Below are 57671 nucleotides of genomic sequence, written 5' to 3'. Positions count from 1 at the left end.
CACAGGATGGCCAGTGCGGAGGTCGCAAACAAAAATTTCTTCATAAAATGTCTCCCCTTGCTTTTTTTTCACAAAAAAACATTATTCCCTCTTTTCCACTGCGTCCCTCTGCGCCTCACCTCCTTATCTATTGGCGACTTTGCTGGTGGGGCAACGGCCTCAATCCATCCCAACGGAAAGACGCACACACCCCAATCATTATGGGAAATATACCCAATAAAGAATTGATTACCACTTGCATCATTTTGCCGCAACAAAAAAATACCACCCCCAACCCAATAATTTTCCAGGAATTTTACCGCGAGAAAACCATGGCAGGACAAGGGATTACAGCCATAGCACCCAAAAACCCTTACAGTCTGAGCCTATAAAAACAACAGGCGTACCATTCCCCACCTCCTGCGTTTTTCCACCCAGACAATCCAGGGACCAGAATGGGCTACTCTCCCCATCGAGATGTTCCAGCATCCCCAACCCAATCCAAACCTAGCGCCTGAAACATGTCCAGCTGGCGGCAGCGACGCTTGGGCATAAAAAAAGAGGGACGGCTTGCGCCGTCCCTCTTTTTCTTACACATCTATTATATAAGCGGCGCAATGCACCCCTAACCCTCTTCGTACACCTCGGTAACAGTCATTTTCTGGCTCAACTGCGCGTGCTTCCGGTGAAACTCATACATGGCCATGGCCACATTCTGGGCATCAACAGTTGTTTTTTCGATTGCGGCATTACGCCAGAGTTCAGGCCCCCCGACCTTGAATTTCACCACGAACCGACGCATTCCCCCCCCTCCTTCTGCCTGTGAAATCATCGGGCAGTTCCCCCCGAACTCCCCCAGTCGACACCTGCTACCCAATGCATGGGTATCGCATTATTTGCCTCCCCAGGTCAACCCCTAAAAAATACTAGTATCGAGGCCACGATTTCCACCGGGGCCACCCTCCCGCATCCGGCCCGGACACCTACAAAAAAACACTACAAATATGTGCGATATAAACATGCATTTTACATATTTGTCTATGAACACCAGCCGAGCCAACCAGCAATGGATAGCAGAAAACAACACATATTCAAAGAGAAAACAAATACCACAACCGTGGCACAATTCTCGCAAACCGTCCAGAGGTCCACCACACCACATCAATCCGGAACACCAAGGAGATACCATGCGCCACCGTTTTCTCGCCATACCCTGTAGCACCCTTGGCCTTGTGCTCCTTCCCGCCCTTGCCCTGGCCGGGGACAGCCAATGCGTGGACAGCGGCACCACGGCCTGGATGCTGGTCTCCACGGCCCTGGTTTTACTGATGGTACCCGGGCTGGCCATGTTTTACGGCGGCCTGGTCCGCACCAAGAACGTCCTGGGCACCATGATGCACAGCTTTGTTTCCATGGCGGTCATCGGCGTGCTCTGGGTGGTCTGCGGCTACAGCCTCACCTTCGGCAAAAGCATCCTTGGCGGCGTCATCGGCTGGAACCCGGATTACTTTCTGCTCGGCGGAATCGACGAGACGATCACCAACGGCGTGCCAGAGTATGTCCTGGCCATGTTCCAGGGCAAATTCGCCATCATCACCCCAGCCCTGATCAGCGGCGCCATCGCCGAACGGGTTTATTTTCGGGGCTACATCCTCTTTATCGTCCTCTGGTTCCTGTTTGTCTACAGCCCGCTGTGCCACTGGGTCTGGGCTCCGGACGGCTGGCTATTCAACGCCGGAGCCAACGGGGTCATCGACCTGGCTGGCGGCCTGGTGATCCACGTTTCCGCCGGAGTCAGCGCCCTGGTCGCTGCCCTGTTCCTCGGCCCACGCCTGGGGTACCCAAAAACCGCCATGCACCCAAACAATCTGGTCATGACCATGATGGGCGCGGGCCTTCTCTGGGTCGGCTGGTACGGCTTCAATGCCGGCTCCACCATGCAGAGCGGCTTGGAAACCGCCCGCGCCCTGACGATGACCCAGATCTCGGCGGCAAGCGGGGCACTGACCTGGCTGATCATTGAGGCCATCGCCTTCAAAAAGGCCACCTCCCTGGGCTTTGTTTCCGGGATTCTCGCCGGCCTGGTGGTAATCACCCCGGCCGCCGGCGTAGTCCAGCCCTTGGGAGCACTCACCCTCGGCGCAGCCTCTTCGCTGCTCTGCTACTTCGCCCTGCTCATGAAAATACGCCTTGGCTACGACGACAGCCTGGACTGTTTCGGCATCCACGGTGTAGGCAGCGGCCTCGGCGTGCTCCTGCTCTCCTTTTTCATCCGCGACTCCTGGATGGCAAAGGCCTCCACCGCAGCCGGTCGGAGCTGGACCGCCCTTGATCAATTGCAGGTGCAACTTCTGGGCATGGGCGTGACCATTGCCCTGGCTGCTTCCGCCACCCTTCTGATCTGTGTGGTTGTGGAAAAAACCGTGGGCTTCAGAATCGACCAGCAGGGTGAGATCGAGGGTCTTGATATGTCCCTCCATGGCGAATCGGGCTACGGGATGACGGACCGCTGAGCAGCACCTTTCACTCTGAAATGTAAAAAGGCCGGACGCCCACCAGGGGTCCGGCCTTTTTTATGTTTTATCCGGGAATGCGGCGTGTAATCAGTATGTTCATTTCTTTGTTTGCCCAAAGAAACGAACCAAAGAAAAGGCACCCTGTGTCTCTTGTCCCGCCGCGGGCGGGATGCCCTGTGCTCCTCGATGCTGCCGGGGCTTTGCAAACTCGCTGCGCTCAAACAGTGCAAATCCCCTTTTCGGCAGCCTCTCCGGTGCTCGGCTGCGTGCCAATGGGATTTTCCTTTCCCCCATTTGTCCTGCCGCGCCTCGCAGACGAGGGCGGGAAAAGACGCGGGAACTGTTTGAGGGCGAAGCCCGAGTTTTTCCGCGTCCCGCCCTCGTCGAGAAGTAAGGGAAGCCCGAAGGGCCAGGACTGGTTGGGGTGCCTTTTTCTTGTTTCTTCTTTTGGGCACGCAAAAGAAGAAAGAGAGAACATAAGAAAGGTTTTCCCTATCTCATTCCCAGATAAACCTTTTTTATCCAGGACAGCCGCAGCCCACTGATGATACAATGCCCCAGCATCACTCCATATCCATCTCTATCCAAGGGGGCATCTTCTCCATGCTGTTGACGCAGACACCTTTTCCCCGCGCACCAAAAAAGTTTCACGCCTTTTTCATGGCAGCCGCATTACTCATCTTTTGCCTTCCGCCGTGCACGGCTACAGCTGGCCTGACCATCCGCCAAGGCTATTTCTGGGACACAGACCGCCAGGAGACCTTTATCCCCCACGGCTTCGCCTATCAGGTCTGGAACCCGCCGGTTTTCGCCACCCAGACTCTGGCGGAGGTGGACTACGACCTGGAGGCCATGCAACAGGCCCACGCCAACTCCCTGCGGGTGGAATTGGTTTGGGAAAGCGTGGAACCACAGGAAGGTGTCTATCGCTGGGACCAGGCCGACCATCTGGTCAAAAAGGCCGAAGCCCTGGGGCTCAAGCTCTTCGTCCTCATCGGCTACCAGTACCCGCCTTCCTGGTTCGTTGCCCATCATCCGGAGGCCATGGCCCGCACCGTAAACGGTCCCAGCCCCCTGCTGAACTACAGCCATCCCCAGGCCAAGGAAGCCTTTGCCCGTTTCATCGGTGCGGTTTGCGACCGCTACAAGGAAAGCCCGGCCATCGGTGGCTGGATTCTCGGCAACGAATTCGCCTTCTACGATCTTTGGGAGAATACCCCAATCAAGAGCCAGGTCGGCTACGACGAACAGGTCAGCCTCCCCTCCTACCGGGCCTTTCTGGCCCAAACCTACGGAGGGAGCATCGAGAAACTCAACAATGCCTGGGGCACCACCTTCCACAGCTTTAGCGAAGTACCCATGGCGCGGACCTACCCGGAAGACCGGGCCGACCATCAGGCCATCCGCAACTCCGGCTACCACGACCTCATCCAGTGGCGCAAACAGACCATCGCTGATTTTCTCGCCGCCGGCGCCAAGGCGGCGAAGAGCGGTGCCCCGAACCAGTTAATCTCCTATTCCATAGTGGCCGGCATCTTCAACGGCCTGGACCCCAATTTCACCGCCGAGGACCCGGTGACCATCACCGAACGCTGCCGGGCCGCAGGCGCACCGCTGGATTTCATGTCCCTCAACCTCTATGCCTGGGCTCTGGCAGGCCATGAGCTGCGCTCCCTGGACTTCGGCATCGCCAAGTTCCGCGACCTTCTCGACATCCCGGTGCTGATCACGGAAACCGGCCACAGCTCCACGGAAACCTTATTCCCCGGCGCGGCTGGACGCCAGACCGAGGCCATCGTCAGCTCCACCTGGGAGGGTATGCTCTCCGGGGCCATGGGCGTGCATCTCTTCCATTGGAGCGACCGCGACAACTTTCTCGCCACGCCGTACCCACGGGAGGCAGGCTTCGGGGTGGTGGATCAGGAACGGCGACCCAAGCCCAAGGTGTATGAGGCGGTGCGATCCATGTTCCAGCGCATGGACCAACTGCCCCTGACGCGGTTCCTTGCCGGTTCGCAACCGCTGGAGCCGGATATCCTCGTCTACTGGCCGAACGACATTGACCTGGGCTGGAATCGGGCCAACGAGGAGACCGCCTCCCTCTGGGGTGGGCTCCGCCGCCTGGGGTTTAGGCCGAAACTCGTCAATGGGCCCCTTGCCGACCTGGGCAAGGGGAAGATGGAGACCAAGACCAAAAGCCTGCTCCTGCCGAGAAATTTCCAGATGCGCCCGGATGATCTTGGCGCCCTCACCAAACTGCTCGACCGGTCCATCCATATCCACGCCAACCTCGACCTGCCCGGCCAGTTCGACGCCAACCACCGGGACAACCCCGGCTGGGGTGCAGCCATGGCCAAGGTCTTCGGAATTGACGTGAGCCAGGCCCGGCCCGCCTGGGATACCGGGATACGACCGGGGGCGGATTGGAGCTCCGGCTACACCCCCCTGCTCCTCACCCCTGAGCCAACAGGCATCCTCGGCCAGACCCAGCCCAAGACGGTCCGGGTCTGGAAATACTGGCAAGGGGTGCGCCCGGCCTCGGGAGGCACTGCCCAGGTGTGGAGCGAAACCGAATCCGGCCTGCGTCTGAGCGCGGCACTAGTTACCAAGGAGCATCCCTTGGCACGCACCGCCATCAACACCTTTGGCCTGGGCGACTTTATTGCTCCGGCCATCCTGATGAACAGCCCGGGTAGCGCGCCCACCTTTGCCTGGGACACCCGAACAACCTGGCTTGGAGCGATCTACAAGAATTTTTTCGGGATGCAACCCCGCATCGAGCTCAGTGGACCAGGGGCGGCCTATGTCCTCGCCGACCTGCGCCGAACTTCAGACGGCTGGCTTCTGGGGCTGATGAACGAACACACGGAACCGGCCCTGGTGAGCGTGCGGACACCCTGGCTTCTCAGCGAAGGGGCGGTGGTGGCGGATCTACTTTCCGGCGACGGTGGGGGTGGGCAGGGACTGAATAGGCTGATTCTGGGAGGGGACGACTACCGACTGTTCCATATCATCCCCGCACCTCAGGGCCAGGAGGAAAAACAACCGCAGAAGGAAAAGACAAACTAGGAAAGCCGGGACCTATAATCCTCGTAGCCAAAGGAACGCACCACCTCGCTCTCGCCGGTGCGCGAATCGCAGACCACGATGCTGGGCAGCCGCACCCCGTTGAAGGTGGTGGTCTTGACCATGGTGTAATGGGCCATGTCGCCGAACACCAGCCGCTGACCGATGGCAAGGGGCTCGGGAAAGGAATAATCGCCGATCACGTCGCCGGCCAGACAGGAGAGCCCGCCCAACCGGTAGGTGTGGGCAAACTCGCCGGGCTCGCCCGCGCCGAAGAGCACCGGCCGGTAGGGCATCTCCAGGACATCGGGCATGTGGGCCGTGGCCGATGTGTCGAGGATGGCGGTGCTCATCTCGTTTTCCACGATATCCATCACCCGGGTCACCAGCACCCCGATATTGAGGCCGATGGCTTCGCCCGGCTCCAGATAGACCTGCACCCCATATTTTTCCTGAATCCGGCTGATGGTGGCGCAGAGGCGGTCGAGGTCGTAGCCCTCCCGGGTGATGTGGTGGCCGCCGCCGAAATTGACCCATTGCATCGTGCCAAGAAACTCGCCGAATTTCTCCTCAAAGGCCGCAACCGTGTGTTCCAGGGCATCGGCACCCTGCTCGCAGAGGGCATGAAAATGCAACCCCTCGATACCGTCCAGCAGCTCGGGACGGAACTGGTCGCGCACCACGCCAAGGCGGGAAAAGCGGCCGCAGGGGTTGTAGAGATCCACATCCACCTCGGAGTACTGCGGGTTGACCCGGATGCCGCAGGAGATCTTCTTGCCTGCCCCAGCGACCTGATCCTTGAAATGCTGCCACTGGCGAAAGGAATTGAAGACCAGATGGTCGGCGCAAGCGAGGATTTTAGCGAACTCCTCGTCTCCGTAGGCCGGGGCATAGACATGCACCTCCTTGCCGAACTCCTCACGGGCCAAGCGCGCCTCGGAGAGGGAGCTGGCCGAGGCGCCGTGCAGCACTTCGCGGATCTGGCCGAAGAGACTGAACATGGCAAAACCCTTAAGAGCCAGGAGGATTCGGCAGCCGGTGCGCTGCTGGACCTGATCGAGAATCCCTAGATTGCGGGCCAGACTGGCCCGGTCGCAGACATAGCTGGGGGTGGGCACATGGCTCAGGTCACAGCCGATATTGATTACTTTATGGCTCATTTTTCTCTTCCGGAATTACAGCTAGTAACCGCCTTGCCGACAGCCAGGCCATGCAGGGCCGCCTCGAATCCTGCCGCAGCTGCCTCGCCCTCCGCCGGAGCCCAAGGGGCAAAATCCTCCTCGGGCAGCACCGCATATGGGCCGGGCTTGATCTCCACCAGCAGGGTACCCGGCTCTTCGATAATCAGGGTGTGCCAGATCCCAGCCGGAATCTCCACCCCATAGCGCGGCCCGCCTGCACCAATGGCGACCTTTTCCGTCAGCAGGCCCGCATCGTCAAAAAGCAGCACCGAACCGCTGCCGGCCAGACAGAGGAAAAGCTCCCACTTCTCTTGCTTTTTATGGCGGTGGGGCCGGATATAGGTCCCTGGCTCCATGTCCACCACCAATCGCTGCACCGGATCATCCGGGCTCGCATGCAGACAGTGGTGCACCCGGCGCCTGGCCGTCCTTTGGGCCTCCGTCCGCATTCCCTCATAGAGGGTGGTGTCGATGCTCTTCATCAGAGATTCCCGCAGGCCGTATCGTCACGAAACCCCAGGGCCACCTAAACCATAACCTTTTCCAACCACGGCAAGCCGTGGATATTAAGCTTCTCCATGAATGGATCTGGGTCCAGATCCTCCATATTGAAAACCCCGGCGCCCCGCCACTTGCCGGTGAGCATCATCATCGCCCCGATCATGGCCGGCACCCCGGTGGTGTAGGAGATGGCCTGGGAACCCACCTCGCGGTAGCACTCCTCGTGGTCGCAGACATTATAGATGAACATCTTCCGGTGCTTGCCGTTCTTGATCCCCTCCACCTCGCAGCCGATGCAGGTTTTCCCCTTGGTCCGCGAGCCCAGGGAGGCAGGGTCGGGCAGCAGCGCCTTCAGAAACTGAAGGGGGATGATCTCGCGCCCCTCGAACAGCACCGGTTCGATCCCGGTCATGCCCACATTCTGCAACACCTCAAGATGCTTGAGGTAGTTGTCGGAAAAGGTCATCCAGAACCGGATGCGCTTGAGCCCCTTGAGGTTTTTCGCCAGGGATTCCAGCTCCTCGTGGTACATGAGATAGGCGTTCTTAGGGCCGAGCACCGGAAAATCGTAGCTCTGCTTCACCGAAAGGGGCGCGGTCTCGACCCACCCCCCGTTCTCCCAGTACTTGCCCTTAGCCGTAACCTCGCGAATATTGATCTCGGGGTTAAAGTTGGTGGCAAAGGGATGGCCGTGGTCGCCGGCGTTGGCGTCGAGGATGTCCACATAATGGATCTCGTCGAAATGGTGCTTGGCGGCGTGGGCGCAGTAGACATTGGTGACCCCCGGATCAAAGCCGCTGCCCAACAGGGCCATGAGCCCTTTTTCCTTGAAGCGCCCCTGATAGTCCCACTGCCACTTGTAGCAAAATTTCGCCTCGTCCGGCGGCTCGTAGTTGGCGGTATCGAGATAGTCAACCCCGGTTTCCAAGCAGGCATCCATAATATGCAGATCCTGATAGGGCAGGGCCACGTTGATCACCAGCTTCGGCTTGAACCGCCGAATCAGGGCCACGGTCTCGGCGACATTGTCGGCATCGACCTGGGCAATCTCGATGTCGCGTCCGGTCCTTTCCTTGACGGATTTCCGGATATTCTCGCAACGGGCAAGGGTCCGACTGGCAAGACAGATCCCGGAAAAGACCTCCTCCACCTGTGCGCACTTGTGGACCACCACACTGCCGACCCCTCCGGCCCCGATTATCAATACCTTACTCATGGAATTTTCTCCTTTCCCATGGCTTCGCCATACTCCGGCGCAAGCCGAAAAAAAATCTTTTACCTGAATCCAGCCACTATACCTGAAACCCTCCTCTTTTGCACCTGCCGGGCTGGTTTATCGGCAAAAAAAACCGTCTGCCGGGGCCTGAAAAGATTGCAGAGAAGTTGACGCAACATAGTTGACAAGGCAAAACGGAAGGTGTATATCTTGCCACGACATAAAGAGACGGGCCGTTAGCTCAACTGGTAGAGCAAGTGACTCTTAATCACTAGGTTTGGGGTTCGAGCCCCCGACGGCCCACCATCTTTTCTCATGAAACCCACGGCGAACCACTCAGCCAACGTGTTCGCCTGCCCGCCTTTTTCCATGACCGTTCATCCTGCTCCTGCCCGAAAAGCTTCTCAAACGGTCTGGACCGACATATTTTCTCGAAGGTTCCCTGCGGAAAAATCTTTTGCCTTCTCCCCCAAACCCGCCATGGCTCCAAGGCAACCATCCGCAACTCCGTCATAAATTCATCATCTCCGCTGAGAGGGTATTTTGGTAAGAAAAATCATCAATCGCTTCCGTGACAAACTGAAAAAAATCATCACCGGTCGGAAAAAGCACAGCGACCTTGTTGTTGCCCCGCAAGAGGCGCAGCACCCCTCCCCGCGCCGGGGCAAGAAAAAGGAGCCGAAATCCCCCCATATCCCGGAGAATCTCCGGTCGCAGGCAGCGCTCCCCGAAACCGACCCCACCCCGCCCTGGGATGCCTCACAGTTTCTGGTTCCCAAGGTTGAGGGCAAAACCCGTTTCCACGACCTTGACCTGCCCAGCGAGATCATGCATGCCGTCTCCGATCTGGGCTTTTCCTATTGCACCCCCATCCAGGCCCAGATTCTGCCCCACACCCTGACCGGCAAGGATGCCACCGGCAAGGCCCAAACCGGCACCGGCAAGACGGCCGCCTTCCTGGCCACCATCTTCACCCGGCTGCTGCGCACCACGCCCCCTGGCAAACGGAAGCACGGCTCGCCCCGCGCCCTGATCCTGGCCCCGACCCGCGAGCTGGTCCTCCAGATTGTCGAGGACGCCCGCGAGCTTACCAAGCACTGCAACGTCACCACCGTCGCGATCCTGGGCGGCATGGACTATCAGAAACAGCAGCGCCAGGTCACCGGCCAGCAGGTTGACATCGTCGTCGCCACCCCGGGCCGGCTGCTGGATTTCAAACGCCAGCAATACGTTCACCTCGATCAGGTGGAGATCCTGGTCATCGACGAGGCGGACCGCATGCTGGACATGGGCTTTATCCCCGATGTCCGCCAGATCGTCCACTCCACCCCCAACAAGGACAAACGCCAGACCCTGCTTTTTTCCGCCACCCTGACCCCGCAGGTCATCAGTCTCGCCTCGCAGTGGACCAAGGACCCGGTAACGGTGGAGATCGAGCCGGATCAGGTGGTGACGGATACCGTGGATCAGTTGGTCTACCTGGTCAGCAGCCGAGAAAAATTCGCCCTGCTCTACAACATCATCATCCGGCAGAACCTGGAGCGGGTGATGATCTTCTGCAACCGCAAGGACGAAACCCGCCATCTCGCCGAAAAACTGGCCCGCTACGACATCCAGTGCGCCATCCTCTCCGGCGACATTCCCCAGCATACCCGCACCAAAACCCTGGAAAACTTCCGGGGCGGCAAGCTTCGGGTGCTGGTGGCCACCGATGTGGCCGGCCGGGGCATCCATGTGGACGGGGTGAGCCATGTCATCAACTACACCCTGCCCCACGACCCCGAGGATTATGTGCATCGCATCGGCCGAACCGGCCGGGCCGGCGCCCTGGGCACCTCGGTGAGCTTTGCCGACGAGTCCGATTCCTTCCAGCTCCCCGACATCGAAGAGTTCATCGGGGCCAAGCTGCCCTGCATCCAACCCGATCCGGAGTGGCTGTCAACCCCGCCCCCTTCCAGGCCCGCGGTTAAAAGAGACCCCTCCTCAGCAGCGCCCCGCAGCGGTCGGCCGCCCAGCGGCAGCAGGCCCCGCCCCGGCGGAAGAAGGCCACCTTCGCGTTCGCCGAGATCCAGTAGCTCGTCCTGATCCTATGGCCACTATTACTTTAAAGGATGTCGGCTTAAGCTTCGGCGGCCTGCCCCTGCTCAACGGCATCGATCTGCAGATCGAACCCGGCGAACGCCTCTGTCTGGTGGGCCGCAACGGCGAAGGCAAATCCTCGCTCATGAAGATCCTGTCCGGGGAACTCGAACCGGACCGGGGCGAGATCACCCGCCAAAAAGGGCTGCGCGTGGCCCGGCTCACCCAGGAAGTTCCCGCCACCTTAAACGGCACCGTCTACGAGGTGGTGGCCGGAGGGTTGGGCGAGATGTTCGCCCAGATTTCCCGCTACCACGCGGTGAGTCATCTGCTCCAAACCGATCATTCCGAGGCGGTCCTGGCCGAACTGGAAGAGGCCCAGCATGCCCTGGATGCCGCAGACGGTTGGCAGGCCCAGCAGCGGGTGGACACCGTCCTTTCCCGGCTGCAGCTCCCGGCGGACCAGGAGTTCACGACCCTTTCCGGCGGGCTCAAACGCAGGGTGCTTCTGGCCCGGGCCCTGGTCAGCGAGCCCGACCTGCTACTGCTGGACGAGCCCACCAACCATCTGGACATCGAGGCCATCAACTGGCTGGAGGAATTCCTCCTCAGCTTTTCCTCCACCCTGCTCTTTGTCACCCATGACCGGATGCTGCTCCAGAAAATCGCCACCCGGATCGTGGAGCTTGACCGGGGGCGGCTCACCAGCTGGCCCGGCAACTTTGCCACCTATCTCCAGCGCAAGCAGGAAGCCCTAGATGCCGAAGCAAACCAGAGCCACAAGTTCGACAAGAAGCTGGCCCAGGAAGAGACCTGGATCCGGCAGGGGATCAAGGCCCGCCGCACCCGCAACGAAGGGAGGGTCCGGGCGCTGATCGACCTGCGCAAGGAACGCTCCGAACGCCGGACCCAGACCGGCAAGGCCCGCATCCAGATGCAGGACGCCGACCGCTCCGGCAAACTGGTGGCCTCGCTCAAGAATGTCTCGTTTTATTACGACAACGTCCCCATCATCAAGAATCTCTCCGCCACCATCATGCGCGGCGACAAGGTGGGGATCATCGGCCCCAACGGGGTGGGCAAGTCCACCCTGCTCAAGCTCCTGCTCGGCCAGCTTGAACCCACGGAAGGCACCATCTCCCTGGGCACCCGCATCGAGTCCTGCTATTTCGACCAGAACCGCGAACAGCTCGACCCGGAAAAAACCGTGGCCGACAACGTGACCGACGGCGGCGACACCGTGATGGTCAACGGGCAGCCCCGCCATATCATCAGCTACCTGCAGGATTTTCTCTTTGCCCCGGACCGGACCCGTTCGCCGGTGCGCGTGCTCTCCGGCGGGGAAAAAAACCGGCTCCTCCTGGCCAAGCTGTTCACCCAGCCCTTCAATGTGCTGGTGATGGACGAACCCACCAACGATCTCGATGTGGAAACCCTGGAATTGCTGGAAGAGCTGCTGCTGGATTTCGAAGGAACCCTGCTGCTGGTCAGCCATGACCGGGCCTTTCTGAACAATGTGGTCACCTCCACCCTGGTTTTCGAAGGCGAAGGGAGGGTGGAGGAGTACGCAGGCGGCTACGACGATTGGCTCCTGCAACGCCCCCAGCCCCAGGCCCCATCACCGACAGCCAAGCCCGAGAAAGGCAGCAAAAAAGAGCCGGTCAAAAAGGCTGCGCACCGGAAGCTCTCCTACAAGGAAGAGCGGGAGCTTGAGGCGTTGCCCAAGCGGCTTGAGGACATGGAAAAGGAAAAAGAGGAGCTGCACTGGCAGCTCGGTGATCCGACCCTGTACCAAAAGGACAGCTCCGCCATTCCCCGGACCCAGAAACGGCTGGAAGAACTTGAGCAGGAGCTAAAAAAAGCCTATAGCCGCTGGGAAGCGCTTGAGGCGGTCAAGGCCGGCGAGGCTTAAATCCGTGGCCGGGGCAGACCGATGAAGATCATTCTCATCGCCGCCATGGCCAAAAACCGGGTGATCGGCAGGGGCAACACCATCCCCTGGCACATCCCCGGCGAGCAGCAACGCTTCAAGGCCCTCACCATGGGCCACACCCTGATCATGGGGAGAAAGACCTTCGAATCCATCGGTCGCCCCCTGCCCGGCCGCAATACCGTAATCATCAGCCGCAACCGGGAGTATCAAGCCGCAGGCTGCCTGGTGGCCCAAAACCTGGCCGAGGCCATCGCCCTCTGCCCTGAGGCGGAAACGATCTTCATTGCCGGGGGCGGCGAGATCTACCGGGAGGGGCTGAACCTGGCCGAGGCCATCTATCTGACCGTGCTCGACCGGGAGGTGGAGGGCGACATCCTGTTCCCTGAGTTTGCCCCCGATCAATTCCGCAGTATCTCGGAAGAACGGGTGGAAGGGTCTGATCCATATACCTTCGCTGTCTTTGTCCGCCCCTCATTCACTTCTTCAGCGCCTCGTTCACATCAATAAAATCGCCATAGAGCTTCTGCGCGCAATCCGGGCAAATCCCGTGGCTGAAGGTCACATCCGCATGGGCGCTGAGATACGACTCGATCTGTTTCCAGTATCCTGAATCATCCCGGATATTCTTGCAGGAAGCGCAGATCGGCAGAAAGCCGCTCAGGGTTTTCACCTGGGCCAGGGCCTCCTGCAGCTGGGCAATCAGCTTCTCCCGCTCCTGCTCCAACTCCTTGCGCTCGACGATTTCATACTCCAGTTGCGCGTTCTTTCCGGCCAGTAGCTGGTTGGCGCGCGCCACTCCTTCCAGCATGGTGTTGATGGAAGCCGCCAACCGCCGGATTTCCGTCGGGCCTTCACTCCCGACCCTGCCATCGGCATCAGCCTCTTCGCCTATCCGGGAAACAGAATCGCTCAACACCACCACCGGCCGGATCACCAACCTATCAAGCAGGAGCATCATCACCAGACTGATCAGACCGCTGACCCCAAAAAAGAGCCAGCCCAGCACAGAAATTGCCCGCTGCCCCCGGGCATAGATACTCCGCTGCAGGCTCATTTCCATCAGCAGGGCCGGTTTGCCGAAAAGGTCATCCACCAACAGAGCGCCGGTCATGCTTTTTGCCCCATTGGCGAGAATAGCCATCTTTTCCCCCGAGGCCTGGATTTGCTTGATGATCTTCACTTGCTGCGGGGTTTCCTTGGCTTCGCCCAGCGTGGCAACCGTGAGAAAAACCTCTTCGTCCTGGGCGATCCGTTTTATTTCCCTGGCGTCAAGAGCGCGGCCAAAAACCAGGGCTCCCTGCACCGGCCCCTGCTTGGTGCTGGTCAGGATAGGCCGCGAAACAAAGAGCATCGGCCCCTGGGGAAAAATCACGACCCCCTTGCGCACACTTTCCACATCCCCGTGCCGGATCAGCTCCGGATGGGTTTTGAAAAAATCCAGCAATTCCTCTGGAATCTGGACTTTTCCCCCTCGGTGACCATCATAAGCAATCAGGCAGACCGGGGTGCCATCCGGGGCAAAGAACCCCATCAGGTCCAACTTCAAATTGACAAAGGTTTCATCGGTGAGGTTTGTGGCAATGAATTCAGGCGTTGGCTTGGCGACAAAGGCGCAGGCATCGTCCCACCAGGCCCAGTCGCGGTTGAGGGTGTCCAGCACCTCCAGGCCCGCGCCAAGCTCCTTGCCAATCTCGGTGAGGCAGTGTCTGGCCGTGTGGATTTCCAGCTCTTTGAAGCTTTGCAGAAGAACATATTGGGAAACGGCATGGAGAAGCAGGAAAGAAGAGAGAAAGGTGGCCACGAGAATGGCCAGGGTCTTTTTTCTGATGGTGCCAAGCACCAGGAGACGGCGCAGCAAGGTCTTTGGTAAACCGTTTGGATACATCCGTTCTCCCCCCAGAGAATGGCGCTGCTCATACTACCCAGCCCTACTATACGAAAAAAGCGGGGCGAAGTCTCTTTATTTTATATTTTTCCCTAAATAATTCAGCCAGATAACCCTATCACACCGTAGCCGCATACCCTCCAAGACTTCTCCACAAAAACCCTGGCTGCCGGGGAGTTAGCAGCCAGGGGCTTTTCCATTTCAAACAAAACCAGAATCAGACGCGAGTCAGGTGGCGGTACTTGATCCGGTGGGGCTGGTCGGCGGCGTCACCCAACCGGGCCTTGCGGTCGGCCTCGTATTCGGAGTAGTTGCCGTCGAACCAGAGCACCTGGGAATCCCCCTCAAAGGCGAGGATGTGGGTGGCGATCCGGTCGAGAAACCAGCGGTCATGGCTGATAACCACGGCGCAACCGCCGAAGTTTTCCAACGCCTCTTCCAGGGCGCGCAGGGCGCTGATGTCCAGGTCGTTGGTGGGCTCGTCCAGCAGGATGACGTTGGCCCCTTCTTTGAGCATCCTGGCCAGATGCACCCGGTTGCGCTGGCCGCCGGAAAGGAGCCCCACCTTCTTCTGCTGATCGGTGCCGGAAAAGTTGAACCTGCCCACATAGGCACGGGAGTTCACCTCGCGATTGCCCATGGTGATGGTTTCCTGGCCCTCGCTGATGGCCTGCCAGATCGTCTGTTCCGGGTCCAGCACGTCGCGGGACTGGTCCACATAGGCGAGCTTCACCGCCTCGCCCAGACGGATGGAGCCGGAATCGGGCTTGTCCTGGCCGGTGATCATCTTGAACAGCGTGGTTTTGCCCGCGCCGTTGGGGCCGATCACCCCGACGATACCGCCAGGGGGCAGGGAGAAGGTCAGGTTCTCAAAGAGCAGCCGGTCGCCGAAGGATTTGCTGATCCCCTCGGCCTCGATGACTATCTTGCCCAACCGCGGTCCGGGCGGGATGTAGATCTCCAGATCCTGGGTCCGCTTCTCCGCCTCCTTGCCCAGCAACTCTTCATAGGCCTGGATTCTGGCCTTGGACTTGGTGTGCCTGCCCTTGGGGCTCATGCGGATCCACTCCAGCTCGTGCTGCAGGGTCTTGCGCCGCTTGGACTCTTCCTTTTCCTCCTTGGCCAGCCGTTTTTCCTTCTGCTCCAACCAAGAGGAGTAGTTGCCCTTCCAGGGGATGCCCTGGCCCCGGTCCAGTTCCAGAATCCAGCCTGCCACGTTGTCGAGGAAGTAACGGTCATGGGTCACGGCGATGACCGTGCCTTCGTAGCGCTGCAGATGCTGCTCCAGCCAGGAGACGGTTTCGGCGTCCAGATGGTTGGTGGGCTCGTCCAGCAAAAGGATATCGGGTTTTTGCAAAAGCAACCGGCACAGGGCCACCCGCCGTTTCTCGCCGCCGGAGAGCACCGAAACCTCGGTCTCTCCCGGCGGACAGCGCAGGGCATCCATGGCCATGTCCAACCGGGCGTCGAGATCCCAGGCATCCAGGGTATCGAGTTTTTCCTGCACCACAGCCTGCCTGGCGATGAGCTTATCCATGGCGTCATCATCCATGGGCTCACCGAACTTGTTGTTGATTTCCTCGAACTCGGCCAGCAGATCCACCGCTTCCTGCGCCCCCTCCCGCACGATGTCCAGCACGGTTCGGCCCGCCTCCAGTACAGGCTCCTGTTCCAGATAGCCCACGGTCAGCCCTGGGGAGATATGGGTCTCGCCGTTGAACTCCTTGTCCACCCCGGCTAAGATCCGCAGCAGCGACGATTTGCCCGAGCCGTTCATGCCCAAGACGCCGATCTTGGCTCCGTAGAAATAAGAGAGGCTGATATCTTTCAGGATCGGCTTTTTGTCGTAAAACTTGGCGACCCGGACCATGGAATAGATGATTTTATTGGGCTCAACACTCATTGGGGCAACTCCTTAATATGGGCAAAAAAAATTTCAGGACACAATTTCAGGCGCAAGGATAGCACAGAGCAGGAAAATCTTCACTTTGAAAAAAGGCAGGAGGGAAACTGCGGAAATTTCTACCGCTGATCCAGGATTTCCCGAATGGCGGCGGCCAGCTGGGCGATGTTCACCGGCTTCATGATGAAACGGCGAATCCCGGCCTGGACGGCATCCTCTTCCGAGGCTTGGGAGCTGTACCCGGTGGAGAGGATGATGGGCAGATCCGGACGGATCGCCAAAAATGCCTTGGCCAGCTCCAGGCCGGAAAGATGGGGCATGGTCTGGTCGGTGATCACCAGATCACATGCCTGGGGATCGGCCCGAAAAGCGGCCAGCGCCTCCTCGCTGTCGGCAAAGAGCCGCACCTGGTAACCAAGCCGTTCCAGGGCAATTTTCTCCATGGCCACAATGGCCTGTTCATCATCTATAACAAAAATACGCTCACTACCCTGCCCTGAGGCGACGGGGATTTTAGAGGAGAACTCCTCTCCCGCCTGGCCCAGAGCCGGCGGAAAGAAAATCCTGAAGGTCGTGCCCTGGCCGACGGTGCTCGCCACGGAAATCTTGCCGCCGGATGCTTTTACCAGGCCATGCACGATGGCAAGCCCCATGCCCGCCCCCTTGCCCTGCTCCTTGGTGGTAAAATATGGCTCAAAGATGTGATCCATCACCTCTTTTCCCATGCCATGACCGGTATCGCTCACCACCAGCAGAACATAGTCCCCTGCCGCAAGCCCATGGGCCAGGGCCTCTTCTTCCCCCAAGGCAATATTTTCGAGGAACACGCTCAAGGTGCCCCCTTTTGCTTCCATGGCATGCGAGGCATTGGTGCAGAGGTTCAAGATAATCTGGTGAATCCGGGTTGGATCGGCCAGCACGGGCCGACAATCCGCGGCTATCCGCTGCTGAATATCGATGTCAGAAGGAATAATAGCCCGCAACAGCTTGAGCGCCTCCTTGACCACACACTGGATGCGCATGGCCTTCATTTCCTGCTCGCCTTTGCGGCTAAAAGCCAGAATCTGCTGCACCAATTCCTTGGCCCGGTAGGTAGCTTTCAGCACCTCGGCAAGACAGTGATCCGGCTCGCTTTCCGGGATCATTTTTTGTTTGGCCAGCTCGGTATAGCCCAGAATTGCGGCCAGGATATTGTTGAAATCGTGGGCGATCCCCCCGGCCAGGGTGCCGATGGCTTCCATTTTCTGGGCCTGCCGCAACTGCTCCTCAAGTCCGCTTCTTTCTTTCTCTTCCCGAAGGCGCTCTATCTCGGCCGCCGCCTTGACCGCCACAATTTCCATGATCTCCGGAAGCCTTGCCGTCGGCAGCATCTCCCGGCTCGAGAAGATATTGAGCACACCCATTACCTTCTGCTGCGCATCCCGCAAGGATATGCCCACGCAGCTTTCAACGCCCAGCTTCACAAGATCCTTGTCCTCGGGAAAAAGACGGCGGAGATCCCTGGGATAGCTTTTGTAGACCTCACGGACCACCACCTCGCAGGGCGTCCCGGCCAGAGGGTAGCTGAAGTTTTCCCGTTTTTCTCCCTGTTGATAGAAAGAAAGGGTCCGCACCTCCCCATCGACCAGGGCGCCAATGAGGCCATGGTCTGCGCCAAGCCACTCACAGAGGCCCTCGATGATCCGATCAAAACACTCCGCCCCCGTGGTGCCGACCATCCCCCGCACCAGGGCGTCGATGGCCCTGTCCGCCTGCTCTCGCGCCTTTCTGTTTGCTGCCTCCCGCAATCCCCGAATAACGGCGGGCGCCAGTCGGGCCAGCTTGTCCTTCATCACATAGTCACAGGCCCCGGCCTGCATGATTTCCACGGCGGTTTCCTCACCGACCGCCCCGGAAACCAGAATAAAGGGCAGATCAAGCCCCTGCGCCCGCACCAGCCTCAGGGCATCCATGCCGTTGAACCGGGGCATGGCGTAATCGGAAAGAACCAGATCCCACTCCTGATGCCCCAGGTTTTCCAGCATGGCCTCCGCCGTGTCCACCCGAGCCCAGGACGGCTCATAGCCGCCCTTTCGCAAGGCACGGACAATAAGGGCGGCATCGTCCTCGGAGTCTTCCACCAGCAAAACACGAATCTGATCGCTCATCAGACGCTCTTTCCTTTCGGCGGACCCTGATTGAGCAGCAGCCAATAGACACCAAGTTGACGGATCGCCTCGTTGAACTGGAGAAAATCAACGGGTTTGCGGATGTAACTGTTGCAGCCCAACCGGTAGCTCTCGATCTTGTCACGGTCCTCGTTGGAGGTGGTGAGGATGACCACGGGCAACAGCTTGGTCGTTTCGTTTTCCCTGATCTTTTTCAGCACCTCCAGGCCACTGAGCTTGGGCAGATTGAGATCGAGCAGGACCAATTCGGGCAGATCCGAGATATCCCGCCCGGCATGGTTGCCGGTACCATGGAGGAAATCAAGGGCCTCCGCCCCATCCCGAACCACGATCACCGTGTTGAGAATATTGTTCTTCTGCAAGGCACGGATGGTCAGCGCCTCGTCATCCGGATTGTCTTCAACCAGCAAAATCATTTTTTCCCTTATCATTCCTCTTGCCTCTTCCTTATTACAGGCTGAAATAAAAAGTTGCCCCACACCCCACCTCACCCTCGGCCCAGATCTCCCCGCCATGCCGATGGATGATCCGCTGCACCGTGGCGAGGCCTATGCCCGTCCCCTCAAACTCCTGGGGAGAATGCAGGCGTTGGAAGGCGGCAAACAGTTTGCCGGCGTAAGCCATGTCGAACCCAGCCCCGTTATCCCGGACAAAGATCACCTTTTTGCCCTCGCTCTCCTGCGTCCCAAAGGCAATCTTCGCCCCCTCGGTTCTGCCCGTAAATTTCCAGGCATTGCCCAGAAGATTGTCCATCACCGCCCGCAGGAGCACGGGATCTGCGTTTACCACAACCCCGGGAGCAAGATCGAAAGCAACAGCCCGATCCGGCGCGGATTTTTGCAACTCCCCGGCAATCTCTTCGGCCATTGCGCTCAAATCCACATCCTGACAATGGATCGCTCCGCGGGAAAGCCGGGAAAGCTGCAACATGTCGTCGATCAGATTGCCCATCCGGAGACAGCCTGCCCGCACCCGACTGATGTAGTCTTTTGCCGTATCGTCAAATCTGTCTCCATAATCCTCCAACAGGGCTTGGCTAAAGCCGTCGATACCGCGCAGGGGTGCGCGGAGATCGTGGGAAACCGAATAGGCGAAGGAGTCGAGTTCCTTGTTGGCTGCGGCGATCTGGGCGGTGCGTTCCTCCACCCTCTCTTCGAGCGCTTCATTGGCCTTGCGCACTTCCTCCTCTGCCCTGCGGCGCTCGACAACCTCCTGTTCGAGGGCATGGGTCCGCACTCGCACCATCTCCCTGAGCCGGGTGTTGAAAAGCAGCAGCCCAGCCAGCACCAGCAACCCGGCAAAAGAAGAGGCAACAAGGATGTAGAGAAAATAATACTGGTGTTCCATGGGGGCGCGGATCGACTCGATCGCCCGGATGTCGCCGACCTTCTCATTAAACCCGCCCAGCCCCGGATAGAGCGCCTGAAGTCCCAGGGGCGCATCCGCCCGATTTCCATGGCATTTCAGACACCTCTCGTTATTCACCAGAAAGGGCAGGGCAACATAGAGATAGTCCTTGCCATCGATTCGGACAACCTCCCGGTATTTCTTGACCTCCTTGTTTTCGTTGAACATCCGGATGAGTTTTTCTTCCAGGGCGTCCGCCTTGTTCACCGGATTGCGGGGATTGATGGCGGCCATCTTGTAGTAAACCTCGCCGAGGCCGGCAGCCTTGCGCTCCTCATTGTATGCCTTGTGCTGGTTTCTGACCATGAACGACGAGGAGAGGATCTCGGGAGCGTAAAACTTTTCGGCGACCAGGCCTTCCGCCTTCAGCTTGTAGAAAGCAGGATGCATCACTTCCTGGATATAGCGGTGAATTCCTTTGTGGGCAAGGAGCACGGCCTGGATGTTTCTTTCCGCCTCGTTGAGGACATAGAGGTAGGCAAGTTGGTACAACCCCGCACCGACAGCACAGGTGACCCCCAACGCCACCACAACTAACTTCCAATACCGACGGCCTGGCTGCGAAGCACCACCTGGTGATTCTGACTCCATAGCTCCTCCATAGAAAAGATACCCAATTATAGGAATGGATTGCTTGCGAAGTCAAACAAAGAAATGATGCAACAAAAAGGGGTTAGAGCACAGAGTTCCTCAGAGAGAGACCCGGTTGCGGCCGCCTTCCTTGGCGCGGTACAGGGCCTGATCCGCCGCCTTGATCACGGCTTGGGGGGTTTTCCTGGTTGCGTCGCGCTGGGCCAGGCCGATGCTGATGGTGAGCGAGACCTTTTTCCCGGAGTCCCCGACCTTCTGCCTGTTGTCGGAATTCTTCCCGGCCCGGCCACTCCCCCTGACCTTGAAACCTGCCTCAGCCACGGCCGCACGCAAGGTCTCCAGATGGGGCTGGGCCGCTTTCAAATCCTTGCCCGGAAAGAGGATGGTGAACTCCTCGCCGCCATAGCGAAAGGGTCGGCCACCCCCGCCAACCCTGGTGAGCAGGGTAGCCACCATGGCCAGCACCTGATCGCCCACGTCATGGCCGTAGCGGTCATTGAATTTCTTAAAAAAATCGATATCCACCATGGCCACGGTGTAGGTGTTGCCCAGTTTGAGCAGAGCCTCGTTCAAGGCCCTCCGGGCGGGCAGAGTGGTCAGCTCATCGCGGAAAGCCATCCGGTGGGCACCCTCGATGGCGGAGACAATGAGGATCAGCGCGGCCACACTGAAAAGAAAGCTCTGGTGCGCCGGATTACCAGCCGACAGAGCAAAAAGCGAGCAGACCATGGCCCAAAAGAAGCCATGCTCCAACAGATCACGGGTGCGCCGGAAACGAAAAAGCAGGACCAGGCCGACCAGGAGGCAGACGGCGAGAGCCGGGGAGGACAGACCACCGAGCAGGGGAACGCTCATCCCCTCCAGCTGCCGCACGATGAGCGGGCCGCGCACCCCGTAGAGAGCAAGCAGCAGAAGGGGTTGAAAAAGAATGAAGACAAAACGGCGCAACCCCTGGCCGGTGACAATACCCCGTTCGCGCCAGAAGGAAAAAAGAAGCAGGTTCAGGGGTAACGCCAGCAAGGCCATATGGAACACATACCTGGCCAGAAGCTGGTCGAGCTGGGCAATGCCACCGTAACGGTGCAGCAGCTGGTCGGCCAAAAGCACCACCAACGTCCCGAAAAGCAACCGGCTGCGATTGAACCGCCAGCCGAAAAAAACCGCGACCAGCCCCAGGGCCGGGGGCAAAAGCCAGGTGATCCCGAACAGCCACTGGGCCAGACTATCATGCTGCAAGGAGGCCAGCGCCGCGGCCAACAGAAGACCGCCCGGAGCCAGATACAGAAAAAGACCTTGCCAAAAATGCATGTTTCCTCCGGTTATTTTTTGCAACGGTGTTGACGCTGCCAAACTCCCTGCCCTCTCGGCAGTCTACGCTTACCCACGGGAGATGCGTACTTTAGCTGAAACTATGCGTCCCCGCTCTTTTCGTCAAGCCGTTATTCAGGAATAATCGTATCTTTAAAGATCGTGACCGGTACAAGGAACCGTAACGAACTAACCGAGATATAACGGTTATTTTCTTGAGCGGCCCCTAAGTTTTACGTGAACACTTTCCTTTTTTTACAAAGCAGGGCATGATGGACAATCATGACCGACCAGCACCCACACTCCAGGCCCCAAGGCCCAACCATCGACCAGGGAAAATGCACCGGCTGCGGCCTCTGCCTTACGGTATGTCCGGATCAAACCCTGTCGCTGCTGCGCGGCAAAGCCGTGGTCAGCGGGGATCGTTGCATAGCCTGCGCCCATTGCCACGCCATCTGCCCGAGCCAGGCCATCACCGTGCCGGGTCTTGAGCATGACCTCCGTTTTCATTCCTTTACGGCGGACACCCGTTATCTGCCCCCCGGCCAGGGAGACACCCCCCAGCTGGTCCGGATCATGCTCTCCCGCCGCTCCTGCCGCTGCTACCAAAACCGAGCCCTGGAGCAAAAGCTCCTGGAAGACCTGGTCCGCATCGGCACCTCTGCCCCCTCCGGCACCAACAGCCAAGGCTGGACCTTTACCATCCTGCCGCAGCGACCGGCGGTGGAGACCCTGGGCAATCTGGTCGGCGCCTACTTTGCCAAACTCAACCACCAGGCAGCCAATCCCTTGCTGCGCAGCCTTCTCCGCCTGGTGGGCAGGCCGGCTCTGGCCAATTATTATCACCGCTACCACCGGACCATTGCCCAGGGGCTGCGGGAATGGAAGGAGCATGGTCGCGACCGCCTCTTCCACGGAGCGCCCGCCGCCATCATCGTCGGCTCGCACCCCGGCGCAAGCTGCCCCAAGGAAGACGCCCTGCTGGCCACGCAAAACATCCTGCTCGCGGCCCACACCCTGGGACTCGGTTCCTGCCTAATCGGCTTTGCCGTGGCGGCCATGGCCAAGGCCCCAAAGATCCAGCGCGCCCTGGGTATTCCCGCAGACGAGACGATCCATGCCGTGATCGCCCTGGGCTATCCGGCCGAGCCATACCAGCGGCTCACCGGCAGGAAACCGATAACCCCAAGATATTTTTCAGGATAACCCCATGGAACACCGGATCATCGAACTGGAAACCCGGTTGGCCTTCCAGGAAATCGCCTTGGAAGAGCTGAACAGTGCTCTGATCGACCAGCAGACCCAGCTTGACGCGGTGGAAAAAGAATGCGGACGCCTGGCCACGCTGCTGGCCAAGCTCCTTTCTCCCCAAGGCGCAGATCGCCCATGAGCCTGTTCACCCTCACCGTGGGGGCGCAAGCTTCCCTGCGCGGCGCCTCAGCCTCCCTGGCCGAGGCGCTCAAGCAGCAGCTGACCATCGACAACCCCGAGTATCTTGAGGCCAAGAAATACAGCCGCTGGATGGGCAAAAAGCTGAAACCCCACCTCTATTTCTACACCGAGCACAACGACACCCTCACCTTTCCCCGAGGCTACGCCAACCACGCCATCCTTTTGGCCCGGAAATTCATGCGCCAGGACCCGCGGATCATCGACCAGCGGCAGACCGCCGCCCCGGTGGAGTTACGCTTTCTCGGCGAGCTGCGCCCTTACCAGGAGGAGGCCATTGCTGCCATCATGCGGCACGATTTCGGGGTGCTTGAAGCTGGCACCGGCTCGGGCAAGACGGTGATCGCCCTGGCAGTGATCGCTCAACGGCGCCAGCCGACCCTGGTGCTGGTCCATACCAAGGAGCTGCTCTACCAGTGGGCGGAACGAGCCAAGACCTTTCTCGGCGTGGAAGCGGGGATGATCGGCGACGGCCATTTTTCCCTGGCCCCCATCACCATCGCCATTGTCAACTCGGCCCGAAACAGGCTGGCCGAACTGCCCTCCCATTTCGGCCAGCTCTGCGTGGACGAATGCCACCGGGTTCCGGCCTCGCTGTTCACCGAGGTGGTGACCGCCTTTGACTGCCGCTACCTGCTGGGCCTCTCCGCCACCGCTTTCCGCCGGGACGGTCTGACCAAACTGATCTACATGTACCTCGGCGACCGAGCCTTTAAGGTGGAGAGCCACGATCTGCACGAAAGCGGCGCCGTGCTCAAGCCGGAATTTATCCAGCGCGCCACCGAGTTCCGCTATGTGTACCGGGGCAACTACCAGGCCCTGATGAAGGCCCTCACCTCCAACCAGGCCCGCAACCAGCTCATTGTTGCCGATATCCTCAAGGAACGCGCCACCTCGCCGGGCACCATTCTAGTGGTCAGCGATCGGGTTAAGCATTGCGAGGAATTGGCCGCACTCCTTAAAAAACACGACTGCCCGAGCGCGGTGCTCACCGGCAAGCTCCCGGCGGAGCAGCGCACCGTCCTGGTGGATTCCATCCGCCAGGGAGAGGTCAAGGTGCTGATCTCCACGGTGCAGCTCATCGGCGAAGGCTTCGACTGTCCGGACCTTGCCACCCTGTTTCTCACCACGCCGATCAAGTTCACCGGCCGCCTCCTCCAGGTGGTGGGGAGGGTGTTGCGCCCGGCCCACGACAAGCAGGCAAAAGTCTACGATTATGTCGATCCGGTGGGCGTCCTTTCCTCCTCGGCCCAGAGCCGCTGGCTCACCTTCCCGAAAGAGTAGCTCTATTTTTTTTTACCCTTAGCCTTTGCAAATTCTTTTTTTCCGTGTTAGAAAAACTCACTTTGCAAGATGAATGTCCATTCAGTTTTTTTGTCAACTGTTCACTTTTCGGGAAGAAAATGGAGGAGAAAATGATCAAGAAGATTTCAACCGTGGCCCTGGCAACCCTGATCTGCCTGCCCACCCTGGCCTCTGCCGGAGCGGGTAGCAGCTCTGACCGCGTGGCTGATCTGGAAAAACAGATGGCCGACATGAACAAGGCGTTCAGCTCCCAGATGCAGGCGATGAAAGACGAAATCGCCGCGCTCAAGAACAAAAACGCCGAGATGGGCAAGGAAGTCGCCAGCACCAGCGACGCCGTGAAAAAGGGCGTTGACGCCGCCGAGTGGACCAAAAAGGTTTCCCTGGGCGGCCAGATCACCTTCCGCGGCTACAACCTGCAGAACGTCTGGGATTTTAACGACAACGTCGATACCGACAATGCCGACCTCTTCCGGACCAAGGGCAGCCTCTGGGCCGACTTCAAGGCCACGGACGATGTCACCGCCCGCATCAAAGTAACTGACCAGACCTGGGGCGAAGGGGTTTCGGATTCCGTCGACAACAAAAGCAACAAGATGTTTCTGGACAACGCCTATATCAATGTCAAAAACATGTTTGGCCTCCCGGTGGAGGGCACCTTTGGCCGCCAAGACGTTATCTATGGCTCCGGCTTTGTCATCCTGGACGGCCAGTCCCAGTTCGCCTCCACCTCCATCTACTTTGACGGGGTCAAGCTGCGCTGGAACCTCACCGATCAGCTCATGTTGGACGGCATGTATCTGAAAAGCAAAGAAAAAACCATGTACAACAACGCCAATGGAAACTCCGGCGACGACCAAACCTTGTCCGGCTTCTATCTGACCAACAAGAAATGCGCCATCACCGGCATGCAACAGGAATTCTATGCTCTGAACCGGACCGACGAAGCGATCAAGAAGGATATCTGGATGTACGGGATCCGTCTCTCCGACAAGCTGGCCAACGGAATCGATTACTCCCTGGAAGGTGCAATCCAGCGGGGCGACGCCAACGCCACCCAGGATCAGGACGCCTGGGGCACCAAAATGGAAGCTGGATACACCTTCACGGCTCTGGACTGGAAGCCCCGGGTATATCTGGGCTATGCCTTCATGAGCGGCGACGACTCCAGTTCCACCGGAGACAACGAGCAGTGGGATGTATTCTACGGCGGCTGGCCCCAGTTCGGCGACCTGCTGGCCTGGAAGTACCTGAATCTCGTTGGCACACCGACCGCCAACTCACTGCAAAATGTCTATAGCAACTATAACGCCCATAGCACGGATATAGGCGAGGCCGCTTACTCCAACTTCCAGATTGCCACCCTCGGCGGCAGCATCAAGCCGACGGACAAACTGACCCTCGGCCTCTCCTATTCCAAGCTGAGCTTTGACCAAACCAATGCCGGAGTAGACGATGATTTCGGCGACTACTACCAAGCCACGGCCAAATACCAGTACAACAAATACCTAAGCTTCTCCCTCTACGGTGCTCTCCTTTCTCCGGGTGATGCCTTCAACGCCACCCCGAAAGATGATGCCACCGAAGCCTACTGGGAGGCTGAGTTCAAGTTCTAGTCAACGAGGCTGGACAGATCACCCCGGGGGCAGCGCTTTTTCGCTGCCCCTTTTTTTTAAACCAAACAGCCGCCAATCCTCTGCCCCGGCGCGGTTTTTCAACATCGTTGAAGGATGAGGGAATCCGTGGTAAAAAGCCCCTGTTGCCCCGAATGCTGACATCTGACAGCGGACCGCTGCTATATGAACCGCCCATTTAAGGATTGAGGAGTACCTGTGACCCAGAAAAAACCTGCTGCAGAAAAACTCTGGTTTTCCGGCAACGAGGCCCTGGCCCTTGGCGCTTTCGAGGCCTCGGTGAAGGTAGCCTCCGGCTACCCCGGCACCCCGTCCACCGAGATCCTGGAAAACCTCTCTACCTACAAGTCCGTCTACAGCGAGTGGGCACCCAACGAGAAGGTGGCCCTTGAGGTCGCCATCGGTGCCTCCTTTGCCGGGGTTCGCGCCCTGTCCACCATGAAGCATGTGGGCCTCAACGTGGCCGCCGATCCTCTGTTCACCGCCTCCTACACTGGGGTGCGCGGCGGGTTGGTAATCGTGGTGGCGGACGATCCTTCCATGTACAGCTCCCAGAACGAGCAGGACAGCCGCAACTACGCCTATGCGGCCAAGCTGCCCATGCTGGAGCCGGCCGATCCGTCTGAGGCCAAAGACTTTTTGAAGCTCGCCTACCGGATCAGCGAACAGTTCGACACCCCGGTCTTGCTCCGCAGCTGCACCAGGGTCGCCCACGTCAAGGGCGTGGTCACCAGGGGCGAGATCGAAAAGCCGACCCTTGCCCCCGGCCTGGAAAAGAATCCGGCCAAGCTGGTCATGCTACCGGCCCATGCCAGAGGCCGCCGAATCGCCATTGGCGAAAGGCAGCAAAAGCTGGCCGAGTTCGGCGAGACCTTGGCCGAAAACCGCCTGGAAATGGGCGACCGAAAAAAAGGCTTCATCGCCGCGGGCACCAGTTACCTCTATGCCAAGGAGGCATTTCCCGAGGCGTCCTTCCTCAAGCTCGGCATGGTCAATCCGCTGCCGGAAAAGCTGATCCGCGACTTTGCCTCCCAGGTGGAGACTCTTTACATCATCGAAGACCTCGACCCCTTCCTGGAACTGCGCATCAAGGCCATGGGCATCGCTTGCCACGGCAAGGATCTGATCCCGGTCATCGGCGAACTCTCTCCTTCGGTAGTCAAAAAAGCGGTCACCGGCGAGGCCGGGGATGCCATCTTCGCCCCGGTGAATCTGCCGCCCAGGCCGCCCAACATGTGCGCCGGTTGCCCGCACCGGGGACTATTCTATAATCTGAACCGGCTCAAGGTTTTTGTTTCCGGCGATATCGGCTGCTACACCCTGGGCGCCCTGCCGCCGCTTTCCGCCATGGACACCTGTGTCTGCATGGGCGCCAGCATCGGCATTGCCCACGGCATGGCCAAGGCGCTGGGCGACGAGGGTCTTGGCAAGGCGGTGGCCGTGATCGGCGACTCCACCTTCATCCACTCCGGGATCAACAGCCTGATCAACACGGTCTACAACAAGAGCTATTCCACGGTGATCATCCTCGACAACCGGATCACCGCCATGACCGGCCAACAGCCCAACCCGGCCTCCGGCTCCACCATCATGGGCGAGGCTGCCAATTCCATTGATTTCCCGGAGCTGTGCCGGGCCATCGGGGTCAAGCATGTGCGCACGGTCAACCCCCACGACATCGAGGGAACCTACGCTGTCTTAAAAGAAGAGATCGAGCGGGACGAACCCTCGGTGGTCATTACCCGCTTCCCCTGCGTGCTGACCCCAGGGGAAAAGAAACGACCCAAGAACTCCTTTACCAGCAAGATCGAAAACTGCACCGGCTGCACCATGTGCCTGCGGTTGGGCTGCCCGGCCATCAACTGGGTTCCCCTCTCGCCGGAAGAGGCCAAGGCCATGGGCAAGAAAGAAAAACAAAAAGGCTATGCCCTGATCAACGAGACCACCTGCATCGCTTGCGGCCAGTGCCTGACCCTCTGCAAATTCGAGGCGATCGGCACCGGGGAGGGCAAATAATGAAAGAGCAAGGAAACATCCATTTTTGCGGGGTTGGCGGCCAGGGCATTTTGCTGGCCAGCGAGCTCACCGCCCATGCCCTGCTGACTGCGGGCTTTGACGTCAAAAAAAGCGAGGTCCACGGCATGGCCCAGCGCGGCGGCTCCGTGGAAGCGCATCTGCGTTTCAGCACCAGCAAGGTCTATTCGCCGCTCATCGAACCGGGCACGGTGGACATCATGCTGGCCTTCGAGATGATGGAGGCGGTGCGCTACCTGCCTTTGCTCAACCAGCAGAGCACGGTGATCGTCAACACCCAGAAGATCGCCCCGCCTGCGGTGGCCACCGGCAAGATGACCTATCCGGACCAGTGCCTTACGGAACTGACCAGCCGGTCCATCACCGTGATCCCGGTGGATGCCTTTGCCATCGCCCGGCAGGTGGGAAACCTCAAGGCGGTGAACGTGGCCCTGGTGGGGGTGCTTTCCCGCTATCTCCCCATGGACGAGGCAACCTGGGTGGAGGTGATCAAGAAACGGCTGCCACCCAAGATTCTTGAGGTCAATCTGCAGGCTTTTCAGGAAGGACGCAAGGCGGGTCAGTAAGGTTAAAGATACGAGAAAAAAGGGAAACACCATGATCTGGAACGAGGAATACGAAACCCTGCCGCGCGAGGCCCTGGAGGCCCTGCAATTGAAACGGCTCAAGGCCCAGGTGGCGCGGGTCCACGCCACGGTTCCCTATTACCGCAAAAAGATGGAAGACGCGGGCGTCACGCCGGACGACATCCAGACCCTGGCCGATATCCGCCTCCTGCCCTTCACCACCAAGGAAGACCTGCGCAAGAACTACCCCTTCGGCCTGTTCACCGTGCCCATGGAAAAGGTGGTCCGCATCCACGCCTCCTCGGGCACCACCGGCAAGCCCACGGTGGTGGGCTACACCAAGCGCGACATCGAGATGTGGGCCGAGCTGATGACCCGGACCCTGTCCGCCGCCGGGGTGCACAGCGGCGATATCGTCCATAACGCTTACGGCTACGGGTTGTTCACCGGGGGCTTGGGCGCCCACTACGGCGCCGAGAACCTGGGCGCCGCGGTCATTCCCATCTCCGGGGGCAACACCAAGCGCCAGATCCAGATCATGCAGGACTTCGGTTCCACCGTTTTGCTCTCCACCCCCTCCTACGCCCTGAACATCGCCGACGCCATGGCAGACCAGGGCATCGACCCGGCCACCCTCAAGCTGCGGGTCGGGGTCTTCGGGGCCGAGCCTTGGAGCGAGGCGATGCGCGAGGAGATCGAGCAGCGGCTCAAGATCAAGGCCATCGACATCTACGGCCTCTCCGAGGTCATGGGGCCGGGGGTGGCGGCCGAATGCATCGAGGAGCAGAAGGGGCTCCACATCATGGAGGATCATTTCCTGGCCGAGATCGTCGACCCGGACACCTTTGCCCCTCTGCCGGTGGGCGAGGCGGGCGAGCTGGTCTTCACCACCCTGACCAAGGAGGCCTTCCCGGTCATCCGCTACCGGACCAAGGACATCTCCCGTCTGATCCCCGATGTCTGCTCCTGCGGCCGCACCTTTCACCGGATCCCCAAGATCACCGGACGCACCGACGACATGCTGATCATCCGCGGGGTCAATGTTTTCCCCTCCCAGATCGAAGAGGTGATCATGGGCGTGGAAGGAGTGGAGCCGCATTATCAGATCGTGGTCGAGCGGGAGGGCTCCCTGGACAAGATCGAGGTCCAGGTGGAGGTGAGCGAGGAAATCTTCTCCGACGAGGTCAAATCCCTGGAAAAACTCAGCAAGAAGCTGCAGACCGAGATCAAGGATCTGCTGGGCATCTCCTGCACCATCAAGCTGGTGGAGCCAAAAACCATCCAGCGCAGCGAAGGCAAGGCCAAACGCGTCATCGACAACCGTAAGCTTTTTTGACAGAATAATCTTGCCGGCTGAAGAGCAGGCACAGCATAAGGAGCTGTAACGGAAGAGATCGGCAAGCGTTTTTGTTCCGTAACAGCTCCTAAAATCTGAGAGAGGACCATGCCATGAAGGTAAAACAGATTGCGATCTTCCTGGAAAACAAGTCGGGCCGGCTGGCCGACATCAGCCATACCCTGGCGGAAAACGCCATCAACATCCGGGCGCTGTCCCTGGCGGACACCGCTGATTTCGGCATCCTCCGCCTGGTGGTGAACGACACCACCAAGGCCCAGCAGGTTCTGAAAGAAAACGGCTTCACCGTGGGCGTCACCGAGGTACTGGTCGTGGAGGTGCCGGACAAGCCTGGCGCCCTGGATTGCATCCTCCAGGTGGTGCGCAAGGCCGGGCTCAACGTGGAATACATGTACGCCTTCACCAAGAAAAGCGGCGAATCCGGCATGCTCCTCTTCCGCTTCGACGATCAGGACGCGGCAGTGGAGGTCTTTCAAAAAGCGGGCTGCCGGTTGTTGAGCGACGACGAGGTCCACGCCCTGTAAGGAAAAGGTCAGACGCAGAGAAAAAACGTCTGTTGGGAAATCCACAACACATTTGATGAGGAGAAAAAGGTGAAACGATCATTTGCAGCTGTCATCATGCTCGCAGCCTCGCTGGCCCTGTCGGTCTCCCTGGCGGCAGCCGAAACGATCAAGGTGGGCGCCATTCTGGCGGTAACCGGCCCGGCCTCGTTCCTGGGCGGACCCGAGGCGCGGACCCTGGAAATGCTGGCCGAGGAAATCAATGCCAAGGGCGGGATCAACGGCAACAAGATCGAACTGGTGATCAAGGATTCCGGCGGTAACCCGGAAAAGGCCATCTCCTTTGCCAAGCAGCTCATCGAAGAGGAGAAGGTCTTCGCCATCATCGGCCCCTCCACCAGCGGCGAAACCCTCAAGATCAAGCAGATCTGTGAGGACGGCAAGACCATCCTCCTCTCCTGCGCCGCAGCCGAGCAGATCGTCGAGCCGGTTGCCAAGTATGTCTTCAAGACCCCGCAGAAAGACAGCCATGTGGTCCACGCGATCTTCGAGAACATGAAATCCAAAAAGATCAGCAAGGTGGCGGTGCTGGCCAGTAATACCGGCTTCGGCCAGGCAGGCAAGGGTCAGCTCGAGAAGCAGGCCCCGGAGTACGGCATCCAGATTCTGGCCACCGAGGTCTATGACAGCAAGGCCACCGACCTTTCCGCCATCGTGGCCAAGCTGGCCGCCAACAAGGAGATTCAGGCCGTGATCAACTGGTCCGTGGAACCGGCCCAGGCCATCGTGCTCAAGAACATCCGCCAAGCCGGCTGGAACGTGCCCATCTACCAGAGCCACGGCTTCGGCAACATCAAATACGTCCAGGCAGCGGGCGCGGCGGCAGAAGGGGTCATCTTCCCGGCCGGCCGGCTGCTCATCGCCGACAAGCTGGCGGACAAGCATCCCCAGAAAGCAGTGCTAACCAGCTACACCAAGAACTACGAAACGAAATTCAAGGAAGAGGTCAGCACCTTCGGCGGCCATGGCTATGACGCCTTCAAAATCCTTTGCCGGGGCATCGAACTGGGTGGGACCAATCGGGAGAAGGTGCGCGACGCCATCGAGAACCTGAAAGGCTTTGTCGGCACCGCCGGGGTCTTCAATTTCTCAGCCACCGACCACAATGGTCTCGGCCTCGACTCGGTGACCATGCTCACTGTCAAGGGCGGCGACTTCGTCGAGTACAAGAAGTAATGGCGTCGCAAAAAGCCCGACCTACTGCGTTGCAGCGCACTTTTGCTCATTCGGCATACCATGTGTATGGCCTCATTCGCAAAAGCACTCTGCGCCTTGTATCTCGGGCCTTTTGCTTAGCCATCTTCACCGAGAGGACGGACTTTTTACGGGTCCACCAAAAGTAATCGGCGTTTTCCAACATTCAAGATCAACGCCGTCGGCCGACAAGGCTCGACGGCGTTGACATGTAGAGCGAAATGACCCTGGAACTCTTCAGCCAATACCTGCTGGCCGGCATCACCTACGGCATCATCTACGCCATCGTGGGCATCGGCTTCAATATCATCTACAACACCACCGGCATCATCAATTTCGCCCAGGGCGAGTTCGTGATGCTGGGGGGGATGACCGCCATTTCGCTCAGCCAATGGCTGCCGTTGCCTCTGGCCATCGTCGGGGCCGTGCTCGTGGTCATGCTGATCGGCGCCCTGGTGGAGATCCTCTTCATCCGCTGGCTGGACCGACCCTCGGTGCTGCGGATGATCATCATCACCATCGGCATCTCCATCCTGATCCGCGAGGCAGCCCTGCACATCTGGGGGGAAGGGGTGCGTTCCCTCCCCTATTTCGTGGGCAACGAGATCACCACCGTCCAGGTGCTCGGCGCCCGGGTTTCGCCCCAGGTTCTCTGGGTAATCGGGGTCTGCACGGTGATGGTTCTCGCCTTGAGCCTCTTTTTCAAATACACCCTCCAGGGCAAAAAGATGCAGGCCTGCGCCGCCAACCGGATGGCCGCCACCCTGTGCGGCATCAGCACCCGAAATATGGTCACCCTTTCCTTCATGCTCTCCGCCGGGATCGGCGCCCTGGCCGGCTGCGTGATGAGCCCCATCACCTACACCCAGTACGACATCGGCACGGGTCTGGCGATCAAGGGCTTCACCGTGGCCATCCTCGGGGGCTTGGGCAGCAGCATGGCTGCGGTGGCTGCCGGCTTGCTCCTCGGCCTGATCGAATCCTTCAGCGTCAGTGTGGTGCCGCTGGCCTTCCAAGACGCCATCTCCATCAGCCTTCTCCTGGCCATCCTTTTTCTGAGGCCCCACGGCCTGTTCGGCTCCAAGGATGCCGCGGACCTGAAGGAATTCTAGCCATGAAACGTCATCTGCCCCTGAGCCTGCTTGTTTTGGCGGTCATTGCTGTCCAGCAGCTTACCCGCGCCACCGATACCGGCTTCTACCTGACCCCGCTCACCATGGCCGCCTATTACTCGCTGGTGATCGTCGGCCTCTGCCTGCTCATGGGCTATGCCGGCCAGATCTCCTTGGGCCATGCCGGATTTTTCGCCATCGGCGGCTACCTCTCCGCCATGCTCACCACGAAAAACCTCATGCCTCTCAAGGAACACAGCCTGGTCGCCCTGGGCGACAAGCTGGGAATGCTGGTCCACGGCCAGGACCTATTCGGGGAGCCCTTTCTCCTGATGCAACCCTGGGCCGCCTGCGGTTGCGCCATCCTGGCCGCCATTGTCGTGGCCTACGGCATCGGCATCCCGGTCCTCAAGCTCAAGGGCCATTACCTGGCCATGGCCACCCTGGGATTTGGCATCATCATCTACCGGCTGGCCCTGGCCTCGCCCCTGTTCGGCGAGGCGGACGGCATCTCCGGGGTGCCAGGCTTCCCGCTCCTGCCGGGGCTTGCGGTGAGCGGTGACTTCGGCTCCCGGATCAGCAACTACTACCTTGCCTGGGGCATGGTGGCCCTGGCCATGTGGCTGCTCGTCAACCTGATCCACTCCCGGGTGGGCAGGGCCTTGCGCGCCATCCACGGCGCCGAGGGGGCTGCCAATGCCATGGGCATCGATACCGCCCGCTACAAACTGAACACCTTTGTCCTCAGCGCGGTGCTGGCCGCCGTGGCCGGAATCTTTCTCACCCATTACAACGGCGGCATCGGCCCCTCCGAGGCCGGAATCACGAAATCGGTGCGCTATGTGGCCATTGTCGCCATCGGCGGCATGGCCAACCTCTGGGGCGCCCTGGTCATGGGGGCACTCCTTAACATCCTCTCCCTGCGCGGCATGTTCGGCTCCTACGACGACGCGGTGTTCGGGGGTATCCTCATCGTGATCATGCTCTTTGCCCCGCAAGGGTTGCTGGGAATCTCCCTGCTTGCCCCCCTCAAACGCCTGTGGAAGCGGGGTGAATGATGCTCCTGGAAATCCAAAATCTATACCGCCGCTTCGGCGGCCTGCAGGCGGTGAGCGACGTCAGCTTTTCCGTGCCCCAGGGCATGATCAAGGCGGTGATCGGCCCCAACGGCGCGGGCAAGACCACCCTGTTCAACCTGATCTCCGGCGCTCTGCCGCCCAGCGCGGGGGAGATTCAGTTCAAGGGCAAACCCATCCACGGCCTTGAGCCCCACCGCATCGCCCGCCAGGGCATGGCCCGCACCTACCAGAACATCAAGCTCTATCCAGGGATGACCGCCCTGGAAAACGTCATGGTGGGCCGCCACTGCCAAAGCCGGGCCGGATTCCTCTCCGGGATGCTCTCCCTGCCCTGGACCAGAAAGGAAGAAAAGGCCAGCCGCGCCGCAGCCATGGATTTGCTGGCCCTGCTCGACATCGCCGACCTGGCCGGGGTCGAGGCAACCAGCCTCGCCTTTGGCCAGCAACGGGCCGTGGAATTTGCCCGGGCCCTGGCCATGGAACCGGAACTGCTGCTCCTGGACGAACCGGCAGCCGGACTCAACATCTACGAAACCGCCGAGGTGGCCCGGCTGATCAGCAAGATCAACGCACAGGGCATCACCGTTTTGCTGGTGGAACACGACATGTCCCTGGTCATGGATATCTCCCAGGAAATCGTGGTCCTCTCCTTTGGCGAAAAGATCGCCGAGGGTACCCCTGCCGAGATCCAGCAGAACAAAGAGGTGATTCGCATATACCTGGGGGAAGACGATGCTTGATGGCGTTGCCAAAAGGCCCATCTCCTTTGTCACGTGGCAGGTCTCCTCGCTGCGGCGTACCCGGTGTACGCCTCACTCCTCGACCTTTGCGCTTCGCGGATCTGGACCTTTTTGCTTAGCCATCGACTTGTTGCGAGGCCATCATGCTTAGAATAAAAAATCTGGAGGCTGGCTACGGCAAGCTCCGGGTCCTGAAACGCATCTCCCTGCACGTCAACCCCGGCGAGATCGTCACCCTCATCGGCGCCAACGGTGCGGGCAAGACCACCCTCCTGGCCGCGATCACCGGCCTGATCCGGGCCACCGCCGGGGAGATTACCCTCAAGGGAGACAATCTCGAACGGCTCAAGGCCGAAGAGATCGTTTTCCGCGGCTGCTCCCTGGTGCCGGAGGGCCGCCAGGTCTTCGCCACCATGAGCGTGCGCGAAAACCTGGTCCTGGGCGGCTATGTCCAGCACCGACAGGGCAAGGTCCAGTTACTGGAAGGGATTGAATACATCTATGATCTTTTTCCGGTTTTGCGCGAAAGGCGCGACCAGCTGGCCGGCACCCTGTCCGGCGGCGAGCAGCAGATGCTGGCCATGGGCAGGGCGCTCATGGCCAAGCCGGCCCTGCTCATGCTGGACGAGCCTTCCACCGGGCTGGCCCCGCTCATCGTCAAAAATATCTTCCAGATCATCACCCGGCTGCGCGAAGCAGGCAACACCGTGCTGCTCATCGAACAAAACGCCAAGGCCGCCCTCAAGGTGGCGGACCGCGGCTATGTGCTGGAAACCGGCAAGATCATCCTCGAAGGCCAGGCAGGGGACCTGCTGGCCAACCGGGATGTGCAACGGGCCTATCTGGGCCGGGATGTGAAGGAAAATTAGCCACGAAACCCACTAAAGACACGAAAATGAAAAAAACGGTCAATGGAGATTGTGCGGCAATTCGTTTTTTAAAAAACTCTTTCGCGTTCTTTCGTGGGTTTCGTGGCAAAAAAATACAGGGAGGCGACTATGTACTGGGATGAGGAAAAGGAATGCATGTCCCGCGAGGATCTCGAACAGCTCCAGCTTGAGCGGCTCCAGTCCACCCTCTACCGGGTGGCCACCCATGTCCCCTTCTACCGCCAGAAGTTCAAGGAGCTGAAGGTTGACCCGGACGGTTTCCGGGCGCTTTCCGAGCTCAGCCGCCTGCCCTTCACCACCAAGCAGGACCTGCGGGACAATTACCCCTACGGCCTGTTCGCCGTGCCGCTTCGGGAGGTGGTCCGGGTCCACGCCTCCTCCGGCACCACCGGCCAGGCCACGGTGGTGGGCTATACCAAAAACGACATCAAGACCTGGGCGGATCTGGCAGCCCGGGTCCTCACCGGAGCCGGGGTCACCAACGACGACGTGGTGCAGATCGCCTTTGGCTACGGCCTGTTCACCGGCGGCTTCGGCCTGCACTACGGGGCGGAGCGGGTGGGCGCCTCGGTGATCCCCATATCGAGCGGCAACACCAAACGGCAGCTCCAGATCATGCAGGATTTTCGCACCACCGCCCTGGTCTGCACCCCGAGCTACGCCCTGGTCCTGGCCGATGCCATGGAAGAGTTGGGGATCAACGCCAGCTCGCTCTCCCTCAAATACGGGCTCTTCGGCGGCGAACCGTGGTCCGAGGCGATGCGCCAGGAGATCCAGAACAAACTCGGCATCATCGCCACCGACAACTACGGCCTCTCCGAGATCATGGGGCCGGGGGTGGCAGGGGAATGCCAGGAATGCAACGGCCTGCATCTCAACGAGGACCATTTCCTCTGCGAGATCATCAACCCCGAGACCCTGGACCCGGTCCGGCCCGGCGAGATCGGCGAGCTGGTGATCACCACCCTGACCAAGGAGGCCTTCCCGGTCATCCGCTACCGCACCCGCGACCTGACCCGGATCATCGAGGAGCCCTGCCCCTGCGGCCGCACCCTGCGGCGGATGCAGCGGGTGCTGGGCCGCACCGACGACATGCTGATCGTCAAGGGAGTCAATGTCTATCCCTCCCAGATCGAGCACATCCTCTTTGAGATCGAAGGAACCCGGCCCCATTACCAGATCGTGGTGGAGCGGGAGGGGAGGCTGGACAAGATCACCGTCCTGGTCGAGGTGGTGGAGTCGATCTTCTTCGACGAGATGAAAAAACAGCGGGAGATCATCGAAACGATCAAGCGCCAGCTCGCCTCGGAGCTGGGCATCGGGGTAGAGGTCAAGCTGGTCGAGGAAAAAACCCTGGAGCGCAGCGACGGCAAGGCGAAACGGGTGATCGACAAACGAAAATTGTAGACGCCGGCAGCCGACAATTTTGCCTTTTGGCTGCGGAATTATTCTCTGCTCAACCACAACATTACCCAATAAGGATACCCCATGGCTATCTCCCAAAAAATGCTCGCCTTTGCGGAACGCTCCTCCTGGATCCGCAAGATGTTCGAAGAAGGCGCCCGGCTCAAGGCCCAGTACGGCGCGGACCAAGTCTGCGACTTCAGCCTCGGCAACCCGGACCTGCCGCCGCCCGCCCAATATCAGGAGGCGGTGCGCAAGGTCACTGCCGCGGAAGGCCCGGGCAGCCACGGCTACATGGCCAACAACGGCTATCCCTTTGTCCGGGAGGCGGTGGCAAAACAGATCGGCACCGAGCAGGGCATGGCCGTCGGCCAGGACGATATTGTGATGACCGTGGGCGCGGCCGGGGCCATCAACGTGACCATGAAGGCGTTGCTCGATCCGGGCGACGAGGTGATCATCCTCGCCCCCTTCTTTGTCGAATACAACTTCTATGTGGACAACCACGGCGGGGTCACGAAGATCGTCAACACTGCGCCGGATTTCAGCTTGGACCTGGCGGCCATCGCGGCGGCCATCACCCCTAAGACCAAGGCGATCATCATCAACAGCCCCAACAACCCCACCGGCCAGATCTATTCGGCTGCGGAGCTGGCCGGGCTGGCCGGGGTGCTGACCAAGGCCCCCCAGACCGTCTACCTGATCAGCGACGAGCCCTACCGCAAGATTGTTTACGACGGCCACACCGTACCCAGCATTTTCAAGGCGTACCAGAACAGCCTCATCGTCTCTTCCTACTCCAAGGATCTTTCGCTGCCCGGCGAGCGCATCGGCTACATCGCCGTGCACCCTCAGATCGAGGGCAAAGCCCAGTTGCTCGGGGCCATGACCCTGGCCAACCGGATTCTGGGCTTTGTCAATGCCCCGGCCCTGATGCAGCGGGTGGTGGCTGAGCTGCAGGGAATCACGGTGGACACCAGTATCTATGCCCGCCGCCGCGAGCTTTTCTGCAAGGTGCTGAGCGAAGCGGGCTACGAGTTTGTCCCGCCCAAGGGCGCCTTCTACATGTTCCCCAAATCGCCCATCGCTGATGACGCCCAGTTTGTCGGGCTGCTGGCCGAGGAGAAGATCTTGGGCGTGCCGGGCCGGGGCTTTGGCATGCCGGGCTATTTCCGCCTTGCCTTCTGCGTGGAGGATGCGGTGATCAGCCGCTCCGCCGAGGGTTTTAAAAAAGCCATGGCTGCCGCCAAGGCTCTCAAATAATCACATCGAGGTTTTCACATGGGAGACGCATTGGCGCTACTCGCCCTGCTGGTTGGGCTGGAATTGGTTCTCGGGGTGGACAACATCCTGGTCATTGCGATCTTTGTAGGCCGCTTGCCCGCAGAAAAGCGCCACTCCGCTCGGCTGGCCGGACTCGCCTTCGCTCTGGTCGCCAGGATCGGCATGCTGGTCGCCCTGCTCAGCCTGGCCAACCTCACCAACACCGTGCTGCTGGATTTTTCCGTCCGGGATCTGATCCTGATCTCCGGCGGGCTCTTTCTGCTCTTTAAGGCGGTGAAGGAGATCCACCACACGGTGGAAGCCAAGGATGAAGCGGGCGGGCCGGGCATGGTCATGGGGGGCTTTGCCGCGATCATCAGCCAGATCGTTCTGCTGGACATCGTCTTTTCCATCGACTCGGTGATCACCGCCATCGGCCTGACCAATCAGGTCTGGATCATCATCAGCTCGGTGGTGGTCTCCTTCGTGGCCATCCTCTTTTTTTCCCGCTCCATCGGCGAGTTCATCCTCCAGCATCCGGCCATCAAGATTCTCGCTCTCTCCTTTTTGATCACCATCGGGGTGACCATCTTCATGGAAGGGCTGCACAAGCATGTGCCCAAGGGCTATATCTACCTGCCCATGGGATTTGCCCTCCTGGTCGAGATCCTGCAGATGCGCTACGATCACAACCGCAAAAAAATCCTTGCCGCCGAGCAGGCATCCTAAAGGCATGGCGGCGAAGCGGGAAGCCATCCACTACGGCTGGCACATCGTCTGGACCGGCACCTGCTGCATCTTCGCCTGCCTCGGCCTGGGCCGTTTCGCCCTGGGCATGATCCTGCCGGCCATGGGCCAGTCGCTCCATCTCTCGTATAGCCAGATGGGGCTGATCGGCACCGCGAACTTCGCCGGCTATCTGGTGGCGGTCCTGTTCTGCGGGGCTCTGGCCGACCGCCTCGGCTACCGACGCCTCATCGTCATGGGACTCACCGCCATCGGCCTGACCATGATCCTCATCGGTCGCAGCAACTCCTTTGAAATAATCCTCATGTGCTACACCATCACCGGCATGGGCAGCGGCGCGGCCAATGTGCCGATGCTGGGCCTCATCTCCCAATGGTTCGCCAAAAGCCACCGGGGGAGGGCCACGGGCTTTGTCGTGATCGGCAGCGGCTTCGCCATCCTGCTTTCCGGCAGGCTGGTGCCATTCTTGAATCGTTTGGGCGGGACGGAGGGCTGGCGTCTGAGCTGGCAGGTGCTGGGCTGTATCATCCTGCTGGTGGCGGGGCTGTGCCTGGTAATGCTAAAAAACAACCCGCAGGAGAAAAATCTGCGCCCCGTCGGTGAGGAAAAACACGAGGCAGAAGGCTGGCTGACGGGGAAGGAGACCACCATCCGGTTGCGGGACATCGCCCAACTCGGCGGGCTGTACTTTTTGTTCGGCTACACCTACGTGATCTACGCGACCTTCATCGTCACCTCCCTGATCCAGGAGCACGGATTCTCTGAAGCGGAGGCGGGCAGTTTCTGGTCTCTGGTGGGCGGTTTGAGCCTGCTTTCCGGCCCGGTCTTCGGCACCCTTTCCGACCGGATCGGCCGCAAATATACCCTGGCCCTGATCTTTGCCATCCAGACCACGGCCTACCTGTTGGTTTCAACCCCGCTGGCCGCCCCGTTTCTTTACCTCTCCATCGGCTGTTTCGGGGTGGTGGCCTGGTCCATCCCCTCGATCATGGCGGCCCTGGCCGGGGATTACGCCGGTCCGCGCAAGGCGGCCCGCATCTTCGGTCTCATCACCTTCATCTTCGCCCTGGGCCAGATTGCAGGCCCCGCAGTGGCCGGGCTGCTGGCCGAAAAAAGCCACAGCTTCGGCAGCAGCTTTTTCATGGCCGCCTGCTTCACCGGTGCGGGCGTCATCCTCGCCCTGAGCCTGCGGGCGCCGGCTAAATAGCTATTCCCCCGCAGCCAGCAGCCGGGCCGCATTCCCCCCCAGGATTTTTGCTTCCCGCTCCGCGCCAAGCCCCAGGGCGGCAAGCTGCGCCAGCACCTCCTGCTGCCCGGCCCAGGGTGAATCGCTGCCGAAAAGCAAATAGTCCTCCGGATGCGCCAGGGCCATGGCCCGAGCCCGGGCTTGCGGCAGCAGGTGCAGGGCGTAGGAAAGATCGAGATACACCTCTCTGCCGATCAGCAGATCCTCCACCTCGTCCCAGAGATCCCAGGCCCCGAAATGGGTGGCGACAAATTTGAGCTTCGGCACCCGCTCCACCACGGCCACGATCTTTATGGGATCGGCGATTCGCTCCCTGGGAAAACCGATATCAAAGCCGGTGTGCATCACCAGGATCAACCCTTCGGCCGCGATCCTTTCATAGAGCGGCCACATCCGCTCCTCATCCAAGGCAAAATTCTGGTAGTAGGGGTGCATCTTGATCCCCGAAAACCCTGCCGCTCTGATGGCGCTGATCTGGGCCAAGGCGTCGGCTGCCTCGGGATGGAAGGAGGGAAAGGGGATGATCCGCGCGGAGCGGATGGCTTCAGACCAGGAGAGGATCGAGGCAAACTGTTCGGGCCGAGTGGCGATGGAACAGATGACGCTTTTCTCGATGCCGGCTTCGTCCATGCTGACAAGGAGGGAGGCAAGGCGGCCGTCGAGGCAGGCCTTTACCTGGCCTGCTTCTTCCAAGGCCGGAATGGCCCGAGCCGCCACCTGATCCGGGAAAATGTGGGTGTGGAAATCGATGATCTGGGTCATGGAGAGGCCCCTGTTTAGCTGTGGTATGTTGGCGAAATTGGCGATTGTACCACGCCGGCATTTTCTTGCCACCCCCCTGCCCTGCCCTGGCATATTTTTCAATATTGACAGATTGCCGGGGAAAATGCGATGCTCCGGGGAGAGTTCTCCCCCGCAATCCCGGCATAAATGGCCACCGGCAACCTCAAACCCCTCTTTTTCAAAAATATCAGGATTCCCCCATGAAAAGCTTTCGCAAGGAACTTCTCTTCAATGTCCCGGGCCGCCGCGCCTTTATCAATATTACCCCCCAGGTGGCGGAATGCCTGCAGGAATCGGGAATCAAGGAAGGGCTGGCCCTGGTCAACGCCATGCACATCACCGCCTCGGTCTTCATCAACGACGATGAACCGGGGTTGCACCACGACTACGAGGTCTGGCTGGAAAAGCTTGCTCCGCACGAGCCTGTTTCCCAGTACCGGCATAACGGCTACGAAGACAATGGTGACGCCCATCTGAAGCGGCAGATCATGGGCCGCGAGGTTGTGGTGGCCGTAACCGACGGCGCCCTCGACTTCGGCCCCTGGGAACAGATTTTTTACGGCGAGTTCGACGGCAGCCGCCCCAAAAGGGTGCTGGTAAAAATCATCGGAGCATAGGCGGCTCACTTGCCCAAAAGAGCGCTTACCATCCCCAATCTGCTGAGCATCCTGCGGATCCTCATGGCGCCCCTGCTTCTGGTGGCGGCGGCAACGGACCTCCCCGGCCTTTTTCTTTTCCTCTTCATCCTCTCCCTTCTCAGCGACGCCCTGGATGGCTTTCTGGCCCGGCGCCTGAACCAGGTCTCCGAATGGGGCGCCCAACTCGACAGCTGGGGCGACCTTGCCACCTATCTTGCCGCACCGGTCGGGGTGTGGCTGCTTTGGCCGGCGCTTATCCGTCGGGAGCAGGCCTTTATCCTCCTCGGCATGGGCAGCTTTCTCCTCCCGATCCTGCTGGGATTTTGCAAATTCAGTCGCCTCACCAGCTACCATACCCGGGCGGCAAAAATCGCCGCAATCCTTCTGGGGTTGACCACCCCGCTGCTCCTCCTCGGCGGCCCGGCCTACCCCTTCCGCGGAGCCATAATCATCTTCCTGCTGGCCGAAGTGGAAGAGGTGGCGATCACCCTACGCCTGAAGCGCTGGCGGGCAAACATCCCGAGTTTTTGGTACTACCGCAGGCTGCCGCCAGAATAAGGACCCCGGAGAAGATTGCATGGCGCCCCCCCAAATCACTTCCCCGGAAAAACTGTGATCTTTACCTGGTGCCTCTATGCTGGGCAAACTCCTCCTTCACCACCTTGGTGGCCACCTTTATTTATGCCACCTACTTTACCCAAAAGATGACACACCTCTTCCGGGATCGATCTAAAATTAATGCAACCACAGGGGATATTCATGATAAAATAGGTTTTAAGGAGAAGAGAAAGGCCACGGGTAACTACTTCCCAAAATGGAACAAAAACCATGGGCCGCATCTATTTCTTGACGTGGAACAAATGGCAGGGCGCACCTGCCCTTGAAACCACACATACCCCCGAGAAACGAACAGGAGGGCTGCTGCGCCGCCTTGTCCTTACCCTGGTGCTGGCTTTCCCTGCCTGCGCTCTCGCCCTGCCCGACGGAGGGCAGATCAGCGCCGGCAGCGGTAATATCGGCCAGAACGGCAGCACCCTCACGGTTACCCAAACCAGCCCCAAACTCGCCATCAACTGGCAAGGCTTCAACATCGGCCAAAGCGAGACTGTCCATTTCAATCAGCCCGGCACCGGCGCCATCGCCCTCAACCGGGTGCTTGGCCAAGCCCCCAGCCAAATCCTCGGCACCCTCCGCGCCAACGGCCAAGTCTTTGTCTTGAATCCCAATGGCGTCTTGTTCGGCAACACCGCCCAAGTGAATGTCGGCGGCCTGGTCGCCTCCAGCCTGAGTCTGAACGATGCCGATTTCCTGGCAGGCAACTATACCTTCCGCACTAGCGGTGCGGCGGGATCAGTGGTCAACCAAGGCGCGCTCACCGCCGCGAATGGCGGCTACCTCGCCCTGCTCGCTCCCGAAGTGCGCAACGAAGGGATCATCAGCGCCACCCTCGGCACCGCTTTGCTCGCCGCAGGCGACACCGTGACGCTCCATCTCAACAACGGCTCACTGCTCTCCTACACCATTGATCACGGCACATTGAACGCCTTGGCCGAGAACAAACACCTCATTCGAGCCGATGGCGGCCAAGTCATCCTCTCTGCCCAGGCAGCCGACGTCCTCACCCGCTCGGTGGTCAACAACACCGGCATCATCGAAGCGCACACCATCCAGAACCAGGGCGGGGTTATCACGCTGTTGGGCGACAGGCACGGTGGCCAGGTAAACGTCAGCGGCACACTCGATGCCTCCGGTCGCAACACTGGCGAAACAGGCGGCACCGTCAAGGTGCTGGGCGACCACGTCGCGCTGTTCGACTCCGCGCGCCTCGACGTCTCCGGCGATTCCGGCGGCGGCACCGCGCTGGTCGGTGGCAACTTTCAGGGCAAGGGGCCGGAGCCAAACGCCATCGCCACCTTCGTCGCCCAGGGTGCGCAACTCAACGCCGACGCCCTCACCAACGGTAGCGGCGGCAAGGTGATCCTGTGGGCGGATGAGACCATGCGTGCCTCCGGCTCGATTTCCGCCCGTGGCGGCGCCCAAGGCGGCGACGGCGGCAAGGTTGAGGTGTCCGGCAAACAGCTCGCGCTCGGCGGCACGATTGATATCGGCGCGACGGCCGGCATGGGTGGTCAAGTCCTGTTCGATCCGGTCGATTTTGCCATTGACGCCGGTGCGGCCACAACGATCGTCTCTTCGCTGAGTGGCGGCGGCACCGTGGATGTCGCGGCATCGAACAGCCTCACCGTAAACGCGGCCATCGACTCGCATACTCAAATGAATGCCGCGACCTTGAATTTCAAGGATGAGAACGCCGACAGCAATCTGACCGTCAATCTGAATGCCGCCATCACCCTCGGCACCAACCAGGTCCTCACGGGCGACGGCACCACGGTCAACGTCAACAGCCCCACCGCCCGCATCCAAAACGGGTTGGATGTGGCCGCAAGCGGCGGCACCGTCAACGTGCTGGCTGGGACTTACAGTGAGTCCCCGACCATCTCCAAATCGGTCACCCTTCAAGGCGACACGTCCGGCAGCCGGCCCTTGCTTGACTTGCCCAGCGGCACGGCGGGCACGTTGACCATCAGGGCCAGTAACGTGACCGTTCAAGGTCTGCAAATCAACAAAGATGACCAGGCCTCGGATACCGCTTTGATAACGATTCCGCGGGGCGGGAGCGCGCCAAACTACACCATTGCCTATTCGGACATCGGGCTGAACAATCTCCTCTTCACCAAGGGCCGCCGTGCCGCCTACATCACCGGCCAAAACATCACCGTTGAAAACAGCACGTTTAGCGACCAACTCAGGGACGCACTCTACTTTGATGCCGTGGCCGGGACCACCACCATCACGGACAACCAATTCAGTGGCGCAGCCGACTCCAAGAAAGCCATTGTCATCGAGGGACTTACGGGAATCCCGAGCAGCAGCGGCACCGTGAACATTTCCGGAAATACCCTCAACGGCAAGGCCAATTTTTTCGTCTATAACTCCTGGGGCGACCCCGCCAACCAGATCAGCCTCAACCTGACCAACAACACAATCATCAGCTCCAGCAGCAACGGCATCGCGATCTACGATCCCCGCGAGTACGATCCGTTGTTCGACCCGGCCAACTTCGCCAAGATCGCTTCGGTGGTGGTGACCGGCAATGACCTGTCCGGGGTAACGGCCGGACAATATGGCGTTGTCGGCATCAGCGACACGGACTACCCCGTGGCCGTGAATGCCTCCGCCAACTGGTGGGGAACCACCGACCCCACTACTGCCGCCGCTCAAATGACAGGACCGGTTGATTTCACCCCGATGCTGGCGTCCGGCGCCGATACAAATGTGGGTGCGCCCGGCTTTCAGGGTGACTTCTCGACGTTGATCGTCCACACCGCCGGGCAGCAGTCGGGCGCGACCGGCCGTATCCAGGAGGGTATAAATCTGGTCAATGCCACCGGAACCGTGGAGGTTCTCGCCGGCACCTACCCGGAGGCAGTCGATATCTCCACCAACAATGTGACGATAAAACTCGACGGCAACACAACGATCAATTCGCTGGCGGACACAGCGGCTTCCACGTTCGTCAATCTGCAGAGCTTCGCGTTGACGACCGGAGATACCACAAGCACACAGTATGATGGCACAATCAGCGGCACAGGCAGCCTGACGAAACAGGGTAGCGGGACGTTCACCCTATCCGGCGTCAACAGCTATGAAGGTGGCACGACGATCAACGGCGGCACCCTCTCGATCAGCGCGGACGAAAATCTGGGTACGGCACCGGTATCGCCGACCCCGGGTTCCCTGACCTTGAACAACGGAACGCTGCAAACCACGGCCAGCTTTGAGCTGGTAGCGAATCGGGGCATTGCCTTGACCGGGGCCGGAGTCTTCGACACTGCGGCAGACACTACGCTGAACATTTCCGGGATTATGGCCGGGGCGGGCACGCTGACCAAAGCCGGTGACGGGATGCTCAGCCTATTTGCAAATAATACCTACACGGGCGCCACGACGATCAATGCCGGCACGCTGATCATTGATCGGGACATTAGCCTGGGGACAGCACCAGGAACAGCAACGCCGGGGCACCTGACCTTTAACGGCGGCACATTGGAGGTTCAGAGCGGCTCCCCGCTGGCCGCCAACCGGGGCATCGCCTTGACGGGGAATGGAACGATCAATATCAATGCGGGCAGAACCCTGAATTATGCCGGGATCGTCGCGGGCAGCGGCGCCCTGACCAAGGATCAGGATGGCACGCTGACGCTGTCCGGGGCCAACACCTACACAGGGGCGACGGCAGTCAACAAAGGCATCCTGAAAGCGGGTGTGGCCTCGGTGGCGAATACCAGTGGCGCCTTCGGCAATAACTCGGCCATGACCCTGGCAAATATTGCGGGGGCCAAGCTGGATATCACCGGCTTTGCCACTCAGCTTGGTTCTCTTACTGGCGGCGGCGCAACGGGTGGCAACGTGACCCTCGGCGCTGCGACTCTGACAGTTGGCGGCGACAATACCAGCCCTGCTGCCTATGCGGGCGTGATCTCCGGCACCGGTGCCATAACCAAGATTGGCACCGGCACGCTAACGCTCAGTGGCTCCAACACTTACACGGGACTGACGACGATCAACGCAGGCATCTTGAAGCTGGGTGCGGCGGGTGGTGCGGTCAACACGCCGCTGGGCACGACAGGTGCGGGAACGAGCGTTACCTCCGGCGCCGCACTCGACCTGAACGGATTCACCCTGGGCACGGCAGAGGCGCTGACGCTGAACGGGACGGGCGTTTCCAGCGGTGGGGCATTGACCAACAGCTCCGCGACGGCGGCCACCTATAGCGGCTTGATCACGCTGGGCAGCGCCAGCAGCATCGCGGCCAATAACGGCAACATCGCTCTTTCCAATGCCGGCACGATCACCGGTGCTGGATTTGGGCTGACGCTGGACGGCACCAACACTGCCAGCAGTCTGGCCAGTATCATCGGCACCGGTACGGGCACTGTGACCAAGGCGGGCACCGGCACCTGGACCCTGTCGGGAGCCAGCACATACACGGGTTCGACGACGATCAGTGCCGGCATCTTGAAGCTGGGTGCGGCGGGTGGTGCGGTCAACACCCCGCTGGGCACGACAGGTGCGGGAACGAGCGTTACCTCTGGCGCCGCACTCGACCTGAACGGATTCACCCTGGGCACGGCAGAGGCGCTGACGCTGAACGGGACGGGCGTCTCCAGCGGTGGGGCGTTGACCAACAGCTCCGCGACGGCGGCCACCTATAGCGGCTTGATCACGCTGGGCAGCGCCAGCAGCATCGCAGCCAATAACGGCAACATCGCTCTTTCCAATGCCGGCATGATCACCGGTGCTGGTTTTGGGCTGACGCTGGACGGCACCAACACTGCCAGCAGTCTGGCCAGTATCATCGGCACCGGTACGGGCACGGTGACCAAGGCCGGCACCGGCACCTGGACCCTGTCGGGAGCCAACACCTACACAGGGGCGACGGCAGTCAACGCCGGCACGCTGAAAGCGGGTGTGGCTTCGGTGGCGAATACCAGTGGCGCCTTCGGCAATAACTCGGCCATGACCCTGGCAAATATTGCGGGGGCCAAGCTGGATATCACCGGCTTTGCCACTCAGCTTGGTTCTCTTACTGGCGGCGGCGCAACGGGTGGCAACGTGACCCTCGGCGCTGCGACTCTGACAGTTGGCGGCGACAATACCAGCCCTGCTGCCTATGCGGGCGTGATCTCCGGCACTGGTGCCATAACCAAGATTGGCACCGGCACGCTAACGCTCAGTGGCTCCAACACTTACACGGGACTGACGACGATCAACGCAGGCATCTTGAAGCTGGGTGCGGCGGGTGGTGCGGTCAACACGCCGCTGGGCACGACAGGTGCGGGAACGAGCGTTACCTCCGGCGCCGCACTCGACCTGAACGGATTCACCCTGGGCACGGCAGAGGCGCTGACGCTGAACGGGACGGGCGTTTCCAGCGGTGGGGCGTTGACCAACAGCTCCGCGACGGCGGCCACCTATAGCGGCTTGATCACGCTGGGCAGCGCCAGCAGCATCGCTGTCGGAAGCGGGAACGTTCTTTCCACTAGCGGCACGATCAATGGAGCTCATGCGCTCGATGTCCTGGGTGGCGGAACAGTCACGCTGGGTGGCACGATAGGAAACGACACGACGCTTGCTTCATTCAGCGGGGCGGCAGGAACTGCACTGACCATTACCGGCGGCTTGGTCAGCACTACCGGCGCGCAGACCTATAGCGGCGCCACCACCTTCGGCACAGCGACGATGCTAAGCACCACAGGGGGTAGTGTCAGCGCGCCCGGCATCGTAACGGCCACCGCCGGGACGCTCACCCTCGACACAGGCGCGGGCGACGTGACCTTCACCAATGGCGGCAACGATTTCAGCACGGTTGCGGCAACCAGCGGCAAGAATATCTCCTTCGTTGACGCGAACGCTCTTGCCATCGCAGGCATTACCGCCACCGGCCTGGTGGATGTGCGCACCCAAACCGCCGACCTGACCTTAAACAGCGCCATCGCGACGACCAGCACCAGCGCCAATGCGGTCACCCTGGTCGCGGATGCCGCTGCCACGCCGAACGCCACGGGCAGCGGCGGCAATTTCAAAAATCCCGACTCGGCCGCCATCACCACCGGCCCTGGCGGCGCCTGGCGCATCTATACCGGCAACCCAACCAACACCAGTCGCGGCGGACTGGCCGAGGCGGGCAAACGCTACAACGTTGATGACGGCAGCGATCCGCTTGCCGCGGGGAATCGGCTCTACTTCCGCATTCAGCCCACCTTAACGCTGACCGCCGAGAACAAGACGAAGATATACGGCGACGCGAATCCCGCCTTTACCTATAGTTACGCCGGCCTGATCGACAGCGACTTGCTCGTTGCCGCCATCAGCAGCGGACCCAGCTACACCGTCGACGGCACCACCTCCACCTCCGGCCAGTTAACCGCGGGCACTCTTCACAATATCACCCCGAGCGCAGCAATTGCCACCAGCCTCGGCTACTCCTTGAGCTACGCCAACGGCGCACTGACGGTGAACAAGAAAGCCCTGACCATCTCCGCAACCGGCGTGAACAAGGTGTATGACGGTGGCTTAGGGGCGACCGTCAACTACGCAGACAACCGTGTAGCCGGGGACCTTCTCGCCATCAGCGGCACAGCCGCCTATCTCGACAAGAACGTCGGCACAGGCAAGAGTGTGAACGTGAGCGGCATCACCCTGGGCAACATGGATACAGGCAACTACACCTTCAACACCACCGCCGCGACCACCGCCGACATTATCGCCCGCGCCCTGACCATCTCCGCAACGGGGGTGAACAAGGTGTATGACGGTGGCACCGGGGCATCCGTAACCTACGCAGACAACCGCGTAGCCGGCGATCTTCTCACCATCAGCGGCACAGCCGTCTATCTCAACAAGAACGTCGGCACGGGAAAAACCGTGAACGTGAGCGGCATCGCCCTGGGCAACATGGATGCAGGCAACTATACCTTCAACACCACCGCCGCGACCACCGCCGACATTATCGCCCGCGCCCTCACCCTCTCCGCAACGGGGGAGAACAAAGTGTATGACGGTGGCACAGGGGCAACCGTCAACTACACAGACAACCGCGTAGCCGGTGACCTTCTCACCATCAACGGCACAGCCGCCTATCTCGACAAGAACGTCGGTCCGGGCAAAACCGTGAACGTGAGCGGCATCGCCCTGGGCAACATAGATGCAGGCAACTACACCTTCAACACCACCGCCGCGACCACCGCCGACATTCTCGCCCGCGCCCTGACCATCTCCGCAACGGGGGTGAACAAGGTGTATGACACTAGCACAGGGGCAACCGTCACCTACACAGACAACCGCGTGACAGGCGACCTACTCACCATCAACGGCACAGCCGCCTATCTCGACAAGAACGTCGGCACGGGCAAAACTGTAAACGTGAGCAACATCACCCTGACCAACCTGGATGCAGGCAACTACACCTTCAACACCACCGCCGCGACCATTGCCGACATTACTCGCGCGAACCTTACAATCACGGGGGTTACCGCAGCGAACAAAGTGTATGACGGCACCACCACCGCCACCTTGGGCGGCGCGGCCACGGTCACCGCCTTAGGCGGCGACGCCGTTAACTTGGGCGGCAGTGGCAGCGGTATTTTCGCCGACAAAAACGTTGCTCTCGGCAAAGCCGTCACTGTCAGCGGCTACAGCATCAGCGGCGCGGATGCCGACAACTACTCCCTGCTGCAATCGACCGGCTTGACCGCCGACATCACCGCCCGCCCTCTGACCGTCACCGCAGCGGGAGTAGCCAAGGTCTATGACGGCACCACCGAGGCGATTGTCACCTACGCAGACGACCGCATAGCCGGCGATGTTCTCTCCATCAGCGGCACAGCCTCCTATCTCGACAAAAACGTCGGCACGGGCAAGACTGTGAACGTAAGTAACATCGCCCTGGGCAACATGGATGCAGGCAATTACAGTATCGTCAACACCACCGCCGCGACCACCGCCGATATCATCGCCCGCGCCCTGGCCATTGCCGCGAATAATGCAACTAAATATTATAGCGGCGTTGCCTATTTTGGAGGGAATGGGGTGACTTACGCCGGCTTTGCCAACGGCGAAACCGCCGCCGTGCTGGACGGCACCCTGACTTATGGTGGCACCTCCCAGGGCGCGATCAACACAGGCAGCTACCTGATCACCCCAAGTGGTTTGACCGCCGGCAACTACAGCATCACATACACAGATGGGGTGCTGACGGTGAAGCCGGCGCCGGCAGCGGGAGGAATGCTGGCCGCTGTTGCTGAGGCAGTGGTTGCCTTGCCTGGTGACGGGGCTAACCTGCTTACCGCTTTCAATGCGGCAAGGACGGCAGCGATAACACCGGTTACTCCGGTACTCGTTCCCTCAAGTATCCTCGACGTTTCCGAACCCCAAAGTACAGGCGTCGGCATAGAAAACAATCACTCAGTCAAGCAGGTTGGCGGTCTTACCCTGGTGAATGGCGGGGTCAAATTGCCTGTCGACACGAAGAGTTCCCCTGGGGAAGGGGAAAAGGGGAAATCCGATGCCAATACAAGCGGCGAGTAATTAAAAAAGGACGGCTCTGTGAACATCCGACCCACCCAACACTTCACCCTGTCCGCCCTGGCCTTGACCTTCCTGGCGACCCTGTCCGCCCACGCAGCCCCGGTTGCCCCGGACGCCGGGCAGACGATCCGCGAGTTGCAAAAGCAACCCGAGTTGAACGCGCCGAAGACAACAGCTCCTTTGCGGCTTGAAGAAAATGTAACGCGCAGAGGCTCAGCCCATGGCGATGTGCGCATCGCCGTAAGCGGTATCCGTGTTTCCGGCAGCAACGTCTTTACCGCGGCTGAACTGGAAGCCCTGGTCGCCGACCTGATCGGCGGCGAGCACACCCTTGCCGAGCTCTATCAAGGAGCGGCACGGATCACCACCTACTACCGGGAACGTGGCTATATCATAGCGCGGGCCTATCTGCCGGCCCAGGAGATTCAAGACGGCGTGGTGGTGATCGACGTGGTCGAAGGCCGTATTGGCGAGCAGCAAATCACCAATAAATCGCGCCTGTCCGATGAGCGGGCAAACGGCTATTTGCGTGAAATCAAGAGCGGGGAGGCGCTGCAGGCCGCACCGGTGGAGCGCGCCCTGTTATTGTTGAACGATACGCCCGGGGTGGGCGGCACCCGCGCCACGCTGCAACCCGGCGCCAGCGTCGGGACATCCGACCTTGTCGTGGAGATCGACCCTTCCGCGCCCTATTTCGCCAGGGTCGCAGCGGACAACTTCGGCAATCGTTATACCGGAGAAAACCGCGTGGATGGTGCGCTGGCCCTGAACAGCCCGCTGAAAATGGGTGATCAGTTCACCGTCCGCGCCCTGGCCAGCGACCAGGATCAGACCTATGCCCGCGTCGCCTATCAGATTCCGGCAGGCAGCAGCGGTTTACGCCTGGGCGCGGCTTATTTCGATACCCGCTATCGCCTGGGCAAGGAATTCGCCCCATTGCAAGCACATGGCACGGCTACCGGGACCAGTCTGTTCGCGGTGTATCCATTCATCCGCAGCCAGGGAAGCAATCTCTCCGGCACCTTGACTTGGGAAGACAAAAAACTCGACGACTTCACCGATGCGCCGGTTACCGCAGTCGCCCAACACATTCGCCTCGCCAGCCTTGGCCTGGCCGGCAATTATCAAGACCTGCTGGCAGGGGGTGGGGTTACTTCCTTTGATCTTTCCCTGGTCGCGGGTCACTTGGGCATGGATACCGAATCGCAGGCAGCCGACGAACTCTCTGCCCGCCGCAATGGAGGATTCACGCGATTGGCCTATAATGTCACTCGCCTGCAACGATTGACCGATCGTGATGCGTTGTCCGTTTCGCTCTCAGGTCAGTGGGCCGGCAAGAACCTCAACTCCTCCGAAAAATTCTTTTTGGGCGGGGCCTACGGCGTGCGGGCTTATCCGCAAGGGGAAGCCGAAGGCGACCAAGGCTGGTTGACGAACCTGGAACTGCGCCATCGCTTTCTGTCCGATCTCCAAGGCGTGCTATTCTACGATGCGGGATCGGTGAGGATCAACCACGATCCGTTCCTTGCCGGGGAAAACACCCGCACCATCTCCGGCGCCGGGGTGGGGGCGAATGCCAATTTCCTTGGTTTGCAAATCAATGCCTATGTGGCCTGGCGCATACATGGCGGCCAGCCCACCTCGGAGCCCATCAGCTTGGATCGCAATCCGAGGTGGTGGGTGCAGGCGAGTTGGGCACTCTGAGCAAGCGGTGAAGCAGCGGGCAAAACTGGCCAGGGGACAGAGCTTTTAGAAATCCGCTCTTGACACCCTTACCGCTGGCTTGCTACCTTTCAACGGTAAGCTGTTTCCTTTTTTCACCAATCAATAGAGGAGGAAAAGCGTATGAAGAGCATTACAAGCATGTTCACCGTGGCGTTCCTTGCCGGCCTGTTGCTGACAGCAGGAGTCGCCCTGGCCGACCACCATGCGGTCAAGGTCTCGCAGAAGGAAGGAATCGGCAGTTTTCTGGCCGATACCAAGGGCATGACCCTATACTCTTTCAAAAAGGACACCCCGGGCACGAGCGCCTGCGAGGGCGATTGCGTGGCCAAATGGCCCCTCTATTTCCGTGAGGCCGTGGCTGCCAAGGATGGCTTGAAGGCCGAGGATTTCGGGACCATCACCCGCGCCGATGGCCAGAAGCAGACGACCTACAAGGGCATGCCGCTGTACTATTTCGTGGGGGACAAGAACCCCGGGGATACCACCGGACAAGGGGTGAAGGATGTCTGGTATGTCGTAAATCCCTAGCCGATGCCTGAAGATCCCGCTTGACCAGACCCCGTCTCCGGACGGGGCTTTTTTTTGAAATACACCACAAGAATAGGACCGCCATCATAAATCTCCCCATCCATGATATCCTGCCTCAGCTGCGGGCGCAGCTGGCCAGCCGCGAGGCCGTGGTGCTTAGCGCTCCCCCGGGTTCAGGCAAGACCACAGTGGCACCCCTGGCCCTGCTCGCCGAGCCCTGGCTGGGAGGGCGGACTATCCTGATGCTCGAACCGCGCCGGCTGGCGGCCCGGATGGCCGCCGGTTTCATGGCCCGGCAGCTGGGCGAGGAGGTCGGGCAGACTGTGGGCTACCGGGTCCGTTTTGAGGCAAAGGTCTCGTCGGCAACCAAGGTAGAGGTGGTTACCGAAGGAGTACTCACCCGGAGGATGCAGGACGATCCCGAGCTGACCGGGGTGGGGCTGATAATCTTCGACGAATTCCACGAACGCAGCCTGCAGGGTGATCTGGCCCTGGCCCTCTGCCTTGACGTGATGACCGGCCTCCGAAATGACCTCAAGCTCCTGATCATGTCCGCCACCCTGGATACCGGCGCGGTCAGCCGGCTGCTCGACAACGCGCCGGTGGTCATGGGCAAGGGCCAGAGCTATCCCGTGGGGGTGGAATACTGCCGGAGTGGGCAACCATTCCAGTCCCAACCCCGCGAGATCGCCAAACAGGTGGCTGCGGCCATCCTCAAGGGCCTGACCGAGCAGCCGGGGGATATTCTGGCTTTTCTCCCCGGTGCGGCGGAAATCCGGCATACCCAGGCGCTGCTGACCGCCGCCCTGCCTCCAGGGGAAATCGCCATCCATCCCCTGTACGGCGACCTGAGCCTAACGGCCCAGACCGCTGCGGTGCAGCCGGACCCGAAGGGACGACGACGCATCATCCTGGCCACCCCCATTGCCGAAACCAGCGTCACCATTGAAGGTATCCATACCGTGGTGGATAGCGGTTGGAAACGGAGCCCGCAGTTCGACCCCAACAGCGGCCTCAGCCGGTTGACCACCCAACGCATCTCGCATGCCTCGGCCACCCAGCGCACCGGTCGGGCCGGACGCCTTGGCCCGGGGTACTGCTATCGGCTATGGAGCACGGGCGAAGACCACGGCCTCAAGCCCTTTGACCCGCCGGAGATTCTAACCGCCGACCTGAGCCAGCTGGTCCTGGATCTGGCCCGCTGGGGGGTGCATAAACCTGACGGACTGCGCTGGCTCGATCCCCCGCCGGCCGGACATTTCGCCCAGGCCCAATCGGTACTGCTGGTCCTCGGGGCCCTGGATCAGCAGGGGCGGATCACTCCGCTTGGCAAAAAAATGGCCGAGCTGCCGGCCCATCCGCGGCTGGGGCACATGCTGATTACGGCTGGCAAACATGGCGCAACCAACCTGGGCCTGGCCTGTGACCTTGCCGCCCTGCTCTCGGAACGGGACATCAGCAAAGGGCGGGACCGTTCGGCGGATATCGAAGACCGTCTCCACGCCCTGGCCATCTTCCGAGAGGATGGTCCGGCGGCGGCCAGAGCCCTGGAGGCGGACACCGATGGTTGCCGCAGGGTGATCCAGACCAGCAGACAGCTGCGGCAGCATCTGCCCAAACCGGCCCGGCGCAAGGATGGGGAGCCCGCAGTGCCGACGGCGACCGCGGGCGAACTTCTGGCCCTGGCCTTCCCGGACCGGATCGGTCAGCGGAGGGGCGAAGGCAGGGGCCAGTACAAGCTCGCTTCCGGCCGGGGCGCGGTTCTCCCTGCCCACGACCGGCTTGCCGGCCACGAGTATCTGGCGGTGGCCGAACTGGACGCGGGCAAAACCGAGGGCCGCATCTTTCTCGCCGCCCCCCTTGCCAAGGAAGCCCTGATAACCCTGTTCGCCCCTCGGTTGCAACGGGAAGACAAGGTGTACTGGGAAGAGCAGAGCGGCACGGTCAAGGGTCAGCGTCTCCTGCGACTGGATGAGCTGATCCTGGAGGCTGCCCCTCTGGCAAAGCCCTCTGCCGAAGCGGTGCTGGCCGCCCTGCTCTCCGGCATCCGTAGCCTCGGCCTTGTCGCCCTGCCTTGGAGCGACAAGGCCCGGGAGCTGCAGGCACGCATCATAAGCATGCGCCTCTGGCAGCCGGAGGCGGGCTGGCCCGAGGTCTCCGATGAGTCCCTGTCCGAAAGCCTTGACCAGTGGCTGGCCCCCTATCTCACCGGGATGCGGAGCGCCGAACAGCTCAAGAAACTCGACCTCTTCGCCATCCTCGCCGCCAGGCTCGACTGGCAACAGCAGAGCCGGCTGGATCGGGAAGCCCCCACCCACCTTACGGTGCCCAGCGGCTCCAAGGTCCGGCTGCGCTACACCCCCGGCGAGCCACCGATCTTGGCGGTGCGCCTCCAGGAGATGTTCGGGCTGGCCGACACCCCGAGAATCTGCAACAACACGGTACCGGTGCTCCTCCATCTGCTTTCCCCGGCCCAGCGCCCCATGCAGATCACCCAGGATCTGCGGGGCTTCTGGGAAGGAGCCTACCATGAGGTGAAAAAAGAGCTCCGGGGCCGCTATCCCAAGCACCACTGGCCGGACGATCCCTGGCAGGCCCAACCCACCAGCCGGATCAAGCCCCGGAAATAGACGGAGTTTGAGGGATGCAAACTTCGTGCGCTTCGAGCCCTGCATGGTACAATAATCCCGCGAAAAAAATCTGCTGACCAAGCAATCTCGTCAAATCCTTTGCTTCTCTTCGCAGTTAGAATCCCATTGGCACGCAGCCGAGCACCGGAGAGGCTGCCGAAAAAGGGCTTTGCACTGTTTGAGGCGAAGCCGAGTTTGCAAAGCCCCGGCAGCATCGAGGAGCGCAGGGCATCCCGCCTGCGGCGGGACAAGGGACACAGGGGGCCCTTTCTTTGGTTCGTTTCTTTGGGCAAGCAAAGAAATGAACAGAAAAACACAAGGAGCGAACCATGGAGCTTGAGGTTCCGGTAATCGGCATACTGCGAGGGGTGGAGGATGATTTCTTCGGCGAGGTGATGCAGATCTCCTTTGCCGCCGGGCTTACAGCCATGGAGGTCACCATGAACACGCCCGGCGCCGAGGAGATGGTTCGGGAATACCGCCCCGCCGTGCCCGACGGTAAACTACTGGGCATGGGCACCATCCGGAATCTTGAAGAAGCGAAGCGGGGTGTGGGAGCCGGGGCCATGTTTCTCGTTACCCCCAATCTGGACACCGGGGTGATCGAATATGCCAAGGCGGAAGGCATCCCCATTGTCGCCGGGGCGCTGACCCCCACCGAGGTCTACACCGCCTGGTCCGCCGGCGCCGATCTGATCAAGGTCTTCCCCTGCGGCGCCATGGGTGGCCCCCAGTACCTCAAGGCCCTTCTGGGGCCTTTCGATCATCTCCGGCTCGTTGCGGTGGGCGGGGTGAGCCTTACCAATCTTCAGGAATATTTTGCCGCCGGCGCCGCAGCGGTGGGGGTATCCACCAGCCTCTTCGGCACCAAAGCGTTGCGGGAGAAGAACCTTGAGCAGATCGGACAAAACGTAAAAAATTTCATTGAGCATTGCCGCAGGGAAAAAGATAGGGTATGATCCCCTCCTTTACTTGCTAATTCTACGTCTTTTTCAAGGAGACTTCCCCATGTTCAGACCGGAAATCAAGGTGATCGACTGTACTGTCCGCGACGGCGGCTTGATGAACAAATGGCAGTTTGACGATACTTTTGTCAAGCAGGTGTACCATGCCCTGGCCGACGCCGGGGTCGATTACATGGAAATCGGCTACCTCAGCTCCGAATCCGCCTTTGACCGCAAAGAAGTCGGACCCTGGCGCTTTTGCGGGGAAAAAGACCTGAAACGCATCATCGGGGATTCGGAAAAGAAGATCAAGCTCTCGGCCATGGCGGATATCGGCAGGATCGACTACGACGACATCCCGGTGCGCTCGGAAGGCTCCCTGGACATGATCCGGGTGGCCTGCTATGTCCACCAGATCGACAAGGCCGCCGCCCTGGCCCATCACTGCATGGACAAGGGCTACGAGACCACGATCAACCTGATGGCGGTCTCCACCGTGGGCCCGCGCGACCTGGAAGAGGGGCTCAACGACCTGGCCAAGTGCCGGGTTCCGGTGATCTATCTGGTGGACAGCTTCGGCGCCTTCTACCAGGAGGATATCGAGGTGCTGGCCAAGATGTACATGGAGCGGATGCCGGAAAAGACCATCGGCATCCATGCCCACAACAACCAGCAGCTGGCCTTTGCCAACACCATCTCCTCCGTCATCTGCGGAATCAACTATCTGGATGCCACCCTGTACGGCATCGGCCGCGGTGCAGGCAATTGCCCGCTGGAGCTGCTGCTTTCCTTCCTGAAAAATCCCAAGTTCCAGGTTCGCCCCCTGATCAAGGTGATCGAGGAGCAGATCCTGCCCTGGCGGGAGAAGATCGACTGGGGCTACTTCATCCCCTACATGGTTTCCGGGGTTCTCAACCAGCATCCCAGGGCGGCCATGGCCTGCATGGAATCCGAGAA

The 57671-nt window shown here is 60.3% G+C and carries 42 protein-coding genes and 1 tRNA gene (2 of these 43 running past the window's edge); 31 read left to right on the top strand and 12 right to left on the bottom strand.

What is annotated here, in order from left to right; all coding sequences use genetic code 11:
• Both ACZ46D_RS00780 and ACZ46D_RS00775 read right to left on the bottom strand, forming a co-directional pair.
• A protein-coding gene (locus tag ACZ46D_RS00780; protein ID WP_464928136.1) for a multiheme c-type cytochrome crosses the window boundary here: on the bottom strand, positions 1–44 show its start. It extends 1636 nt beyond the left edge of the window; the window shows 44 of its 1680 coding nt (coding positions 1–44); it begins with the start codon at positions 42–44; the stop codon falls past the left edge of the window.
• A 560-nt stretch (positions 45–604) separates the two neighbouring features.
• Entirely contained in the window at positions 605–781 is a 177-nt protein-coding gene (locus tag ACZ46D_RS00775) for a hypothetical protein (RefSeq protein WP_464928135.1), read from the bottom strand.
• A 385-nt stretch (positions 782–1166) separates the two neighbouring features.
• Between ACZ46D_RS00775 and ACZ46D_RS00770 the strand changes: the two genes are divergently transcribed.
• Positions 1167–2492: an ammonium transporter gene (locus ACZ46D_RS00770; RefSeq protein ID WP_464928134.1), complete on the top strand. Its 1326-nt coding sequence runs from the start codon at positions 1167–1169 to the stop codon at positions 2490–2492.
• 663 nt (positions 2493–3155) lie between these two features.
• Entirely contained in the window at positions 3156–5564 is a 2409-nt protein-coding gene (locus tag ACZ46D_RS00765; protein WP_464928133.1) for a beta-galactosidase, read from the top strand.
• Here ACZ46D_RS00765 and nspC read toward each other — a convergent pair.
• From nspC to ACZ46D_RS00750, 3 genes are read right to left on the bottom strand one after another with little or no spacing between them, the layout of a single operon-like run.
• Entirely contained in the window at positions 5561–6721 is a 1161-nt protein-coding gene (nspC, locus tag ACZ46D_RS00760) for a carboxynorspermidine decarboxylase (protein WP_464928132.1), read from the bottom strand. The two genes, ACZ46D_RS00765 and nspC, sit on opposite strands and share 4 nt — an antisense overlap.
• The gene (locus ACZ46D_RS00755) at positions 6718–7224 is read right to left on the bottom strand and encodes a WbuC family cupin fold metalloprotein (protein ID WP_464928131.1); all 507 of its coding nucleotides are present in this window, start codon (positions 7222–7224) and stop codon (positions 6718–6720) included. The genes nspC and ACZ46D_RS00755 overlap by 4 nt, the downstream gene beginning before the upstream one ends.
• A gap of 44 nt (positions 7225–7268) precedes the next feature.
• Positions 7269–8459, bottom strand: coding sequence for a saccharopine dehydrogenase family protein (locus tag ACZ46D_RS00750; protein WP_464928130.1), 1191 nt, complete (start codon positions 8457–8459; stop codon positions 7269–7271).
• A gap of 230 nt (positions 8460–8689) precedes the next feature.
• On the opposite strand from ACZ46D_RS00750, the gene ACZ46D_RS00745 reads away from it, so the two are divergent.
• The 4 genes from ACZ46D_RS00745 (at position 8690) to ACZ46D_RS00730 (ending at position 12978) form a co-directional block, all read left to right on the top strand.
• A tRNA-Lys gene (locus ACZ46D_RS00745) sits at positions 8690–8765 on the top strand.
• Positions 8766–9002: 237 nt separating this feature from the next.
• Positions 9003–10544 (top strand): ATP-dependent RNA helicase RhlB, encoded by a 1542-nt coding sequence (gene rhlB / locus ACZ46D_RS00740; RefSeq protein WP_464928129.1) that lies wholly within the window; start codon positions 9003–9005, stop codon positions 10542–10544.
• A gap of 4 nt (positions 10545–10548) precedes the next feature.
• Complete coding sequence (locus ACZ46D_RS00735) at positions 10549–12450, top strand: ATP-binding cassette domain-containing protein (RefSeq protein ID WP_464928128.1); 1902 nt, start codon at positions 10549–10551, stop codon at positions 12448–12450.
• Positions 12451–12471: 21 nt separating this feature from the next.
• Positions 12472–12978, top strand: coding sequence for a dihydrofolate reductase (locus ACZ46D_RS00730; protein ID WP_464928127.1), 507 nt, complete (start codon positions 12472–12474; stop codon positions 12976–12978).
• Here ACZ46D_RS00730 and ACZ46D_RS00725 read toward each other — a convergent pair.
• The 6 genes from ACZ46D_RS00725 to ACZ46D_RS00700 all read right to left on the bottom strand — a co-directional run bounded on the left by ACZ46D_RS00725 (position 12947) and on the right by ACZ46D_RS00700 (position 21733).
• Entirely contained in the window at positions 12947–14356 is a 1410-nt protein-coding gene (locus ACZ46D_RS00725; RefSeq protein WP_464928126.1) for a CHASE4 domain-containing protein, read from the bottom strand. The genes ACZ46D_RS00730 and ACZ46D_RS00725 overlap by 32 nt on opposite strands.
• A gap of 217 nt (positions 14357–14573) precedes the next feature.
• A complete protein-coding gene (ettA, locus tag ACZ46D_RS00720; RefSeq protein ID WP_464928125.1) occupies positions 14574–16259 on the bottom strand; it encodes an energy-dependent translational throttle protein EttA in 1686 nt (561 codons plus the stop codon).
• Positions 16260–16378: 119 nt separating this feature from the next.
• Positions 16379–18406 carry a response regulator gene (locus ACZ46D_RS00715; RefSeq protein WP_464928124.1) on the bottom strand — a complete coding sequence of 676 codons (2028 nt, stop codon included), beginning with the start codon at positions 18404–18406 and terminating at the stop codon, positions 16379–16381.
• Complete coding sequence (locus tag ACZ46D_RS00710; RefSeq protein ID WP_464928123.1) at positions 18406–18858, bottom strand: response regulator; 453 nt, start codon at positions 18856–18858, stop codon at positions 18406–18408. Before ACZ46D_RS00710 ends, ACZ46D_RS00715 begins: the two co-directional genes overlap by 1 nt.
• A 19-nt stretch (positions 18859–18877) precedes the next feature.
• A complete protein-coding gene (locus ACZ46D_RS00705) occupies positions 18878–20425 on the bottom strand; it encodes a sensor histidine kinase (protein ID WP_464928122.1) in 1548 nt (515 codons plus the stop codon).
• 99 nt (positions 20426–20524) lie between these two features.
• Positions 20525–21733, bottom strand: coding sequence for a GGDEF domain-containing protein (locus ACZ46D_RS00700; RefSeq protein ID WP_464928121.1), 1209 nt, complete (start codon positions 21731–21733; stop codon positions 20525–20527).
• Positions 21734–22015: 282 nt separating this feature from the next.
• Between ACZ46D_RS00700 and ACZ46D_RS00695 the strand changes: the two genes are divergently transcribed.
• From ACZ46D_RS00695 to ACZ46D_RS00615, 17 genes are all read left to right on the top strand, one after another.
• Positions 22016–22939 carry a nitroreductase family protein gene (locus ACZ46D_RS00695; RefSeq protein WP_464928120.1) on the top strand — a complete coding sequence of 308 codons (924 nt, stop codon included), beginning with the start codon at positions 22016–22018 and terminating at the stop codon, positions 22937–22939.
• A gap of 4 nt (positions 22940–22943) precedes the next feature.
• On the top strand, positions 22944–23123 hold the full coding sequence (locus ACZ46D_RS00690; protein ID WP_464928119.1) for a SlyX family protein: 180 nt from the start codon (positions 22944–22946) through the stop codon (positions 23121–23123).
• Positions 23120–24466, top strand: a complete 1347-nt coding sequence (locus ACZ46D_RS00685; RefSeq protein ID WP_464928118.1) for a DEAD/DEAH box helicase — start codon at positions 23120–23122, stop codon at positions 24464–24466. Before ACZ46D_RS00690 ends, ACZ46D_RS00685 begins: the two co-directional genes overlap by 4 nt.
• A gap of 131 nt (positions 24467–24597) precedes the next feature.
• A complete protein-coding gene (locus ACZ46D_RS00680; protein ID WP_464928117.1) occupies positions 24598–26103 on the top strand; it encodes an alginate export family protein in 1506 nt (501 codons plus the stop codon).
• 216 nt (positions 26104–26319) lie between these two features.
• Entirely contained in the window at positions 26320–28137 is a 1818-nt protein-coding gene (iorA, locus tag ACZ46D_RS00675; RefSeq protein ID WP_464928116.1) for an indolepyruvate ferredoxin oxidoreductase subunit alpha, read from the top strand.
• Positions 28137–28721, top strand: coding sequence for an indolepyruvate oxidoreductase subunit beta (locus ACZ46D_RS00670; protein WP_464928115.1), 585 nt, complete (start codon positions 28137–28139; stop codon positions 28719–28721). Before iorA ends, ACZ46D_RS00670 begins: the two co-directional genes overlap by 1 nt.
• A 31-nt stretch (positions 28722–28752) precedes the next feature.
• The gene (locus tag ACZ46D_RS00665; RefSeq protein ID WP_464928114.1) at positions 28753–30057 is read left to right on the top strand and encodes a phenylacetate--CoA ligase family protein; all 1305 of its coding nucleotides are present in this window, start codon (positions 28753–28755) and stop codon (positions 30055–30057) included.
• A gap of 113 nt (positions 30058–30170) precedes the next feature.
• Positions 30171–30602 (top strand): ACT domain-containing protein, encoded by a 432-nt coding sequence (locus ACZ46D_RS00660; protein WP_464928113.1) that lies wholly within the window; start codon positions 30171–30173, stop codon positions 30600–30602.
• A gap of 69 nt (positions 30603–30671) precedes the next feature.
• Positions 30672–31817: an ABC transporter substrate-binding protein gene (locus ACZ46D_RS00655; protein ID WP_464928112.1), complete on the top strand. Its 1146-nt coding sequence runs from the start codon at positions 30672–30674 to the stop codon at positions 31815–31817.
• A gap of 239 nt (positions 31818–32056) precedes the next feature.
• The gene (locus tag ACZ46D_RS00650) at positions 32057–32947 is read left to right on the top strand and encodes a branched-chain amino acid ABC transporter permease (RefSeq protein ID WP_464928111.1); all 891 of its coding nucleotides are present in this window, start codon (positions 32057–32059) and stop codon (positions 32945–32947) included.
• Between the two features lie 2 nt (positions 32948–32949).
• On the top strand, positions 32950–34005 hold the full coding sequence (locus ACZ46D_RS00645) for a branched-chain amino acid ABC transporter permease (RefSeq protein WP_464928110.1): 1056 nt from the start codon (positions 32950–32952) through the stop codon (positions 34003–34005).
• The gene (locus ACZ46D_RS00640) at positions 34002–34766 is read left to right on the top strand and encodes an ABC transporter ATP-binding protein (protein WP_464928109.1); all 765 of its coding nucleotides are present in this window, start codon (positions 34002–34004) and stop codon (positions 34764–34766) included. The genes ACZ46D_RS00645 and ACZ46D_RS00640 overlap by 4 nt, the downstream gene beginning before the upstream one ends.
• Before the next feature lie 143 nt (positions 34767–34909).
• On the top strand, positions 34910–35635 hold the full coding sequence (locus ACZ46D_RS00635; RefSeq protein WP_464928108.1) for an ABC transporter ATP-binding protein: 726 nt from the start codon (positions 34910–34912) through the stop codon (positions 35633–35635).
• 129 nt (positions 35636–35764) lie between these two features.
• Positions 35765–37063 carry a phenylacetate--CoA ligase family protein gene (locus ACZ46D_RS00630; RefSeq protein WP_464928107.1) on the top strand — a complete coding sequence of 433 codons (1299 nt, stop codon included), beginning with the start codon at positions 35765–35767 and terminating at the stop codon, positions 37061–37063.
• Positions 37064–37144: 81 nt separating this feature from the next.
• The gene (locus tag ACZ46D_RS00625) at positions 37145–38323 is read left to right on the top strand and encodes a pyridoxal phosphate-dependent aminotransferase (RefSeq protein ID WP_464928106.1); all 1179 of its coding nucleotides are present in this window, start codon (positions 37145–37147) and stop codon (positions 38321–38323) included.
• Positions 38324–38341: 18 nt separating this feature from the next.
• Positions 38342–39052 carry a TerC family protein gene (locus ACZ46D_RS00620; protein ID WP_464928105.1) on the top strand — a complete coding sequence of 237 codons (711 nt, stop codon included), beginning with the start codon at positions 38342–38344 and terminating at the stop codon, positions 39050–39052.
• A gap of 4 nt (positions 39053–39056) precedes the next feature.
• Positions 39057–40277 carry an MFS transporter gene (locus tag ACZ46D_RS00615; RefSeq protein ID WP_464928104.1) on the top strand — a complete coding sequence of 407 codons (1221 nt, stop codon included), beginning with the start codon at positions 39057–39059 and terminating at the stop codon, positions 40275–40277.
• Here the strand turns inward: ACZ46D_RS00615 and ACZ46D_RS00610 are convergent, their stop codons facing one another.
• Complete coding sequence (locus ACZ46D_RS00610; RefSeq protein WP_464928103.1) at positions 40278–41078, bottom strand: amidohydrolase family protein; 801 nt, start codon at positions 41076–41078, stop codon at positions 40278–40280.
• A 221-nt stretch (positions 41079–41299) separates the two neighbouring features.
• Between ACZ46D_RS00610 and ACZ46D_RS00605 the strand changes: the two genes are divergently transcribed.
• The 8 genes from ACZ46D_RS00605 to ACZ46D_RS00570 all read left to right on the top strand — a co-directional run.
• Positions 41300–41716, top strand: coding sequence for a secondary thiamine-phosphate synthase enzyme YjbQ (locus ACZ46D_RS00605; RefSeq protein ID WP_464928102.1), 417 nt, complete (start codon positions 41300–41302; stop codon positions 41714–41716).
• A gap of 9 nt (positions 41717–41725) precedes the next feature.
• Positions 41726–42295, top strand: coding sequence for a CDP-alcohol phosphatidyltransferase family protein (locus tag ACZ46D_RS00600; RefSeq protein ID WP_464928101.1), 570 nt, complete (start codon positions 41726–41728; stop codon positions 42293–42295).
• 270 nt (positions 42296–42565) lie between these two features.
• Complete coding sequence (locus ACZ46D_RS00595; RefSeq protein WP_464928100.1) at positions 42566–50887, top strand: YDG domain-containing protein; 8322 nt, start codon at positions 42566–42568, stop codon at positions 50885–50887.
• A gap of 18 nt (positions 50888–50905) precedes the next feature.
• Positions 50906–52591 (top strand): ShlB/FhaC/HecB family hemolysin secretion/activation protein, encoded by a 1686-nt coding sequence (locus ACZ46D_RS00590; protein ID WP_464928099.1) that lies wholly within the window; start codon positions 50906–50908, stop codon positions 52589–52591.
• Positions 52592–52732: 141 nt separating this feature from the next.
• Positions 52733–53140 (top strand): COG4315 family predicted lipoprotein, encoded by a 408-nt coding sequence (locus ACZ46D_RS00585; RefSeq protein WP_464928098.1) that lies wholly within the window; start codon positions 52733–52735, stop codon positions 53138–53140.
• 20 nt (positions 53141–53160) lie between these two features.
• Positions 53161–55770 carry an ATP-dependent helicase HrpB gene (hrpB, locus tag ACZ46D_RS00580; RefSeq protein ID WP_464928097.1) on the top strand — a complete coding sequence of 870 codons (2610 nt, stop codon included), beginning with the start codon at positions 53161–53163 and terminating at the stop codon, positions 55768–55770.
• Between the two features lie 329 nt (positions 55771–56099).
• Positions 56100–56729 carry a bifunctional 4-hydroxy-2-oxoglutarate aldolase/2-dehydro-3-deoxy-phosphogluconate aldolase gene (locus ACZ46D_RS00575; RefSeq protein WP_464928096.1) on the top strand — a complete coding sequence of 210 codons (630 nt, stop codon included), beginning with the start codon at positions 56100–56102 and terminating at the stop codon, positions 56727–56729.
• A 49-nt stretch (positions 56730–56778) separates the two neighbouring features.
• Positions 56779–57671, top strand: the 5' portion of a protein-coding gene (locus tag ACZ46D_RS00570) for an aldolase catalytic domain-containing protein (RefSeq protein ID WP_464928095.1). Its footprint extends 58 nt past the window's final position; only the first 893 of its 951 coding nucleotides appear in the window; it begins with the start codon at positions 56779–56781; its stop codon lies beyond the right edge, outside the window.

The organism is Thiovibrio sp. Mzg5 (assembly GCF_055379285.1).
Note: the sequence above shows the minus strand (reverse complement) of the source record. Positions and strands in the feature narration are given on the sequence as shown.

Coding starts and splice junctions, on each gene's coding strand:
- ACZ46D_RS00730 (WP_464928127.1), top strand. CDS start 12,472: ATGAAGATCATTCTCATCGCCGCCATGGCCAAAAACCGGGTGATCGGC.
- ACZ46D_RS00610 (WP_464928103.1), bottom strand. CDS start 41,078: ATGACCCAGATCATCGATTTCCACACCCACATTTTCCCGGATCAGGTG.
- ACZ46D_RS00620 (WP_464928105.1), top strand. CDS start 38,342: ATGGGAGACGCATTGGCGCTACTCGCCCTGCTGGTTGGGCTGGAATTG.
- ACZ46D_RS00660 (WP_464928113.1), top strand. CDS start 30,171: ATGAAGGTAAAACAGATTGCGATCTTCCTGGAAAACAAGTCGGGCCGG.
- ACZ46D_RS00725 (WP_464928126.1), bottom strand. CDS start 14,356: ATGTATCCAAACGGTTTACCAAAGACCTTGCTGCGCCGTCTCCTGGTG.
- ACZ46D_RS00630 (WP_464928107.1), top strand. CDS start 35,765: ATGTACTGGGATGAGGAAAAGGAATGCATGTCCCGCGAGGATCTCGAA.
- ACZ46D_RS00695 (WP_464928120.1), top strand. CDS start 22,016: ATGACCGACCAGCACCCACACTCCAGGCCCCAAGGCCCAACCATCGAC.
- ACZ46D_RS00770 (WP_464928134.1), top strand. CDS start 1,167: ATGCGCCACCGTTTTCTCGCCATACCCTGTAGCACCCTTGGCCTTGTG.
- ACZ46D_RS00775 (WP_464928135.1), bottom strand. CDS start 781: ATGCGTCGGTTCGTGGTGAAATTCAAGGTCGGGGGGCCTGAACTCTGG.
- nspC (WP_464928132.1), bottom strand. CDS start 6,721: ATGAGCCATAAAGTAATCAATATCGGCTGTGACCTGAGCCATGTGCCC.
- ACZ46D_RS00710 (WP_464928123.1), bottom strand. CDS start 18,858: ATGATAAGGGAAAAAATGATTTTGCTGGTTGAAGACAATCCGGATGAC.
- ACZ46D_RS00575 (WP_464928096.1), top strand. CDS start 56,100: ATGGAGCTTGAGGTTCCGGTAATCGGCATACTGCGAGGGGTGGAGGAT.
- ACZ46D_RS00615 (WP_464928104.1), top strand. CDS start 39,057: ATGGCGGCGAAGCGGGAAGCCATCCACTACGGCTGGCACATCGTCTGG.
- ACZ46D_RS00640 (WP_464928109.1), top strand. CDS start 34,002: ATGATGCTCCTGGAAATCCAAAATCTATACCGCCGCTTCGGCGGCCTG.
- ACZ46D_RS00735 (WP_464928128.1), top strand. CDS start 10,549: ATGGCCACTATTACTTTAAAGGATGTCGGCTTAAGCTTCGGCGGCCTG.
- ACZ46D_RS00645 (WP_464928110.1), top strand. CDS start 32,950: ATGAAACGTCATCTGCCCCTGAGCCTGCTTGTTTTGGCGGTCATTGCT.
- ACZ46D_RS00585 (WP_464928098.1), top strand. CDS start 52,733: ATGAAGAGCATTACAAGCATGTTCACCGTGGCGTTCCTTGCCGGCCTG.
- ACZ46D_RS00685 (WP_464928118.1), top strand. CDS start 23,120: ATGAGCCTGTTCACCCTCACCGTGGGGGCGCAAGCTTCCCTGCGCGGC.
- ettA (WP_464928125.1), bottom strand. CDS start 16,259: ATGAGTGTTGAGCCCAATAAAATCATCTATTCCATGGTCCGGGTCGCC.
- ACZ46D_RS00755 (WP_464928131.1), bottom strand. CDS start 7,224: ATGAAGAGCATCGACACCACCCTCTATGAGGGAATGCGGACGGAGGCC.
- ACZ46D_RS00670 (WP_464928115.1), top strand. CDS start 28,137: ATGAAAGAGCAAGGAAACATCCATTTTTGCGGGGTTGGCGGCCAGGGC.
- ACZ46D_RS00625 (WP_464928106.1), top strand. CDS start 37,145: ATGGCTATCTCCCAAAAAATGCTCGCCTTTGCGGAACGCTCCTCCTGG.
- ACZ46D_RS00700 (WP_464928121.1), bottom strand. CDS start 21,733: ATGCATTTTTGGCAAGGTCTTTTTCTGTATCTGGCTCCGGGCGGTCTT.
- ACZ46D_RS00715 (WP_464928124.1), bottom strand. CDS start 18,406: ATGAGCGATCAGATTCGTGTTTTGCTGGTGGAAGACTCCGAGGACGAT.
- ACZ46D_RS00750 (WP_464928130.1), bottom strand. CDS start 8,459: ATGAGTAAGGTATTGATAATCGGGGCCGGAGGGGTCGGCAGTGTGGTG.
- ACZ46D_RS00635 (WP_464928108.1), top strand. CDS start 34,910: ATGCTTAGAATAAAAAATCTGGAGGCTGGCTACGGCAAGCTCCGGGTC.
- ACZ46D_RS00705 (WP_464928122.1), bottom strand. CDS start 20,425: ATGGAGTCAGAATCACCAGGTGGTGCTTCGCAGCCAGGCCGTCGGTAT.
- ACZ46D_RS00690 (WP_464928119.1), top strand. CDS start 22,944: ATGGAACACCGGATCATCGAACTGGAAACCCGGTTGGCCTTCCAGGAA.
- ACZ46D_RS00595 (WP_464928100.1), top strand. CDS start 42,566: ATGGGCCGCATCTATTTCTTGACGTGGAACAAATGGCAGGGCGCACCT.
- ACZ46D_RS00665 (WP_464928114.1), top strand. CDS start 28,753: ATGATCTGGAACGAGGAATACGAAACCCTGCCGCGCGAGGCCCTGGAG.
- ACZ46D_RS00605 (WP_464928102.1), top strand. CDS start 41,300: ATGAAAAGCTTTCGCAAGGAACTTCTCTTCAATGTCCCGGGCCGCCGC.
- ACZ46D_RS00650 (WP_464928111.1), top strand. CDS start 32,057: ATGACCCTGGAACTCTTCAGCCAATACCTGCTGGCCGGCATCACCTAC.
- ACZ46D_RS00765 (WP_464928133.1), top strand. CDS start 3,156: ATGGCAGCCGCATTACTCATCTTTTGCCTTCCGCCGTGCACGGCTACA.
- ACZ46D_RS00680 (WP_464928117.1), top strand. CDS start 24,598: ATGATCAAGAAGATTTCAACCGTGGCCCTGGCAACCCTGATCTGCCTG.